This is a genomic window from Candidatus Pelagibacter sp. PS_11, assembly GCF_059417975.1.
Genome location: NZ_CM182075.1, coordinates 400,243 through 457,913, shown reverse-complemented (window position 1 = coordinate 457,913; position 57,671 = coordinate 400,243). Strand labels below are relative to the sequence as shown.

General features: G+C 30.9%; 56 protein-coding genes and 2 riboswitches (2 of these 58 only partly in view). Of the genes, 19 read left to right on the top strand and 37 right to left on the bottom strand.

Going from position 1 to position 57,671, the window contains the following annotated elements; genetic code table 11:
• The 8 genes in view from map to grxD are tightly spaced (at most 6 nt apart) and all read left to right on the top strand, a layout consistent with a single transcriptional unit that may run on beyond the window.
• Nucleotides 1-149, top strand: the 3' portion of a protein-coding gene (gene map, locus AC5SLT_RS02410; RefSeq protein ID WP_271485654.1) for a type I methionyl aminopeptidase. 622 nt of this gene lie to the left of the window's left edge; the window shows 149 of its 771 coding nt (coding positions 623-771); its start codon lies off the left edge, out of view; the stop codon is at nucleotides 147-149.
• 3 nt (nucleotides 150-152) lie between these two features.
• On the top strand, nucleotides 153-1,445 hold the full coding sequence (purB, locus tag AC5SLT_RS02405; RefSeq protein ID WP_494578608.1) for an adenylosuccinate lyase: 1,293 nt from the start codon (nucleotides 153-155) through the stop codon (nucleotides 1,443-1,445).
• The gene (purC, locus tag AC5SLT_RS02400; protein ID WP_006996790.1) at nucleotides 1,445-2,227 is read left to right on the top strand and encodes a phosphoribosylaminoimidazolesuccinocarboxamide synthase; all 783 of its coding nucleotides are present in this window, start codon (nucleotides 1,445-1,447) and stop codon (nucleotides 2,225-2,227) included. Before purB ends, purC begins: the two co-directional genes overlap by 1 nt.
• Before the next feature lies 1 nt (nucleotide 2,228).
• A complete protein-coding gene (purS, locus tag AC5SLT_RS02395) occupies nucleotides 2,229-2,471 on the top strand; it encodes a phosphoribosylformylglycinamidine synthase subunit PurS (protein WP_006996789.1) in 243 nt (80 codons plus the stop codon).
• A 6-nt stretch (nucleotides 2,472-2,477) separates the two neighbouring features.
• Entirely contained in the window at nucleotides 2,478-3,161 is a 684-nt protein-coding gene (gene purQ, locus AC5SLT_RS02390; RefSeq protein WP_494592389.1) for a phosphoribosylformylglycinamidine synthase I, read from the top strand.
• Entirely contained in the window at nucleotides 3,161-5,353 is a 2,193-nt protein-coding gene (purL, locus tag AC5SLT_RS02385; RefSeq protein ID WP_494592388.1) for a phosphoribosylformylglycinamidine synthase subunit PurL, read from the top strand. Before purQ ends, purL begins: the two co-directional genes overlap by 1 nt.
• Nucleotide 5,354: 1 nt before the next feature.
• Entirely contained in the window at nucleotides 5,355-5,585 is a 231-nt protein-coding gene (locus tag AC5SLT_RS02380; RefSeq protein ID WP_494592387.1) for a BolA/IbaG family iron-sulfur metabolism protein, read from the top strand.
• Entirely contained in the window at nucleotides 5,585-5,917 is a 333-nt protein-coding gene (gene grxD / locus AC5SLT_RS02375) for a Grx4 family monothiol glutaredoxin (protein ID WP_271564803.1), read from the top strand. Before AC5SLT_RS02380 ends, grxD begins: the two co-directional genes overlap by 1 nt.
• 4 nt (nucleotides 5,918-5,921) lie before the next feature.
• Here the strand turns inward: grxD and AC5SLT_RS02370 are convergent, their stop codons facing one another.
• The 9 genes from AC5SLT_RS02370 to AC5SLT_RS02330 form a co-directional block, all read right to left on the bottom strand.
• On the bottom strand, nucleotides 5,922-7,112 hold the full coding sequence (locus AC5SLT_RS02370) for a class I SAM-dependent methyltransferase (protein WP_494592385.1): 1,191 nt from the start codon (nucleotides 7,110-7,112) through the stop codon (nucleotides 5,922-5,924).
• Nucleotides 7,113-7,248: 136 nt separating this feature from the next.
• Nucleotides 7,249-7,866, bottom strand: a complete 618-nt coding sequence (rpsD, locus tag AC5SLT_RS02365; protein ID WP_018414188.1) for a 30S ribosomal protein S4 — start codon at nucleotides 7,864-7,866, stop codon at nucleotides 7,249-7,251.
• Between the two features lie 40 nt (nucleotides 7,867-7,906).
• Nucleotides 7,907-8,620 carry an RNA methyltransferase gene (locus AC5SLT_RS02360; RefSeq protein WP_494592383.1) on the bottom strand — a complete coding sequence of 238 codons (714 nt, stop codon included), beginning with the start codon at nucleotides 8,618-8,620 and terminating at the stop codon, nucleotides 7,907-7,909.
• Nucleotides 8,620-10,221: a citramalate synthase gene (cimA, locus tag AC5SLT_RS02355; RefSeq protein WP_494592381.1), complete on the bottom strand. Its 1,602-nt coding sequence runs from the start codon at nucleotides 10,219-10,221 to the stop codon at nucleotides 8,620-8,622. Before cimA ends, AC5SLT_RS02360 begins: the two co-directional genes overlap by 1 nt.
• Nucleotides 10,218-11,579 (bottom strand): cysteine--tRNA ligase, encoded by a 1,362-nt coding sequence (gene cysS / locus AC5SLT_RS02350; RefSeq protein WP_494592379.1) that lies wholly within the window; start codon nucleotides 11,577-11,579, stop codon nucleotides 10,218-10,220. Before cysS ends, cimA begins: the two co-directional genes overlap by 4 nt.
• Nucleotides 11,580-11,624: 45 nt before the next feature.
• On the bottom strand, nucleotides 11,625-12,362 hold the full coding sequence (gene nadE, locus AC5SLT_RS02345) for an NAD(+) synthase (protein WP_006996778.1): 738 nt from the start codon (nucleotides 12,360-12,362) through the stop codon (nucleotides 11,625-11,627).
• A 39-nt stretch (nucleotides 12,363-12,401) separates the two neighbouring features.
• Nucleotides 12,402-13,781: a class II 3-deoxy-7-phosphoheptulonate synthase gene (locus AC5SLT_RS02340; RefSeq protein ID WP_494592376.1), complete on the bottom strand. Its 1,380-nt coding sequence runs from the start codon at nucleotides 13,779-13,781 to the stop codon at nucleotides 12,402-12,404.
• 35 nt (nucleotides 13,782-13,816) lie between these two features.
• Complete coding sequence (gene glmS / locus AC5SLT_RS02335; RefSeq protein WP_494592374.1) at nucleotides 13,817-15,637, bottom strand: glutamine--fructose-6-phosphate transaminase (isomerizing); 1,821 nt, start codon at nucleotides 15,635-15,637, stop codon at nucleotides 13,817-13,819.
• Nucleotide 15,638: 1 nt separating this feature from the next.
• Nucleotides 15,639-16,262, bottom strand: coding sequence for a DapH/DapD/GlmU-related protein (locus AC5SLT_RS02330; RefSeq protein ID WP_494592372.1), 624 nt, complete (start codon nucleotides 16,260-16,262; stop codon nucleotides 15,639-15,641).
• A 70-nt stretch (nucleotides 16,263-16,332) separates the two neighbouring features.
• Here AC5SLT_RS02330 and AC5SLT_RS02325 point away from each other — a divergent pair, with 70 nt between their 5' ends.
• From AC5SLT_RS02325 to AC5SLT_RS02310, 4 genes are read left to right on the top strand one after another with little or no spacing between them, the layout of a single operon-like run.
• Nucleotides 16,333-17,022 carry an HAD-IA family hydrolase gene (locus AC5SLT_RS02325; protein ID WP_494592370.1) on the top strand — a complete coding sequence of 230 codons (690 nt, stop codon included), beginning with the start codon at nucleotides 16,333-16,335 and terminating at the stop codon, nucleotides 17,020-17,022.
• A gap of 49 nt (nucleotides 17,023-17,071) precedes the next feature.
• Nucleotides 17,072-18,574 (top strand): MmgE/PrpD family protein, encoded by a 1,503-nt coding sequence (locus tag AC5SLT_RS02320; protein ID WP_494592368.1) that lies wholly within the window; start codon nucleotides 17,072-17,074, stop codon nucleotides 18,572-18,574.
• Nucleotides 18,574-19,470 (top strand): methylisocitrate lyase, encoded by an 897-nt coding sequence (prpB, locus tag AC5SLT_RS02315; RefSeq protein ID WP_006996772.1) that lies wholly within the window; start codon nucleotides 18,574-18,576, stop codon nucleotides 19,468-19,470. Before AC5SLT_RS02320 ends, prpB begins: the two co-directional genes overlap by 1 nt.
• Nucleotides 19,470-20,594, top strand: a complete 1,125-nt coding sequence (locus AC5SLT_RS02310; protein WP_494592367.1) for a bifunctional 2-methylcitrate synthase/citrate synthase — start codon at nucleotides 19,470-19,472, stop codon at nucleotides 20,592-20,594. The genes prpB and AC5SLT_RS02310 overlap by 1 nt, the downstream gene beginning before the upstream one ends.
• A gap of 99 nt (nucleotides 20,595-20,693) precedes the next feature.
• Here AC5SLT_RS02310 and AC5SLT_RS02305 read toward each other — a convergent pair whose 3' ends face one another.
• Nucleotides 20,694-21,722 carry a ribonucleotide-diphosphate reductase subunit beta gene (locus AC5SLT_RS02305; protein ID WP_494592365.1) on the bottom strand — a complete coding sequence of 343 codons (1,029 nt, stop codon included), beginning with the start codon at nucleotides 21,720-21,722 and terminating at the stop codon, nucleotides 20,694-20,696.
• A complete protein-coding gene (locus AC5SLT_RS02300) occupies nucleotides 21,713-23,650 on the bottom strand; it encodes a ribonucleoside-diphosphate reductase subunit alpha (protein WP_494592363.1) in 1,938 nt (645 codons plus the stop codon). Before AC5SLT_RS02300 ends, AC5SLT_RS02305 begins: the two co-directional genes overlap by 10 nt.
• Nucleotides 23,651-23,807: 157 nt before the next feature.
• Between AC5SLT_RS02300 and AC5SLT_RS02295 the strand changes: the two genes are divergently transcribed.
• Genes AC5SLT_RS02295 through AC5SLT_RS02285 form a run of 3 tightly spaced genes read left to right on the top strand, consistent with a single transcriptional unit; the run spans nucleotide 23,808 to nucleotide 26,706 of the window.
• On the top strand, nucleotides 23,808-25,262 hold the full coding sequence (locus AC5SLT_RS02295) for a phosphomannomutase/phosphoglucomutase (RefSeq protein ID WP_494592361.1): 1,455 nt from the start codon (nucleotides 23,808-23,810) through the stop codon (nucleotides 25,260-25,262).
• Nucleotides 25,246-25,527 carry a hypothetical protein gene (locus AC5SLT_RS02290; RefSeq protein WP_494592359.1) on the top strand — a complete coding sequence of 94 codons (282 nt, stop codon included), beginning with the start codon at nucleotides 25,246-25,248 and terminating at the stop codon, nucleotides 25,525-25,527. The genes AC5SLT_RS02295 and AC5SLT_RS02290 overlap by 17 nt, the downstream gene beginning before the upstream one ends.
• A 36-nt stretch (nucleotides 25,528-25,563) precedes the next feature.
• Nucleotides 25,564-26,706 carry a glycine cleavage T C-terminal barrel domain-containing protein gene (locus AC5SLT_RS02285; RefSeq protein WP_494592357.1) on the top strand — a complete coding sequence of 381 codons (1,143 nt, stop codon included), beginning with the start codon at nucleotides 25,564-25,566 and terminating at the stop codon, nucleotides 26,704-26,706.
• Between the two features lie 260 nt (nucleotides 26,707-26,966).
• Here AC5SLT_RS02285 and AC5SLT_RS02280 read toward each other — a convergent pair whose 3' ends face one another.
• From AC5SLT_RS02280 to AC5SLT_RS02240, 9 genes are all read right to left on the bottom strand, one after another.
• On the bottom strand, nucleotides 26,967-27,872 hold the full coding sequence (locus tag AC5SLT_RS02280; protein WP_494592356.1) for an aminotransferase class IV: 906 nt from the start codon (nucleotides 27,870-27,872) through the stop codon (nucleotides 26,967-26,969).
• Between the two features lie 92 nt (nucleotides 27,873-27,964).
• Nucleotides 27,965-28,150, bottom strand: a complete 186-nt coding sequence (locus AC5SLT_RS02275; RefSeq protein ID WP_271564929.1) for a hypothetical protein — start codon at nucleotides 28,148-28,150, stop codon at nucleotides 27,965-27,967.
• 44 nt (nucleotides 28,151-28,194) lie between these two features.
• Nucleotides 28,195-28,740: an invasion associated locus B family protein gene (locus AC5SLT_RS02270; RefSeq protein WP_494592354.1), complete on the bottom strand. Its 546-nt coding sequence runs from the start codon at nucleotides 28,738-28,740 to the stop codon at nucleotides 28,195-28,197.
• Entirely contained in the window at nucleotides 28,740-30,461 is a 1,722-nt protein-coding gene (locus AC5SLT_RS02265; RefSeq protein WP_494592352.1) for a ShlB/FhaC/HecB family hemolysin secretion/activation protein, read from the bottom strand. The genes AC5SLT_RS02270 and AC5SLT_RS02265 overlap by 1 nt, the downstream gene beginning before the upstream one ends.
• Nucleotides 30,462-30,468: 7 nt before the next feature.
• Complete coding sequence (locus AC5SLT_RS02260) at nucleotides 30,469-35,607, bottom strand: beta strand repeat-containing protein (protein ID WP_494592350.1); 5,139 nt, start codon at nucleotides 35,605-35,607, stop codon at nucleotides 30,469-30,471.
• 413 nt (nucleotides 35,608-36,020) lie between these two features.
• A complete protein-coding gene (locus tag AC5SLT_RS02255) occupies nucleotides 36,021-37,367 on the bottom strand; it encodes an NAD(P)/FAD-dependent oxidoreductase (protein WP_494592348.1) in 1,347 nt (448 codons plus the stop codon).
• Nucleotides 37,368-37,484: 117 nt separating this feature from the next.
• The gene (locus tag AC5SLT_RS02250) at nucleotides 37,485-38,036 is read right to left on the bottom strand and encodes an OsmC family protein (protein ID WP_494573553.1); all 552 of its coding nucleotides are present in this window, start codon (nucleotides 38,034-38,036) and stop codon (nucleotides 37,485-37,487) included.
• Between the two features lie 4 nt (nucleotides 38,037-38,040).
• A riboswitch (SAM riboswitch) is annotated at nucleotides 38,041-38,105 on the bottom strand.
• A 3-nt stretch (nucleotides 38,106-38,108) separates the two neighbouring features.
• On the bottom strand, nucleotides 38,109-39,170 hold the full coding sequence (locus tag AC5SLT_RS02245; protein ID WP_494578583.1) for a homocysteine S-methyltransferase family protein: 1,062 nt from the start codon (nucleotides 39,168-39,170) through the stop codon (nucleotides 38,109-38,111).
• 67 nt (nucleotides 39,171-39,237) lie between these two features.
• Nucleotides 39,238-39,302, bottom strand: a riboswitch (SAM riboswitch).
• 295 nt (nucleotides 39,303-39,597) lie between these two features.
• Entirely contained in the window at nucleotides 39,598-39,804 is a 207-nt protein-coding gene (locus AC5SLT_RS02240; RefSeq protein ID WP_006996714.1) for a DUF1737 domain-containing protein, read from the bottom strand.
• A 446-nt stretch (nucleotides 39,805-40,250) separates the two neighbouring features.
• Between AC5SLT_RS02240 and AC5SLT_RS02235 the strand changes: the two genes are divergently transcribed.
• A complete protein-coding gene (locus tag AC5SLT_RS02235) occupies nucleotides 40,251-41,210 on the top strand; it encodes a hypothetical protein (protein WP_494592347.1) in 960 nt (319 codons plus the stop codon).
• Between the two features lie 354 nt (nucleotides 41,211-41,564).
• Here the strand turns inward: AC5SLT_RS02235 and AC5SLT_RS02230 are convergent, their stop codons facing one another.
• From AC5SLT_RS02230 to AC5SLT_RS02220, 3 genes are read right to left on the bottom strand one after another with little or no spacing between them, the layout of a single operon-like run.
• On the bottom strand, nucleotides 41,565-41,747 hold the full coding sequence (locus tag AC5SLT_RS02230) for a hypothetical protein (protein ID WP_018414243.1): 183 nt from the start codon (nucleotides 41,745-41,747) through the stop codon (nucleotides 41,565-41,567).
• A gap of 7 nt (nucleotides 41,748-41,754) precedes the next feature.
• A complete protein-coding gene (locus tag AC5SLT_RS02225; protein ID WP_494592346.1) occupies nucleotides 41,755-42,192 on the bottom strand; it encodes a DUF4396 domain-containing protein in 438 nt (145 codons plus the stop codon).
• 5 nt (nucleotides 42,193-42,197) lie between these two features.
• Nucleotides 42,198-42,626, bottom strand: a complete 429-nt coding sequence (locus AC5SLT_RS02220; RefSeq protein ID WP_494578569.1) for a c-type cytochrome — start codon at nucleotides 42,624-42,626, stop codon at nucleotides 42,198-42,200.
• A 78-nt stretch (nucleotides 42,627-42,704) separates the two neighbouring features.
• On the opposite strand from AC5SLT_RS02220, the gene AC5SLT_RS02215 reads away from it, so the two are divergent.
• The gene (locus tag AC5SLT_RS02215) at nucleotides 42,705-43,589 is read left to right on the top strand and encodes a DMT family transporter (RefSeq protein WP_494592345.1); all 885 of its coding nucleotides are present in this window, start codon (nucleotides 42,705-42,707) and stop codon (nucleotides 43,587-43,589) included.
• A gap of 14 nt (nucleotides 43,590-43,603) precedes the next feature.
• On the opposite strand, the gene AC5SLT_RS02210 is transcribed toward AC5SLT_RS02215, so the two are convergent.
• The 6 genes from AC5SLT_RS02210 to AC5SLT_RS02185 form a co-directional block, all read right to left on the bottom strand.
• Complete coding sequence (locus AC5SLT_RS02210; RefSeq protein ID WP_494578567.1) at nucleotides 43,604-44,140, bottom strand: pentapeptide repeat-containing protein; 537 nt, start codon at nucleotides 44,138-44,140, stop codon at nucleotides 43,604-43,606.
• 70 nt (nucleotides 44,141-44,210) lie between these two features.
• Nucleotides 44,211-45,611 (bottom strand): Glu/Leu/Phe/Val family dehydrogenase, encoded by a 1,401-nt coding sequence (locus AC5SLT_RS02205; protein WP_011282204.1) that lies wholly within the window; start codon nucleotides 45,609-45,611, stop codon nucleotides 44,211-44,213.
• Between the two features lie 17 nt (nucleotides 45,612-45,628).
• Nucleotides 45,629-46,117: a hypothetical protein gene (locus AC5SLT_RS02200; RefSeq protein WP_494592344.1), complete on the bottom strand. Its 489-nt coding sequence runs from the start codon at nucleotides 46,115-46,117 to the stop codon at nucleotides 45,629-45,631.
• Nucleotides 46,114-46,407 (bottom strand): hypothetical protein, encoded by a 294-nt coding sequence (locus tag AC5SLT_RS02195; protein WP_494592343.1) that lies wholly within the window; start codon nucleotides 46,405-46,407, stop codon nucleotides 46,114-46,116. Before AC5SLT_RS02195 ends, AC5SLT_RS02200 begins: the two co-directional genes overlap by 4 nt.
• Nucleotide 46,408: 1 nt before the next feature.
• The gene (locus AC5SLT_RS02190) at nucleotides 46,409-48,019 is read right to left on the bottom strand and encodes a SulP family inorganic anion transporter (protein WP_494592341.1); all 1,611 of its coding nucleotides are present in this window, start codon (nucleotides 48,017-48,019) and stop codon (nucleotides 46,409-46,411) included.
• 162 nt (nucleotides 48,020-48,181) lie between these two features.
• A complete protein-coding gene (locus tag AC5SLT_RS02185; protein WP_494592339.1) occupies nucleotides 48,182-48,586 on the bottom strand; it encodes an HIT domain-containing protein in 405 nt (134 codons plus the stop codon).
• A gap of 59 nt (nucleotides 48,587-48,645) precedes the next feature.
• Here AC5SLT_RS02185 and AC5SLT_RS02180 point away from each other — a divergent pair, with 59 nt between their 5' ends.
• Nucleotides 48,646-48,846, top strand: a complete 201-nt coding sequence (locus tag AC5SLT_RS02180) for a DUF2061 domain-containing protein (RefSeq protein ID WP_168606116.1) — start codon at nucleotides 48,646-48,648, stop codon at nucleotides 48,844-48,846.
• A 15-nt stretch (nucleotides 48,847-48,861) separates the two neighbouring features.
• Here AC5SLT_RS02180 and AC5SLT_RS02175 read toward each other — a convergent pair whose 3' ends face one another.
• Genes AC5SLT_RS02175 through dctP form a run of 6 tightly spaced genes read right to left on the bottom strand, consistent with a single transcriptional unit; the run spans nucleotide 48,862 to nucleotide 54,884 of the window.
• Complete coding sequence (locus AC5SLT_RS02175; protein ID WP_494592338.1) at nucleotides 48,862-50,166, bottom strand: malonyl-CoA decarboxylase domain-containing protein; 1,305 nt, start codon at nucleotides 50,164-50,166, stop codon at nucleotides 48,862-48,864.
• 5 nt (nucleotides 50,167-50,171) lie between these two features.
• Complete coding sequence (locus AC5SLT_RS02170) at nucleotides 50,172-51,008, bottom strand: sulfite exporter TauE/SafE family protein (protein WP_494592336.1); 837 nt, start codon at nucleotides 51,006-51,008, stop codon at nucleotides 50,172-50,174.
• Nucleotides 51,008-52,012: a tRNA dihydrouridine(20/20a) synthase DusA gene (dusA, locus tag AC5SLT_RS02165; RefSeq protein WP_494592334.1), complete on the bottom strand. Its 1,005-nt coding sequence runs from the start codon at nucleotides 52,010-52,012 to the stop codon at nucleotides 51,008-51,010. Before dusA ends, AC5SLT_RS02170 begins: the two co-directional genes overlap by 1 nt.
• On the bottom strand, nucleotides 52,002-53,333 hold the full coding sequence (locus tag AC5SLT_RS02160) for a TRAP transporter large permease (RefSeq protein WP_494592333.1): 1,332 nt from the start codon (nucleotides 53,331-53,333) through the stop codon (nucleotides 52,002-52,004). The genes dusA and AC5SLT_RS02160 overlap by 11 nt, the downstream gene beginning before the upstream one ends.
• Entirely contained in the window at nucleotides 53,333-53,827 is a 495-nt protein-coding gene (locus AC5SLT_RS02155) for a TRAP transporter small permease subunit (RefSeq protein ID WP_494592331.1), read from the bottom strand. The genes AC5SLT_RS02160 and AC5SLT_RS02155 overlap by 1 nt, the downstream gene beginning before the upstream one ends.
• Before the next feature lie 46 nt (nucleotides 53,828-53,873).
• On the bottom strand, nucleotides 53,874-54,884 hold the full coding sequence (dctP, locus tag AC5SLT_RS02150; RefSeq protein WP_494592329.1) for a TRAP transporter substrate-binding protein DctP: 1,011 nt from the start codon (nucleotides 54,882-54,884) through the stop codon (nucleotides 53,874-53,876).
• 86 nt (nucleotides 54,885-54,970) lie between these two features.
• On the opposite strand from dctP, the gene AC5SLT_RS02145 reads away from it, so the two are divergent.
• Nucleotides 54,971-56,116, top strand: a complete 1,146-nt coding sequence (locus tag AC5SLT_RS02145; RefSeq protein ID WP_494592328.1) for a CaiB/BaiF CoA transferase family protein — start codon at nucleotides 54,971-54,973, stop codon at nucleotides 56,114-56,116.
• Here AC5SLT_RS02145 and rpoZ read toward each other — a convergent pair.
• Complete coding sequence (gene rpoZ / locus AC5SLT_RS02140; RefSeq protein WP_494592326.1) at nucleotides 56,113-56,640, bottom strand: DNA-directed RNA polymerase subunit omega; 528 nt, start codon at nucleotides 56,638-56,640, stop codon at nucleotides 56,113-56,115. The genes AC5SLT_RS02145 and rpoZ overlap by 4 nt on opposite strands.
• Nucleotides 56,641-56,683: 43 nt before the next feature.
• Nucleotides 56,684-57,671, bottom strand: partial view of an MFS transporter gene (locus AC5SLT_RS02135; protein ID WP_494592324.1) — the 3' portion only. It continues 221 nt past the right edge of the window; only the last 988 of its 1,209 coding nucleotides appear in the window; its start codon lies beyond the right edge, outside the window — the gene reads right to left on this strand; it ends in the stop codon at nucleotides 56,684-56,686.

Here is a 57,671-nt window from a genome sequence, read left to right as displayed (position 1 = left end):
ATGTAAAGATGCTAAAAGATGGCTGGACTGCAGTTACAAAAGACAAATCTTTATCAGCACAATTTGAACATACGTTAGGTATTACTGAAAATGGTTATGAAATCTTTACAGAATCTGTTAAAGGTTATTCTAAGCCTCCTTACTTATAATTAATGATTGAACGATATTCTAGAAAACCACTAACTGACATATGGTCAGAACAAAACAAATACCAAATTTGGCTCGATGTAGAGGTTGCTGCAGCAGAAGCCATGGAAAAATTAGGTCAAATTCCAAAAGGTGTTTCATCAATTGTTAGAAAAAAAGCTAAAATAAACGTTAAAAGAATTCATCAAATTGAGAGTAAAGTTAAGCACGATGTTATAGCATTTTTAACATCTGTTACTGAAAAAGCAGGGATTAAAGCAAGATACCTTCACCAAGGTATGACCTCTTCTGATGTTTTAGATACCAGTTTAAATATTCAATTAGTTCAATCTGGTAAAATTTTACTCAGTGATATCGATCAAATTCTAAAAGTTTTAAAGAAACAAGCCAAAAAATATAAATACACTCCTTGCATGGGCAGAAGTCATGGAATTCATGCTGAACCTATAACATTTGGTTTAAAATTAGCTTCATTTTATGAAGAGTTTAAGAGAAATAGAAAAAGATTAGTTGATGCAATTGATGAAATTTCAACATGCGCAATTTCTGGTGCTGTTGGCACATTTGCAAATATTAATCCTAATGTTGAAAAACATGTAGCAAAAAAACTTGGATTAAAAGTTGAGCCTATATCAACTCAAGTAATACCAAGAGATAGGCACGCTTTTTATTTTTCAATTCTTGGAATTATTGCAGGATCAGTTGAAAGAGTTGCAATTGAGATTAGACATTTACAGAGAACTGAAGTTTATGAAGTTCAAGAGTTTTTTTCAAAAGATCAAAAAGGTTCATCTGCAATGCCACATAAAAAAAATCCAATCCTAAGTGAAAATTTAACAGGTCTTGCAAGAATGGTTCGAAGTGCTGTAATCCCTGCTCTTGAAAATATTGCACTATGGCATGAAAGAGATATTTCTCACTCAAGTGTTGAAAGAAATATTGGTCCAGACGCAAATATTACCTTAGATTTTGCTTTAGCAAGACTAAGTAATATTTTAGATAAAATGCTTGTCTATCCAAAAAAAATGATTGAAAATTTAAATATAACTAAGGGTTTAATTTTTTCACAAGAAGTAATGTTAGAGCTAACAAAATCAGGTTTAAGTAGAGAACAATCTTACAAAATGGTTCAAAATTATGCAAAAAAATGTTTTGCAGAAAATCTGCATTTATTTGATGTTATATCAGATGATAAATTCATAATGGCTAAAATTTCATCAAAAAGATTAAAAGCTATATTCAATTATTCATCGCATTTTAAAAACGTAGATTTAATTTTTAAAAGAGTATTCAAATAATGAAAAAAGGTAAAAAATTATACGAAGGTAAAGCTAAAATAATTTACGCAACATCTGATAAAAATTTGGTTATTCAATATTTCAAAGATGATGCAACTGCTTTTAATAATTTGAAAAAATCAACAATTGAAGGCAAAGGTGTTTTAAACAATAGAATTTCAGAACATATTTTATCAAACCTAACTCAAATTGGGATTAAAAATCATTTAGTAAAAAGACTAAATATGAGAGAACAAATTATCAAATTAGTTGAGATTATACCTATTGAATTCATTGTTCGTAATGTTGCAACAGGCTCTATTACTAAAAGATTAGGTATCGAAGATGGAACAGTTTTAAAACAGCCACTATTAGAGTATTGCCTTAAAGATGATAAATTGGGTGATCCACTTATTGCTGAAGAGCATATTTTAGCTTTTGATTGGGCTACAAAATCTGAATTAGAAAAAGTTAAAAAAATGATTCTTAGAATTAATGATTTTATGATTGGAATGTTTAGAGGAGTTGGGATTAAACTAATTGATTTCAAACTTGAATTTGGAAGACTTAAAGAAAATGGGAAAAATGAGGTTATTCTGGCTGATGAGATTAGTCCTGACACTTGCAGATTATGGGACAGTATTACTGATAAAAAACTAGATAAAGATAGATTTCGTAAAGATTTGGGTGATTTGATACCCGCATATACTGAAGTTGCAAAAAGACTTGGTATATTGCATGAGCAATCAAATTTAAGTGCTGTTAATGTTACAAAGTTAAGATCAGTTAAAAAAAGAAAATAATATGAAAATATCTGTAATTATAACTCTTAAAAAAGATGTTTTAGATCCTCAAGGTAAAGTTATCCATCAAACCCTGGACGGTATGGGGTTTGAAGGGATTAATGAAGTAAGACAAGGAAAATATTTTGAAATTGACACTAAAGAAGACGATAAGAAAAAAGCTGAAAAAAAAGTTGAAGAAATGTGTAAGAAACTTTTAGCAAACTTAGTAATAGAAGACTTTAAAATTATTGGATCACAATAATAAAAAATGCATTCATCCGTAATAACCTTTCCTGGATCTAATTGTGATAGAGACATGGATGTTGCTTTAAAAAAATTTGGCTTTAAAAATAAAATGGTTTGGCATGATGATGTTGAGCTTCCAAAAAGTGACTTAGTCGTTTTGCCAGGTGGGTTCTCATATGGGGATTACCTTAGATGTGGAAGTATGGCATCAAAATCTAAAATCATGAAATCTGTTTTAAATTTTGCCCAAGGGGGTGGTAAAGTTATGGGAGTTTGTAATGGGTTTCAAATTTTAGTCGAGTCAGGTTTGTTGCCGGGAGTTCTACTTAGAAATAAATACTTAGAGTTCATTTGTAAAAATGTTTTTGTAAAAGTTAATAATCAAGACAACTCTTATTTTAAGGATAACAAAAAAGAAGTTTATGAATTTCATATAGCACATAATGAAGGAAATTACTTTTGCTCTAATGATCAAATTAAAGAAATTAATGACAATAATCAAATAGCTTTATTTTATTCAGATGAAAACGGAAATGTTAATGAACAATCTAATCCAAATGGTTCATTACAAAATATAGCTGGTGTGTTTAATAAACAAAAAAATGTTTTAGGAATGATGCCTCATCCTGAAAGAATGATAGACCCTGCTCTTTCAGGTGAAGATGGTTCAATTTTTTTTCAAAACTTAATTAATAATTTAAAATAATGATAGTTAACGAACAACTTGCAATTGATCATGGTTTAAAAAAAGATGAATATAAAAAAATCTGTGATTTGTTAAAAAGAGTTCCCAATATTACTGAGCTTGGTATTTTCTCAGCAATGTGGAATGAGCATTGTTCTTATAAATCTTCAAGATTTCATCTTAAAAACTTACCTACTAAAGGAAAAAACGTAATTCAAGGTCCTGGTGAAAATGCTGGTGTTATTGATATTGACGATGATGATGCAATAGTATTTAAAATTGAAAGTCATAATCACCCTTCATTTATTGAACCTTATCAAGGTGCCGCAACGGGTGTTGGTGGAATTATGAGAGATGTCTTTACAATGGGAGCAAGACCCATAGCTAATTTAAACTCAATTCATTTTGGCTCACCTCAACATAAAAAAACTAAGAATTTATTACGTGGAGTTGTTCACGGTATAGGCGGATATGGTAATTGCATGGGGGTTCCAACAATTGCTGGTCAAACTAGTTTTGACGAGTCTTATAATGGTAATATTTTAGTAAATGCTATGACCTTAGGTCATGTAAAAAAAGATAAAATTTTTTATTCAAAAGCTGCAGGTCTAGGAAAACCTGTAATCTATGTTGGTTCAAAAACAGGTCGTGATGGAATTCATGGTGCAAGCATGGCATCAGCTTCATTTGATGATAAAATTGAAGAAAAAAAACCAACTGTTCAAGTTGGAGATCCTTTTACAGAAAAACTATTATTAGAGGCTTGTTTAGAATTAATGGCAGGAGATTCAATTATTGCTATTCAGGATATGGGTGCTGCTGGATTAACTTCTTCAAGTATTGAAATGGCTTCAAAAGGAAATTTAGGAATTGAGATCAATTTAAATAAAGTTCCTTGTAGAGAAGCAAATATGTCTCCCTATGAAATTATGCTATCTGAAAGCCAAGAACGAATGCTTATTGTTTTAGAAAATGGCAAAGAAGAAATGGCTAAAAGAATATTTGATAAATGGAATTTAGATTTTGCTGTAATTGGACAAACAACAAAAAGTAAAAAGATTGAACTTTATTTTAATGAAGAAAAGGTAGCAGATATTCCTGTTAACACATTGGTTGAAAACTCACCTATGTATGATCGAAAATGGAAAAAGGCTAAATTGCCTAAAAGAATTAAAGTTAATAAAGAACAATTTAAAACCTTAAAAGTAAAAAATGTTTTAAACAAAATATTATCTAATCCAAATGTGTGTAGCAAAGAGTGGATTTGGCAACAATACGATCATACTGTTATGGGTGATACTATTCAAAAACCTGGCGGAGATGCTGGTGTTGTTAGAGTTCATGGTACCAATAAAGCTGTTGCAGCAGCTGTAGATTCATCTGCTGTATATTGTTGGGCTCACCCTTTAAGTGGAGGAAAGCAAATTGTTTGTGAAAGTTGGAGGAACTTAATTTCAGTTGGTGCTAAACCAATTGCTATTACTAATTGTTTAAATTTTGGTAGTCCCGAAAACGAAGATAACATGGGTGAGTTTGTTGAGTGTGTTCAAGGTTTAGGTGAAGCAAGTGCTTACTTAGAGTTTCCAGTAGTTTCAGGAAACGTTTCATTTTACAACCAAACAAAAGATATTGGGATTAAACCTACTCCAGCAATTGGGGGAGTTGGTTTAATTAAAGATTACCAAAACATGGTTACAATGGATTTAAAAGAAGTTGGTAATATACTTTTAGTTATTGGTAAAACTGAAGGTCACTTGGATCAAAGCTTATTTGCAAGAGATATTCTAAATGAAAAAAATGGACCTCCTCCTGAAATTAATCTTTTTAATGAAAAAAATAATGGTGAAACAATCTTAAAGCTTATTGATAAAAAATTTATAAAATCTGCTCACGATGTTTCTTTAGGTGGAATAATTACTGCTCTTTCTAAAATGTGTATTAAAGGTAAAAAAGGTGCAACTCTTAAAAAATCTAATTACTTAATTAATCAATTTGAATACTTATTTGGTGAAGATCAGGGAAGATACATTATTGAAATTAGTAAAGATGATTTAGAAAATGCCACTAAAATACTTCAAGAAAACTCCGTACATTTTGATGAACTTGGGTTAGTAAATGAGGATAGTTTAATAATTGACGATAAGACAAAAGTATCAATTGACGATTTGATTAAATCACATACAAATTGGCTAACGAACTACATGGAAAATTAAAATGGCAATGAATATAAAAGAAGTTGAAACACTCATTAAAGAAGCTTTGCCAGATGCTATAATAGAAATTCAAGATCTTGCAGGAGATAGTAATCACTACTCAGCGACAATAACCTCTAAAGAATTTTCAGGAAAAAGTAAAATTGAACAACACAAGATGGTATACAATTCTTTAAAAGGAAAAATGGGTAACGAACTTCATGCATTAGCAATTAAAACAAAGGAACAATAATGGACGATAGTACAAAAAATTTAATTCAAAGTCATATAGACACCAACGAAGTATGTTTATTTATGAAAGGAACGCCAGATGCTCCTCAATGTGGATTTTCTATGGCTGTGTCAAATATGTTAAAAATTTTAGAAGTAAATTACAAAGGAATAAATGTTCTTGAATCTCAGTCTTTAAGAGAAGGTATAAAAGAATTTAGTGACTGGCCTACTATTCCACAAGTTTACATCAAAGGTGAATTTGTTGGTGGCTGTGACATCGTTAAGGAAATGTATGAAAACGGTGAGCTCAAAAAAGTCCTTGAGGATAAAGGAATTAATTTTAAAAAATAATTTATTACTTATAAATATAATCTCTAGTATTAGGAGTGGACATATAGTTTTTTGTTAGTTGGAACTGATAAACAACTTGATCTCCCCATTTAAAAGCACTTTCACAGCTAGCTAAATAAAATTCCCACATCCTAAAAAATTTTTCATCAAACATATTAATTATTTGAATTTTATTTTTAATACAATTTTCTTTCCAGTGCCTTAGAGTGTGAGAATAATGTAATTTAAGAACCTCTATGTCAGATACTATTAATCCGGCTTTTTCAACGGGCGTTACCACCTCACTGAGACTAGGCGTATAACCACCTGGAAAAATATACTTAGTTATCCAGGGGTGTGGGTCTCTAGGAGGATTAACTGAGCCAATAGTGTGAACTAGTGAAACACCATCATCATTAAGCAAATTATCAATCTTCTTAAAAAAATTTTTATAAAACTTCCTACCCACATGTTCAAACATTCCAACACTTACAATTCTATCAAACTTTTCATCTAACTGACGATAATCTATTAATTTAAAGGTAACTTGATTTTCTAAATTAAGCTTTTTGGCTTTTTTAACACAGTAGTTAAACTGATTTTCGGATAGAGTAATTCCAGTAACTTCACAATTATTGCTTTTTGCAATATCAATAGCTAAAGATCCCCAGCCACAACCTATATCAAGAACTTTTTGATTTGGCTTTATATTAAGTTTTTTTATTATATGTTGTATTTTATTATTTTGAGCATCTTCTAAAGTATCATTTTCATTTATAAAATATCCACAAGAGTATTGTTTTTTAGGATCTAGAAATAAACTGTATAAATCATCTGAGAGATCATAGTGATGTGCCACATTCATTTTTGATTTTTTTATAAAGTTAAAGTTTGTCAAATATCTATAAGAACCATAAAGCTTATTTATCAACATACTAAAAAAATTTAATTCACCTCTTCCTATATTCATAAGCGCTATATCTAAGAAATCGGTTAAACTTCCGTTTTCAATTTGTATATCTCCATTAGAATAAGCTTCACCAAAATATAAATCTGGCCTAAAAAATAATTTATAATGGAGTTTCTTATCTAATATTTTAACTGTGATTGGCTTATTGTCTTTCGGTGTGCCAATAATATATTTATTTGAATTTGCATCAATTAAAAGAAAGCCATCTTTCTGAAACAATTTATTTAAATATCTTGCCAGTTGCATTTAAAATCTCATAAAAATTTTATTTATAAGAAAAAATATATAATGAATTTATGTAAAATTCACTCAGGATTAATTCACAATTTTATTGAAATTTTAAGAACAATATTAAAAGAATTTTTTAAAAAAAGGATATTTATTATCTAGAGTAATATTCAATTACTAGATTAGGTTCCATTACTACTGGATAAGGAACTTCGTCGAACTTAGGCGTTCTAACAAAAGTAACTTTTTTATTTTTTTCATCTAAATTAATGTACTCAGGAGTTTCTCTTTCTTTACTAGCTAGAGCAATATCAATTATAGCTAACTGTTTAGATTTATCTCTAATTTCAATTATATCTTCTTCTTTAACAACATAACTTCCAATATTAACTTTTTTACCGTTAACTCTTACGTGACCATGGTTAATAAGTTGTCTCGCTGAAAATACTGTTGTTGAAAATCTTGCTCTATAAACAACAGAATCTAATCTTCTCTCAAGTAATCCAATTAAATTTTCACCCGTATCCCCTTTCAACATGGTAGCTTTTTTATAAATATTTCTGAATTGTCTTTCGTTAATGTTACCGTAGTAACCCTTTAATTTTTGTTTAGCTTGTAGCTGAATTCCGTAATCAGAAGGTTTTCCTTTTCTACCTTGTCCGTGTTGTCCTGGACCATAATCCCTTTTATTAAAAGGACTTTTAGGTCTACCCCATAGGTTAATTTTTAACCTTCTATCTATTTTATGTTTAGCGCTTATTCTTTTTGTCATTTGATAGGTGGGTTTATAAACTTACTCATTATTTTGTCAATCAACCTTTTTTGGACAAACTTGCAAATACACTGGATAAAATACGCGTTTCCTTCTCAGAAAGCTCCATTTTAGAAAAAATGCTTCTTAAGTTTTCAAGCATAATAGGTCTCTTCTCCAAGGGTTTAAAAAAGTGTTTTTCCTCTAGTTTTTTGATGCACAAGTTAGTCATAGCTTGAATATCCTTTTTGCTAGCTAAGGTTACTTTTTTTGATTTAGAATATTTTGCACCTTTTAGATTAATGATGCTTGTTACTGTATGAGCAATAATAATAACACTATGTGACAGGTTTAAAGATTTAAAATCAGGGTTAGTTGGGATTTGCATGGTGAAATTAGCATAACTAATCTCATTATTAGATAAACCAGACGCCTCAGAACCAAATAAAAAAGCTATCTTTTTATTAAAATCAATTTTTTTTAAATCATCTAAATTAATATGTTTAATATTTTTATTTCTAAACCTTGCAGATGTTGCAATAACACAATCTACCTTTTTAACAGCAGATTCTAAGGTTTCATGTACTTTAGCATTAATAATTAGATCTTTTGCGCCAACTGACGTTGCTAAAATTTTATCATTTGGGAAAATTGGTTTTGGTTTAACAATAACTAACTTTTTAAAGTTAAAGTTTTTAACAGCTCTAGCACAAGCTCCAATATTTTCAGATAATTGAGGTTGATGTAAAATAAATGAAATATTGTTAAACGACATTAAAGACTTGCTGGGGCTTTATCTTTAAATAATTTATAATCTAAACTATCAACCAATGCTTTAAATGAAGCATCAATTATATTTGCTGAAACACCAATAGTGAACCAATTTTTGCCTTTTGAATCTGTGCTTTCTATTGAAACTCTAGTGATTGCCTCAGTACCTGTATTTAAAATTCTAACTTTATAATCAACTAATTTTAAATCTTTTAAATATTTAGAGTATTTGTTTAATCGATCTACATTTTGTCTTATAGCATTATCTAGAGCATTAACAGGACCATTTCCTTCACCCGTACACATAATTTTTTCACCATCAACTTCAAGCTGAGCTTTTGCAGAAGAAACAATTGTACCTGACGAATCTTTTTTAACAGAGACATCGTATTCTTTAATCAATATATACCTTGGTATTTTGCTGATAATCCTTCTGGCCAATAATTCAAAAGATGCGTCAGCGCCATCATAACTATAGCCAATAAATTCTCTATCTTTAACTTCATCTAAAAGTTTTTTAATTTTAGGATCGCTCTCTTCTATTTCTATACCAATAGTTTTTAGTCTTGAGATTATATTGGATTTTCCAGATTGATCTGAAACTACTATGTTTCGAGAATTTCCAACTTCTTCAGGATCAATATGTTCGTAAGTTTTTGGATCTTTTTGAACCGCTGATACATGAAGACCACCTTTATGAGAAAAAGCAGCAGCACCAACGTATGGAAGATGTTTGTTAGGTTTTCTATTTAAAATCTCATCCAACAATCTAGAGCATTCTGTTAATTTCTTAATATTGTCTGGTTTAATTTTTAATTGAAAATTAGTTGCAAAATCTTCTTTTAAAAAAAAAGTAGGGATTAGTGACATTAAATTAGCATTACCACACCTTTCACCTAAACCATTGATGGTTCCTTGCACCTGTCTAACTCCAGCCCAAACTGCAGCTAAAGAATTCGCAACTGCATTACCAGTATCATTGTGTGCATGTATCCCTAAATTTTTTCCAGGTATAGTTTTAGAAACTTCTGTAACAATTTTTGTAACTTCATGAGGTAAGGTTCCACCATTAGTGTCACATAAAACAATCCACCTTGCTCCCTCATCAAATGCTGATTTGAGACATGATAAGGCGTAACTTGGATTAGCCTTGTATCCATCAAAAAAATGCTCTGCATCGAACATGAATTCTTTATTCTCTTTAACGAAATGTTTAGCTGTCTCTTTAATGTTTTCTAAGTTTTCTTCATTAGAAATACCAAGTGCTATATCAACATGAAAATCCCAAGATTTTCCTACAATACAAACTCCCGGTGTGTTTGAGTTTAAAAGTGCTGATAGTCCAGGATCATTATCGGCACTTCGACCAGTTCTTTTGGTCATACCAAAAGATGTTAGTTTAGCATTATTAAATGAATGTTTTTTTTGAAAAAATTCAGTATCCGTAGGATTTGCTCCTGGCCACCCACCCTCAATATAATCAACACCTAAATTATCTAAAGCTGAGGCAATTTTTAATTTATCATCTACAGAAAAGTCTACACCTTGTGTTTGTGCACCATCTCTCAGTGTTGTATCAAATATAAAAAGTTGTTCTTTGCTCATTTTAGTTTCCAAATTGTTTTACCATCTTTGTCTTCTATTAAAACCCCTTTATCTAAAAGCTTATTTCTAATGATATCAGCTTCTTTATAATTCTTATCTTCTCTAGCTTTGTTTCTAAGTGAAATCATTTCTAAAATGTCATCTTCATTAATGGATGATTTTTTCTTTTTAAATTCAATCCACTCTTCTTTTGTTTTATTTAAAATACCAATAAAATTACAAGCTAATACAAATAAACTTTTCTCTTCATTTCCTCCTTTTAAGGCCTTATCATAAAGTTGATGTAATTTTGCAATGTAGCCAGGTGTATTCAAATCATCATATAATGGAGACAAAATATCTTCATCTAAAACTATTTTGTCTTTCGGGGGTAAATAAACTTCATACCATTTATCAATAGTATTTTTGCAATCTTCTAAGAGCTTTTCGTTCCAGTCTAATGGCTGTTTGTAGTGAGCACTCATAAGAGCAAGTTTTAAAACTTGTCCATCAACATTATCTTTAAAATCTTTAATCTTAAGTATGTTGCCAGTTGATTTAGCCATTTTTTCATTGGACATAGTAATAAATGCGTTATGGATCCAATAATTTGCAAAAACTTTACTATCATTCGCACATCTTGATTGTGCAATTTCATTTTCGTGATGTGGAAAAATTAGATCAATTCCTCCACCATGAATATCAAATACGTTTCCTAGGTATTTCTTTGACATTGCTGAACATTCTAAATGCCAACCAGGTCTTCCTTTACCCCAAGAAGAATCCCAAGAAGGCTCATCATCCTTAGAGGGTTTCCATAAAACAAAATCTTCTGATTTTTTTTTATTATCTGAAACTTCTACTCTAGATCCTGCAATTAAATCTTCTAATTTCTTATTCGATAGCTTTCCATAATCATCAAATTTGCTAACTTCAAAATAAACATGGTTGTTTGCCTCATAGGCAAAATCTTTTTCTATTAAAGTTGATATCATTTTAATCATGAGATCAATATGATCTGTAGCTTTTGGCTGTTGGGTTGGATTATCTAAATTTAAGTAATTACAATCCTCATTAAAATCTTTAATAACATTGTTTGTTAATTCAGATATTGAAAGATTTTTTTCTTTTGCTGATTTAATTATCTTATCATCAACATCTGTAATATTTCTTATATAATTTATTTTATCATGACCATATTTTGATTTTAAAACTTTGAACAAAATATCAAAAATAACAAGAGGTCTAGCATTACCTATGTGTGGGTTGTCATAAACAGTTGGACCACAAACATACATTCCAATGTTTTCTTTATTTATTGGAACAAATTTTTCTTTTTTATTATTTAGATTGTTTGTTAAAAAAATATCCATGTTCATTATCTTAGAATTATACTTTAATTATAGATTTGTGAATCTATAAGATTAGTTGGGAATCTTGCAAACTGGGATTGGTTCCATTTTATGCAAGTTCATCTTTCTTATTTTTTCGTATTTTTCACGATTTATTGAATTAACATTGTTCATAGCTTCTTCTAATTCCTCGTATTTAAGACCTAACTGACCTTCATCAGTTCTGCCATCATCCCATAATCCATCTGTTGGAGCAGCATCAATTATCTCTTGAAGTATATTAATAGATTTACCTATTTCCCATACTTCTGATTTATTACAATCAGCAATAGGAGATATATCAACTCCACCATCTCCATATTTTGTATAAAACCCTACCCCAAAATCCTCAACTTTATTTCCAGTACCAACCACAATACCTTTGTTAGCAGCTGCTACTTGATAAAGAGTGGTCATTCTAATTCTAGCTCTAGAATTTGCCATTCCAAGTTCACTATCAAAATTTGATAACGTACTCTCAAAGGTTTCAAATAATTTATCTAAATTTATTGTGTGCGCTTCAACATTATCAAAGTTTTTAACAAGCCATTCTTGATGTTTTAAGCTTAAGTCATGTTGTGATGATTTTTGTTTAATGGGCATTGATAAAACAATTGTTTTAATACCTGTCATTGCGCTCAATGTACTTGATACAGAAGAATCTATTCCCCCAGAAATTCCAATGATTAAAGATTGAGCCTTACTTGGCATCTTGTTCACATAATCTTTAATCCAATTACTTATAAATTGTGCTTTTTCTAATGGTTTCATTTCCTAAAATTTAAACGAAATTGTATTCAATACAATGCTTTAAGATGCCGCTTTAATATTTTTTTTAGAATAAGCAGCATTTTTTTTAATCTCATCAGAAATTAAAAAAGCTAACTCTAACGCTTGGTTAGCATTAAGTCTTGGATCGCAATGAGTGTGGTAACGGCTAGATAAATCTTGGTCAGATATTTTCTGAGCACCCCCTGTGCATTCCGTAACATTTTGACCAGTCATTTCAATATGTAGTCCACCTGCATAACTTCCTTCACTTTGGTGACATTCAAAAACATTTTTTACTTCTTTGACAACACTATTAAACGGTCTTGTTTTAAACCCAGTTGTAGCTTTAATTGTATTACCATGACAAGGATCACATGACCATATTACATTTAAACCTTCTTTTTTGATTGCTCTAATTAATTTTGGTAAAAATTTAGAAACATTTTCATGACCAAATCTAGAAATTAAAGTTATTTTGCCTTTTTCATTATTTGGATTAATTTTATTGCAAAGATTTATCAAGTCTTCAGCTTTTAATGTTGGTCCACATTTAATTCCAATTGGATTTTCAATTCCTCTACAAAACTCAACATGTCCACCATCAAGTTGTCTTGTTCTATCTCCTATCCAAACAAAGTGAGCTGAAGTATCGTGATATTCACCTGTTGTTGAATCTACTCTCGTCATTGCTTGTTCAAAAGGAAGTAATAAAGCTTCATGTGAAGTCCAAAAATTTACTGTTTTTAATCTTCTATTAAAGTCAGAATTAATTCCACAAGCATCCATAAAAGCTAATGCATCTGCAATTCTATCTTCTAAATCTTTAAATTTTTTAGCAGCAGGTGTATTTTTAATAAAACCTAAATTCCAAGTATGTACTTTTTTAAGATCAGCAAAACCTCCATGAGAAAAGGCTCTTATAAGGTTAAGCGTTGATGCAGATTGAGAATAAGCTTTAAAAAGTCTCTTAGGGTCTGGAACTCTAGATTTTTCATTAAATTCCATTCCATTAATATTATCTCCTAGGTAACTAGGTAGTTCAACGCCATCAATATTTTCAACAGGAGAGCTTCTTGGTTTTGAAAACTGTCCGGCAATTCTTCCAAGCTTAATAACTGGTAATGATGCAGAATAAGTAAGCACTAAAGACATTTGAAGTATCAGTTTAAATGTATCTCTAATATTGTCTGGATGAAATTCTGCAAAACTTTCTGCACAATCTCCGCCTTGTAATAAAAAAGCTTTTCCATCAACAACATCAGCTAATTGCTCTTTTAAATGTCTTGTCTCGCCAGCAAAAACTAATGGAGGGAAATCTTTAATTTTACTTAAAACGTCATCCAAATCTTTTTGATCAGGATATTCAGGAATGTGTTTTACAGGATAATTTCTCCAGCTATTTGTTTTCCAATTTTTCATATTCAACCTAGGGGTGTTGTAGCAGAGTTTAATTATTATTCAACTGTGACTGATTTTGCTAAATTTCTAGGCTTATCGATGTCATAACCTTTTTTAAGAGCTGAATAATAGGCTAATTTTTGCAATGGAACAGTTAATAAAAAAGGTAGCAAATCATCATTAGCACTTTCAACAAACACTGTTTCCCATATGTTTTCTGAAAAAACTTCATCTTTACTTTTATTTGTTATTAATAAAACTTTAGCACCCCTTGCTATTACTTCCTGCATATTAGAAATTGTTTTTTTATAATAATTATCTCTTGGAGCTAAAACAACAACTGGCATTCCATCTTCAATTAAAGCTAATGGACCATGCTTCATTTCACCTGCAGGGTACCCTTCAGCATGTACATATGCTAATTCTTTTAACTTTAAGGCACCTTCCAATGCAATCGGATAAGAAAAACCTCTCCCTAAGAACATCGAACCTTTTGCATCTGTAAATGAACTAGAAACTGTTTGGATTTTACTCTCTGTAAGTAAAGTTTGCTCAACTAACTTAGGTAATGTTTTTAAGTCTTTAATTTTGTCTGAATATAAATCTTTATCTAAATCTTTTCTTAAAATACCTAATTTTAATACTAAAATATAAAGAACTAACATTTGACCCATAAATGCTTTTGTAGATGCTACACCAATTTCTGGTCCGCAGTGAATGGGCAAAACAAACTTAGAATCTCTTGCAATGGAACTTTCTATAACATTAACTACACTGCAAGTTTTCATGTTATTTTTATTGCATAAATCTAACGCTGCATAAGTGTCTGCAGTTTCACCAGACTGAGAAACAAAAATATATAAATTATCATCTTTAAATCTATTTTTTCGGTATCTAAACTCAGATGCGATATCAATTGTTACATCAAGTGTAGTATTTTCTTCAAACCAGTACTTAGCCATTAAACAAGAATGATAAGCTGTTCCGCAGCCAATTAAGGTAACTGAAGAAATTTCTTTTATATCCCATGGAAAATTATAGATATTGATGTCATTGTTAATTTTATCTACATACTCATTTATACAGTTCTTTAGCGTTGTTGGCTGTTCTTCAATTTCTTTAGCCATGAAATGTTTAAAGTCACCCTTGTCATAATCCTGTTCTTTAGAAGATAATTCTAAAACTTTTTTATTAACTTTTAAGCCTTCTTCATCAAAAAATTCAACTTGGTTTTTTTTTATGATGCAAAATTCTCCATCATTTAAATACGAAATTTTATTGGTCATAGATTTTAAAGCATAAGAATCTGATCCCAAGTAATTTTCGTTAGGACCATAACCAACTGCTAGAGGCGACCCTCTTCTAGCACCCACAATAAGATCAGGCTGATCTTTAAAAATTATACCTAAAGCAAAACTTCCATGAAGTTGTTTTAGAGTTTTAATAATTGCATCTTTTAAATTAAGTTCTTTTAAATATTCTGTTATTAAATGAACAATTACCTCTGTATCTGTCTGAGATTTAAATACATGGCCTTTATTTATTAAATGCTTTTTTAAAATAGTAGAATTTTCAATAATGCCATTATGTACTACTGACACACTCTCTGATGAGTGAGGATGTGCATTAATAGTATTTGGAATACCGTGTGTTGCCCATCTAACATGTCCAATTCCAATGGGGCCTGACATATTCTTAACTACAAGATTTTTTTCTAAAACATCAACTCTACCCTCTGATTTTGCTTCAGTTACAATTCCATTTGATAATGTGGCAATTCCCGCAGAGTCGTATCCTCTATACTCTAATTTTCTAAGAGAATTAATAATTGTAGATGACACCGATTTATTACTAGCTATTCCTATAATTCCACACATCTTATTTTATTTTTCTTTTATAGTTTTTAACTTCTGTTTGAGAACTTCTAGTTAAGGCTAATGAATTTTTTTTAACTTTTTTTGTAATAACTGACCCTGCTCCAACAATACTATTTTTTTCTAGAGTAATAGGTGCAACTAATGATGAGTTTGAGCCTATAAATACATTATCTTTAATTTTTGTTTTACTTTTTCTAACGCCATCATAATTACAGGTAATTGTGCCAGCTCCTATATTTACACCTTTGCCTATTTCACTATCACCAATATACGATAAATGATTAATTTTTGATTTTTTTCCAACTGTACTTTTCTTAACTTCTACAAAATTTCCAATTTTTGATCCTTCTTCAAGAGTGGTACCTGGTCTTAATCTTGCATAAGGTCCCACTTCAACTTTATTTTTTATTTTACAATCTTCTAAATGTGAAAATGAATTGATAATTACATTATTGCCAATTTTAACTTTTTTTCCAATGACAACATATGGATTAATAGTAACGTTTTTTCCAATCTTTGTATCTTTTGAAAAAAAAATAGTTTCAGGACCAATCATCTTTACACCAGACTTGATAAAAAATTTACGAAGTTTTTCTTGTACAAGGTTAGAATTTATTTGTTTCATCTGGAAATATTTTTATATTAAGTGTATAGATAACTTAATTCACAATTTATTTCTTAAAAATACTTTATTAATGACTCAAAACTACTCAATATTATTTGACCTAGATGGAACATTAGTTGATACCGCACCTGATTTAATGAATGCCCATAATCATGTAATGAAAAAATATGGTTATCCAACAAAATCAACTGCAGATATTAGAAATTTGGTCGGACAAGGTGCTGGAGCAATGATTGGTAGATCTATATGGGGACAAGCCAAAAAAGAGTTTGGTAAAATTGATGATCAAAAAATTAAAGCTGAAATGGTTAAAGATTTTGTTAATTTTTATGGAAAAAATATTATTAAAGAAAGCACACTTATTAACGGTGTAAAAGAATTTTTAAAATGGTGTAAAGAAAAAAAAATTTCAATGGCCGTTTGTACCAACAAACAAGAGCACTTAGCAATTGACCTTTTAAAAAAAATTGGAATTTATGATTACTTTGAGTACGTTGCTGGTTCAGATACGTTTGATTATTGCAAACCTGATCCAAGACACATAACAAGTATAGTTGAAATCATTGGTGGTGATATAAAGAAATCTTTAATGTTTGGTGATAGTGAAACTGATGCAAATGCTGCAAAGGCTGCTTCTGTTCCTGTTATTTTATTAGAAAATGGTTATACGGAAAAAAATTCTAATGAAATTTACCATAATCATTTGATAAAAGACTTTAATGGTGTTGAAAAGATAGTTTCAACTTACTTAAAAGATTGATTTAATTTTTTTTCTTACTATTAATAGGTTGCATAATTAAGGAGGCCTAATGATTTCGCATAAAGTTAAAGTTTACCCATCAAAAATTCATTTACCTAAAAAAAATCAATTGGCATGGAAAATTGCTGAAATAGCCTCTGATAATGCAAAGTTAGATAAGGCAGCCATTGAGATGGTTATTAATAGAATAATTGATAATGCTTCAGTTGCTATCGCCTCTTTAAACAGAAAAGCTGTTATCTCTTCAAGAGAAATGGCCCTAAAGCATCCTAGAAAAAATGGTGCAAATTTATTTGGGATTGATACAAAATTAAAATTTGATTGTGAGTGGGCTGCTTGGTCAAATGGAACAGCTGTTAGAGAGCTTGATTTTCATGATACATTTTTAGCGGAAGACTACAGTCATCCAGGAGATAATATTCCACCTATTTTAAGTGTAGCTCAACAAACTAAAAAAAGTGGACTAGATTTATTAAGAGGAATTATCACAGGTTATGAGGTTCAGGTTAATTTAGTTAAAGGCATTTGTTTGCATAAACATAAAATAGATCACATAGCACACTTAGGACCTAGTGTTGCAGCAGGCTTAGGTACAATGTTAAAGCTAAACACTGAAACAATTTATCAAGCAGTTCAACAAGCTCTACATACAACAGTTTCAACGAGACAATCTAGAAAAGGTGAAATTTCTAGCTGGAAAGCTTACGCCCCTGCTCATGCTGGTAAGCTTGCAATCGAAGCAGTTGATAGAGCAATGCGTGGTGAAGGTGCTCCAAGTCCAATTTATGAGGGTGAAGATAGTGTTATAGCTAGAATACTAGATGGTAAGAAAGCTTTATATAATGTGCCTCTTCCTAAGAAAAAAGAATCTAAGAAGGCGATACTTGAGACTTATACAAAAGAATATTCAGCAGAATACCAATCTCAAGCACTAATAGATATTGCTAAAAAACTTAATAAGAAAATTTCAAATTTAAATCAAATTAAAAAAATTGATATTTACACAAGTCATCACACTCATTACGTAATTGGAACTGGTGCAAATGATCCACAAAAAATGGATCCAAATGCAAGTAGAGAAACACTAGATCACTCTATTATGTACATTTTTGCAGTAGCTCTTGAAGATGCTGATTGGCACCATGTTAAATCATATACTAAACAAAGAGCTAACAGAAAAAGCACTATAAAAATTTGGAAATCAATTACTACATTTGAAGATAAAAAATGGACTAAGAAATATCACGATCCTAATCCAAAGAATAAATCTTTTGGTGCAAAAGTTGTGGTCACTTTAAATAATGGTAAAAAAATTACGGAACAATTGGATAGAGCAGATGCTCACCCTTATGGAGCACGTCCATTTAAAAGACAGAATTATATAAACAAGTTTTTAACGTTAACAGATGGTATATTAGATAAAAAAGAGAGTGCTCGCTTCTTAAAAGTTGTTCAAAATCTTAAAAATTTGAAAGCTGGGGAATTAAATAAACTAAATATTCAGGTTAAAAGAAGTCAAATTAAGAAAAATACAAAACAAGGAATTTTTTAATGCATTTTGTAGAAAAAGAGCCCAGTCAAAAAAGAGCTGACTTTGTTAGTAAACTAAAATCAAATAAAATTTTAAGAGTTCCTGGTGCTTATAACCCACTAACAGCAAAACTAATTGAAGAAATTGGGTATGATGCAGTTTATGTATCAGGTGGAGTTATGGCTAATGATTTAGGATTTCCAGATATTGGTTTAACTACGCTGCAAGATGTTAGTACTAGATCTTATTTAATATCTAGAGTTACAAGTTTACCTACCATCGTTGATATCGACACTGGCTTTAAGTCTTGTGAAGAAACTATTAAAACTTTTGAAGAATTTGGGGTGTCAGCAGTTCACTTAGAAGATCAAGTAGAACGAAAAAGATGTGGTCACTTAGATAACAAAGAATTAATTTCAACTGAAGCAATGGTTAAAAAAATTAAAGAATGTGTTGCAGCTAAACAAGATGAAAATTTTAAGATTATAGCAAGATCTGATGCTAAAGGAGTTGAGGGAATAGATAAGATGATTGATAGATGTAAGGCATATATTGATGCTGGAGCTGAAATTATTTTCCCAGAAGCTTTACAGGATGAAAAAGATTTTGAAAAAGTTAGAAAAGAATTATCCTGTTACTTGTTAGCGAATATGACGGAATTTGGAAAATCTAAGCTATTCAATTACAAAGAATTAGAAAACTTTGGGTATAATATTGTGATTTATCCAGTAACTACACAAAGATTAGCCATGAAAAATGTAGAAGATGGTCTTAGAGACATTTTTGTGAATGGACATCAGAACAACATTATTGATAAAATGCAAACTAGAAAAAGACTTTACGAGTTAGTAGAATATGAAAAGTACAATTCGTTAGATGAAAAAATTTATAACTTTAGTACGGAAGGACATGAATAATGAGTGATGATATTAAAAAAGGTTTACTAGGGATAGTTGTTGATGAAACAGAAATTTCAAAAGTTATGCCAGAAATCAACTCTCTTACTTATAGAGGTTATGCAGCTCAAGATTTATGTGCAAGATGTGATTTTGAAGAAGTTGCATATTTAATTTTAAATAAAGAATTACCTAATAAAAAACAATTAAAAGAATTTAAGAAAGAATTATCTAAAGAAATAACTTTATCTAAAAATTTATTAAGTATTTTAAAAAAAATACCTAAAAATTCTCATCCAATGGATGTTGCAAGAACAGCTGTTAGCGTCATGGGTCTTGAAGACAAAGAAACTAAAGACAGCTCTCCAAAAGCAAATTTAAGAAAGGCGATTAGAATTCTTGCAAAAACACCTACTGCCCTAGCAGCTTTTTACAGACTTCGAAAAGGGAAAAAAATTATAGCTCCAAAAAAAAATCTTACTTTTTCTGCAAATTTTTTCCATATGTGTTTTGGAAAAGTTCCTGAAAAAGAAATCGTTAAAGCTTTCGATGTATCACTAATTTTATACGCTGAGCATAGTTTTAACGTATCAACATTTACAGCAAGAACTATTACCAGTAGCTTATCTGATATTCATGGGGCAATCACTGGAGCAATCGCGAGTTTAAAAGGTCCTCTTCATGGTGGTGCTAATGAAGAAGTAATGCACATGATGAAGAAAATTAAAAAACCTGAGAATGCTTTAAAATGGATTACGAAGGCTTTAAAAAACAAAGATGTAGTGATGGGATTTGGTCATAGAGTTTACAAAAGTGGAGACTCAAGAGTTCCAACTATGAGAGAATACTTTAAAAGAGTAGCTATTATTAAAAAAGATAAAACATTTGAAAAGATTTATGACATTGTTGAAAAGGTAATGATTAAAGAAAAAAATATTTATCCAAATGTTGATTACCCAACAGGTCCAACTTACCATTTAATGGGTTTTGATACTGATTTCTTTACCCCAATATTTGTAATTTCAAGAATTACAGGTTGGTCAGCGCATATTATGGAGCAACATGCTGCTAATAAATTAATTAGACCTCTTGCAAGTTATAAAGGTAGCAAGCACAGAAAAGTTATTCAATTAAATCAAAGATAATTTTAAAAAACTTATCTCAAGATTATTTAATTTTTATACAGATAAAAAAAAGGGACAGTAAATACCATCCCTTTAAATCTTAATTTGGTAAAATCGGACTTAACTAAAAGCTTCTGTCCAAGTTCCTTGAGTTGCTGCTTTAGAATATTCAGTAGAACGACCTTCAAAGAAGTTCATATGTTCAACTGCATTCAGCATAGAATCTAACCAAGTAAGTGGGTTTTTGTCCACATCATAAATTGGCTCTAATCCAAGCTGAGATAATCTTCTATTAGCAATAAATCTTATATAAAGTTTTACATCTTGCGCTGTAAGACCTTCCATAGGACCCATTTCAAAAGCTAAATCAATGAAAGCATCCTCATGCTCAATGATTGTTCTACATGCTTTGTAAAGTTCTGCTTTTAATTCAGGAGTCCAGATTTCTGGGTTCTCATGAATGAACTCTTTAAACAGTCTAATCATAGAGTTACAGTGCAACGTTTCATCTCTTACAGACCAAGTAACAATTTGGCCCATCCCTTTCATTTTATTATGTCTTGGGAAGTTAAGTAAGATTGCAAAACTTGCAAATAATTGTAAGCCTTCAGTGAACGCACTAAATACAGCTACCGTTAATGCAATATCTTTTTTTGAACTCATGTCAAAATTTTGCATGTAATCATATTTATCTTTCATCTCTTTGTATTTCATGAATGCAGAATATTCTGACTCAGGCATTCCAATAGTATCAAGTAAATGAGAGTAAGCAGCTATGTGAACTGTTTCCATTGAAGCAAAAGCAGTCATCATCATTAAAACTTCTGTAGGTTTGAATACAGTTGTATAATGTCTTAAATAACAATTTTGTACTTCAACATCAGCTTGAGTAAAAAATCTAAAAATTTGTGTTAATAAATTTTTTTCTGACTGAGTTAAATTTTTTTGCCAATCTCTAACATCATCACCAAGTGGCACTTCCTCTGGTAGCCAGTGAATTCTTTGCTGAGTTAACCAAGCATCATAACACCATGGATATCTAAATGGTTTGTAAACTGGGTTTTCAACTAATAGTCCCATTTTTTGTGGTTGAACTATTTCTTCTTTTGGTGGTTGGATGATTTTAGTATCCATTTTTTCTACTGACATGATAGGCACTCCTCGTATTCTGGTTGTTCAGCTGTTTGTGGTTTTGATTTGTAAACGTTCGCAGTAACATCTGTTGCTTTAGTATCGTTAACGTTTTCTGCACGTTGAATTGATTTTGATCTGCAATAGTAAAGGCTCTTTAAACCTTTTTTCCAAGCATCAAAATGAATTTTATGTAGTTCTCTTTTATGAATATCTGCTGGTACAAAAAGGTTAATTGATTGTGCTTGAGATATAAATGGTGTTCTATCTCCACTTAATTCAATAATCCATTTTTGATCTAGCTCAAATGCTGTTTTGAAAACATCTTTTTCTAAATCAGTTAGAAAGTCTAAATGAGAAACAGAGCCTTGGTTTGTTGTAATTTCAGACCAAACATCATCTGTATTTTTTCCATGTTTTTCCAATAACTCAACTAAATATCTATTTCTAACATTAAAAGACCCTGAAAGAGTTTTGTGCGTGTAACTGTTGGCTGCAACGGGTTCTACTCCTGGAGATGCTCCACCACAGATAATAGAAATAGAAGCTGTAGGTGCAATAGCAGTTTTGTTAGAAAATCTTTCATTATAACCATAGTCAGCAGCATCTGGGCATGGTCCTCTTTCATCTGCTAAATCTTTAGAGGCCTGATCTACGTGCTCTTGAATATGTTTAAATATTTTTTTATTCCAAGCTTTACTCATAACTGACTCAAGTGGAATACTGTGTTGTTGTAAATAAGAATGAAAACCCATAACACCTAGGCCAACACTTCTTTCTTTTTCAGCAGAATACTTTGCATCATCAAATTGCTCAGGAGCTCTTTCAATAAAATCAGTCAACACATTATCTAAGAATCTCATAACGTCATTGATCATTACTTTGTCATCTTTCCACTCATCATACTTTTCTAAATTTAAAGATGATAAACAACATACAGCAGTTCTATCTCTTCCATTTTTATCTATTCCAGTAGGTAAAGTTATCTCACTACAAAGGTTAGAAGTTTTAACAGTTAGATTTGCTAACTTATGGTGTTGAGGAATTTGTCTGTTAACTGTATCGATATAGATAATATAAGGTTCACCTGTTTCAATTCTTGCAGTTAATAATCTAATCCATAAATTTCTTGCAGAGATAGTTTGTTGTACTGTTCCATCTGCAGGACTTTTTAATGCCCACTGTTCATCTGTTTCAACAGCTCTCATAAATGCATCTGATACTAAAACACCATGATGAAGGTTCAAAGCTTTTCTATTTGGATCACCACCTGTAGGTCTTCTCATTTCAATAAACTCTTCAATTTCAGGATGATCAATTGGAAGATAACAAGCAGCCGATCCTCTTCTTAATGAACCTTGGCTAATCGCCATCGTTAACGAGTCCATTACTTTGATGAAAGGAATTATTCCTGATGTCTTTCCAACTTTACCAATTTTTTCTCCAATGGATCTAAGGTTACCCCAGTAACTTCCAATCCCACCACCTTTAGCAGCTAACCAAACATTCTCACTCCATAAATCAAGTATTCCATTTAAGCTGTCTGATGCTTCATTTAAAAAACATGAAATTGGCAAACCTCTTTTAGTTCCACCATTTGATAAAACTGGAGTTGCTGGCATGAACCATAAATTACTAATGTAATTATAAATTCTTTGTGCATGTAAATTGTCATCTGCATATGAACTTGCTACACGTGCAAATAAATCTTGAAAAGATTCGTTTTGACCTAAGTATCTGTCTTTTAAAGTTGCTTTGCCAAAGTCAGTTAATTTAGAATCTCTTGTTCTATCAATTTTAATAATTATACCTTTTTCATTTTGAAAAAGTTCTGTATCATTACTAAGTGAAAATAAATCTGGACCTTTACTTTTTGAAAGCTCACCATTATTTGGGCTATATTCGGAGACAGCTTTCTTGAGTGCCTGTGATAGTATTTTGTTCATATTTTAATATTTTTTTTAGTTATTTTTCACAAAACAACTACATGTTGTATGTTAAAATCATTGATACACCATATAAATCATTATTCAACAGAACATTTATAGAACATATAAAAAAAATATCAATAAAAAAATAAAATGAATGTAAGAAAGGTTAACAATGACAACAAATTTAAAAATAGACCCCTATGGCTTCAGAGAGTATGACGCAAGATGGTTGTATGAGAAAGACATAAACCAACTCGGAATAGAGAATCTAGGTAGAGGTTTAGGTACTCAAATTATAAAACATACAAAAAAAAATAATCCAAGAGTAATTGTTGGTCATGATTATAGATCTTACAGTGAAGAAATTAAAACTGCTCTTAAAAAAGGACTGCTTTCAACAGGATGTAATATTGAAGACATAGGTTTATCCTTATCCCCTACTGTATATTTTGCTCAATTTAATTTAGATGCAGACGCTGTTGCAATGGTAACTGCTAGTCATAATGAAAATGGTTGGACTGGAGTTAAAATGGGTATCAAAAAAGGTTTAACCCATGCACCAGAAGAGATGAAAGAATTAAAAGAAATTACTTTAAATGAAAACTTTATCAAAGGTGAAGGTAATGAAAAACAAATAGAAGGTTTTCAACAAATTTATAAAAATGATTTAATAAATAAAAATAAAATCAAAAAGAAAATTAAAGCAGTTGTTGCATGTGGTAATGGTACTGCTGGTATATTTGCTCCTGAAATTTTAAGAGGTATTGGTTGTGAAGTAATTGAGCTTGATTGTGATCTTGATTGGACTTTTCCAAAATATAATCCAAATCCAGAGGATTTAGAGATGTTACATGCAATAGCAAAGGCTGTAAAAGATAATAACGCTGACATTGGATTTGGTTTTGATGGTGATGGTGATAGAGTTGGTGTAATCGACAATACTGGAGACGAAATATTTTCAGATAAAATTGGATTATTAATTGCAAGAAATTTATCCAAAAATCATAAAGGTTCTAAATTTATTGTTGATGTAAAATCAACTGGATTGTACGCAACTGATAAAGTTTTAAAAGAGAATAACTGTGAAACTGTTTATTGGAAGACAGGTCACTCACACATTAAAAGAAAAGTTAATACTGAAAAAGCTTTAGCTGGATTTGAAAAAAGTGGTCACTTTTTCTTTAACCAACCTTTGGGATTTGGTTATGATGATGGAATAAATTCTGCAATTCAAGTGTGTCATTTATTAGATAACGAAAATAAATCTATGAATGAGGTTATAAAAGAACTACCTAACACTTTTCAAACACCAACAATGGCTCCATTTTGTAAAGATGAAGAGAAATATCAAGTTGTTGAAGAGTTAGTTAAGCAAGTAAATAAAATTAAAGATAATAAAACTAAAATTGATGATCAGGAGATTAGTGAAGTCTTAACAGTTAATGGCATCAGATTTTCTTTTAAAGATGGCTCATGGGGATTAATTAGAGCCTCATCAAATAAACCATCATTGGTTATTGTAACCGAAAGCCCAACATCAGATGAGAGAAAGAAAAAGATCTTTGATTTTATTGATGACCTTTTACAAAAAACTGGCAAAGTTGGTGAATATGATCAAAAGATATAAATACTTACTAATTTTTATTCTCCTTTTTAGCTCTAAAAGTCATGCTCTAAGCCCTGAATATGAGAAGGAATTGTATATTGGTTGTTACACTAACTCTAAAGCATATATTGGTGCAGATGGGGCTAAAATATACTGCCAGTGTACAGTTGATAAATTAAGCGAGAAATTCAATGATAAAGAGATCGATGAAGTGTTTAAAAAAACACCTGAAGAGATTCAACAACTAACTGCATTTGCGACAATTGAGTGCGAGGGTAATAATTAACTTTTCAAATAATTAAATAATTAATAGGTTTTAAAGATGGAAGATAAGAAAAACTTTGGTTTTGGAACGCAGATTAGGAAATCCCCTTATTTTAACTCAACGGTTAAATGGGGTGCAACTGGCTTTTCAGTTTATAATCACATGTACATTCCTCGTGACTTTGGATCTCCTGAACAAAACTTTTGGAATTTAGTTAATGAAGCAATTTTATGTGACGTTGCAGTTGAACGACAAGTAGAGATTACAGGACCAGATGCTACAAAATTTATTCAACTGTTAACCCCAAGGGATTTATCAAAACTTTCAGTTGGTCAATGTAAATATGTTTTAATTGTAAATAATGAAGGTGGAATTTTAAATGATCCAGTTTTATTAAGACTAAAAGAAAACCATTATTGGTTATCTCTTGCAGATAGTGATATTTTATTATGGGCACAAGGTGTTGCTGTAAACTCAAACCTTGATGTTAAAATTTCAGAACCTGATGTCTCCCCTCTTCAATTACAAGGTCCAAACTCTGGAAAGATTATGGAAGCTTTATTTGGTAAAAGTATTAATGATCTTAAATATTATTGGTTAAGAGAATTAGATTTAGACGGCATTCCTTTAATAGTTTCTCGTACCGGTTGGTCAAGTGAACTAGGTTATGAATTATATTTAAGAGATGGCTCTAAGGGTGATGAACTTTGGGAAAAAATAATGGCAGCTGGTAAACCTCATGGATTAAAACCAGGTCACACATCATCGATTAGACGTATTGAAGGTGGAATGTTATCGTACCATGCAGATGCTGATATTAACACTAACCCTTATGAAGTAGGATTAGGAAGGCTTGTTAATCTTGACACCGATATAAACTTTGTTGGTAAAGATGCTTTACAAAAAATAAACAAGAATGGTATTAAAAGAAAGCAAGTTGGAGTTATCTTAGATTGTGATCCTTTAACAGGCCCCAACACTACCTTTTGGGAAATCTTAAAAGACAATCAAGTTGTTGGTAAAATAACTTCTGCAGTTTATTCACCAAGACTAAAACAAAACATTGCCCTTGCAATGGTTTCAATTAACAATTCAGAGATTGGAACGATACTTGATGTTAAAATGAATGACAAAATCATTAAAGCAACAATTACTGAAAAACCTTTCTATGATCCTAAAAAGAAGCTCGCAAGTTCATAACAATAAGAGTATTTATAAAGCATGTTAACTCCAAAAGATTATATATCCCTTTACTTACTGGTTATTATCTTAACGGTAGTCTCGGTTAACTTCATGTACCGTCTTTATTTTTAGCAATATTCGTATTTTTTCTTCTTAAGATTACTCTATTTTGTCTAATCTTTTTTCAATTTTCGATAATCTTTCTTCAACTGTTTCTGCAAAACTGACACTAAACCAAAACAAACCGAAACGACGATCCCTAAAAGTTTTTTCATTTTTTATAATATATCGTTTATAGATGTACTCCACATAGGATCTGAATGCTTATCCCAATAGAGTTTGTGAATTTTTCTTGTAATATCCCCTACTGTTCCTTGTTTAATATTTTCCCCACTTACTTTTGTTATTGGCATTACCCCTCCTGCTGTTGAGGTTGCAAATAATTCTTTAGATGATTTTAACATTTCAATCGTTATAGATTTTTTATTAACGTTAATATTTAGTTCTTTAGCTAAATCAATAACGGTTTGTCTTGTAATTCCTTCTAGTACTCCATGGTCTGGGGTATTAATTCCATTTTCATCAACAGAGAAAATATTAAAGCCTGGGCCTTCAGAGATATTGTTATCCTCATCTACTAATAAAGCAGTATGATGTCCTCTCTCATAAGCATCAAGCATACCGGTGACTAAATCCATCCAATGATAATTTTTAATAGTTGGATCAACTGAACTTGGAGGAATTCTTGTTATATCGGTTAAATATACATCTAATCCTTTTTCAAAATCTTCTGGCTTAAGTATCCAACCAAAGGGTACTGCAAAAGCCATAAAACGTGGTGTCGCTTTACGAGGATCTCTAACAAAGTTTGGAGACATTCCTCTTGTTTGTATCATTTCAACATAAGAATCTTCAAGATCAGCTTTTTTAACACAGCCTGCTAATATTTTTTTTATTTCTTCACGACTAAGTCTGCATGGCATTCTCAGTTTTTCTGTTGATTTAAAGAAACGATCAATATGTTTATCTAATTGAAAAAATCTACCCTTCCAAACATGAACAACATCATATGTGGCATCAGATCTTAGAAAACCCCAATCTAAAATAGGAATTTTAGCTTCAGAAAGTTGAATGAACTCACTGTTCATCCATGCCGATCCTTTTGGAAAAATATCACTCACCATCCAACCCTACCAATATTCAAATCAAGTGTCTAGGTGATGGAATTAGCTAACACTAAATAAGGATAAAGAGATCTTGAGAATGGTTAATATTGTTATTTAATAATCCAAAAAATGATATTTATTATATAAACCAAAATACCATAAAATAAGAACATTAGAAATTTGTCTTTTCCTGACTTTTCTTTCCAATTTAAAGTAAATAACGCAGATGGTGATGCAACTAGTAAAATAACCCCAACAACAATTACCAATACTGATAAAATTATAAATACATTCATAAATTAGTTTTTATCATAAATTTTCTTAAATATTAAATCTGTCTTTAATTAATAAGTTTAACCAGATCTAGTTGTTTCGAAGCTTTGGAAAAACCAGCAAGGTTTGTGTCAATATTAATTACTTGTTTATTAGAAAAACCTTTAACGGACATTAGTAGTTTTTGACTTTTTATTAAACTTTCATAAACCTTATCATATTGAGTCTGCTCATCTTTTATTTCAGTATCTGTTTTTAATAAAACTAAACATCCAAAACTCTCACAATTAGCCCATTTTAACTCTATTATTTCGTTATCATCAAATTTTAATTGTAAATTACTTTGCAAATCTATTCCTAGTGGTGAAATTATTGTAATTATTTTATTCAGTTGGTTTTTTGAATTAGTAAATTTTGAATAAATAATTGAAAAATTAATATTAGAATTTTGAATTCTAACTGATTGTGAAACTTCACAATTTTTTTTATCAGTACTTTCTATACATTGATATGTCCAATTTTCATATTGTTGGGTGATTACTTTTGGTGGTAATTCTTCAGCTACTACTAAAGTTGAAACAAGTAAAAAAATAAAAAGATGTATAATTTTCATTAATAATTTTTTGTTAAACTAAAATATGCACGATTTCCTTTTGTAAGTCCATCTACATCTTTGGTTTCTGTATCTGATCCTGAATTATTACCAATTGTAAAAGCATAGGTAGCATTAAAATTAATATCTTTAAATATTGTAGCATCTAAAGCAAAACCCCATCCTCTTAAGATATAATTATTTTTTAACTTTGGATTTGTTGAATTCCAATTTTCATAAAGATGTTTATGAAGTTTTATTTTTCCATAATCATAAAAAAGTGTGCCTTCAAATTTATCAAAATTTCTCTTAAGCTCTAAGTTTGTAATAAAGCCTAAATCACCAGATGCCTCACTGGATGGATATGCTCTAACACCATTAACTCCACCAAGTGAAAATTGATCAGACCCATCAAGATTATCTGCTGAATATTGACCATTAAATTTAATTAATAAATTTGTTTTTTGATTTAAATTTTGCAATCTATTTAAAATCAAATTACTCTTTAAATTTCTTCCATTGGTATCAGTGGTGGTTTGATCTGTTTCAAAATTTGTTTGATTATCTGTTAAATCAACATCTCCCAAAGAAAAAGATATGGAACCAAAATTTACACCCCCACCAAATGCATTGTCTGTTTTATCAAACCCCACATTTAGCAGAGCTTTTGTGGTGTCTTTATCACTATTATTTCCAGTATTGAGATTATTGACATAGTCGTTTCTTGAAAGTGATAAAGAGGAATTTAGATTAAATCTTAAAGTTTCAATTAATTTTTTACTTAAAGAAAAATTATATTCGGTTGAATAACCAGATGGTTTGGTTGAATCAAATGGATCAGACAATTTATATTCCATTTTTGATGTTCTAAATGTTGCCTGGAGACCATTATGACCCAATGGAAAAATTGCACTTAAGGCATAGTAATTAGATTTTTCATACTGGTCTTCATTCAAGACATCTCCCGTCATTGTGCTAGAAAAAATAAATCGTTCTCCAAGATTAAAAAGACCGTCTATATTAATTGAGTTTGATAATCTTCCAGTTCCTGATGATCTGGATCCATGATTATTTGTGATTGTAGATCCTGAAAACATTGGTGTATTAAATATTTGAATTTTAATATCTGTTTCACCAAAGTTTTCTCCTTCTTGAAGTTCAGCTATAGCATTTATTCCATATAAACTATTAATTTGTCTAATATTTTTGTCTAACTGACCTATGTTTAAAACAGATTCTTTTTCTAATTTGTTATTAATAAATTTTTCAATTTTTTTATTTGATAGATTTATTTCAGATGATCCTGTGTCAATTATAATTTTACCTAATTTACCCTCTACAATCTTAATAATTATTATTCCTTCATTAATGTTTTGTTCTGGTAAATAGGCTGTAGCTAGAAAACCTCTTGTTCTATAATAATTTGATATAATGTTGGTTACATTAAGTAAATCATCATAGTTAAGTTCTTGAGAAATAAAATTTTCTATACTTTTTTTTAATTCATCACTTGAATATTTAATATTTCCATCAAATAAAATATCTGTAACTAAAATTTTTAAAAGCTGATCTTGATTATCTTGCTCAATATTAGTTTTGGGCTCAATTAAAGTTTGTTCCTCTTGTTGTTGAGGTAATTGTGGAAGTTCTTTATTAAGATCATCTACTGTTGGAATAGTTTCAGCATGTAAAGAGCCTGTAACTAAAATTAAAAATAAAACTTTTAAAGAAAAATTAAACATAATCTGTTTAACAGCTTAAAGTTTGATCCACTTCACATGCTCCTAAATCAGGATTTTCTTTGCTTGTATTTGGATTTAAAAAACTAGCTTTTATTTTTCCACCAGGTCCTTTTAAAAATAATTCTTTAATGTCCCTTGGTGCTTTATTAAAATTATCATTTGAAAAATCATTTTTACTAGATGTGTTTGATTTTATCGTAGCTAAATTATTTCTTGCGCCTTCGAAATTGTTAAAAAATCCTTGAGTATTATTTCTTGGCTTAGGATTTATATCTTTTCCAAAATCAGAACTATCTCCATAAACAATTTCAACCGATTTTTTAAAACCTATTGATGTATTTCCTGAAAATGAAATATTTTTAAAAGTATCTAAAAAAGAATTTCTTAATATTTTTGTAATTTGATTTGCTCCTTTCTCAGCTTTTTTTGCTATATCATTTGAACTTGTAACAGGACCCATAGTTTGTCCTAATCCTTTTTTAGTTCCAACTGGAACAGAGTTATTAATGGTTCCATAATTTCTGTTAATCACTTGATAACCAGTAAGACCATTATAGCCAGCAAGTGCAGTGCTTCTTCCAACTGTTGAATTAAAATTTACCACAGGTATAGAATTTGCACCTCGATCAATTTCAATGGCTTTAGCAATTAAAGTATGTTTTCCTTTAACGGTATCATTTACTGTGCCATTGAATTCAACTTTAGGATCCATTGATAAAAATGTTCTAGTGGTGCCATTCGTTGCAGTACTTCCAATTAATACATCACCATTATAAATTTGCTCTTCGTAAGTCATTACATCGCCTTTGATGGTAATTTCATTAGCATCTACCTCTAATTTATAAAAACTATCTGCTGTATTATTAATGTTTACAACTTCATCATTAAAAGCGTAACCAACTCTATCTCCAAATAAAACATTTCCTGTACCTGCATCAATGTTAAGAGATCTAGCTTTAGCATTACCTTCTCCTTTTAAAGTTCCTTTAAAGCTAATATTTGAATTTGTAGTTGAAATTTCAGCTGCAGTTGCTCTTGAACCCGCTTTTACCACAACATTGTTGTTATAAATCTGTGCGCCAGTCGTTGTAATGCCGGAATCTAATTGAACATTACCTGTAACAGTTAATGAAGATAAAGTAATGCTTGAAGCCGTTGAAATTCTACCACCAGAGGAAATTATTACTGGAGTTGCCCCTAAAGCATTTACGTGAGAAGCTTTTATTCCACCATCAGCAATATTGATTGTACCTGTAAATGTATTATTTCCCGCAAAATCTTGTGTACCAGTTCCACCAAGAATTAATGTACCAGTCCCTGATAACACTCCATCAAATGTATTGCTTATAGATGAGTCAATTTCTAAAGTTGCGCCAGTTGCAATTTTAAAATTCCCATTAGAGTCGTTACTTCTTCCCCAATTTCCTGCTAATTTAACTTTACCTGCTTGAATATCAATTCCATTATTTTCATCTTGGTTAGCATTAGTGTTTGTGTTTGAAAAAGTTGTTGTTCCAGTTCCAACTTTTACTAAATCATATCCACTGTTATTGTATTGAGAAATAGATCCAGAAAAAGTGGTATCTTGATTATTAAAACCAAATGTTACTTTTTTATTTTGCCATCTCCAATTTGTAGCATCACCTGCAAGACCACCAAAATTAATTGAACCTCCAGAAACTACTGACCAACCTTTTCTAACATCTGTTCTTGTACTGTTAAGATAAACAGTTGAATATTTCCATGCATCAGCATTTGCAATATGAACTCCATTATTTGAGCCTGTTGTGTAATTAAATCTTGTATCTCCCGTATAAGTATTAGCTGAATAGATTGTCATTGTTTTGTTACCAGTTTTTCCATAAGTAACGCCACCTACTCCACTGATAACAGAATAAATTTTATTTCTTCCATTGCCTCCGCTACCATCAATAAAATTATGTTGTCCTGACTCTAAATAAATCCCTCTATTATTATTATATCCAAAGTTAACATGGGCTAGAGAGTTGCTTGAATTAACTGATCCAAAATAAATAGTTCCAGTGTTCCTTAATAGAATGTTATCCGGGTCATCCGATGAAGGGTTGGCACCAAAGTTTCTATCTGTCTTAGCTGCAATTTTACCTCCATCAATAATTGTTCCTCCTGTATAAGTGTTCGTAGCAGTTGGTTCAAAAATTCCTGCGCCTGATACGTTTACTGCTCCAGAACCTGAAATTACACCAGTTGAAATTAAATTTGCACTTGTATCAAATTTAAATGTTCCACTATTTGCAATTGCTCCAGCATATGAACCAGCGCCTAAATTTCCTGAGCCACTTAATGTAAGTGTTCCTGCCGAAATAGTAGTGCTGCCTGTGTAAGTATTATTTCCTCTTAAAAGTAAATTACCATTTCCAGTTTTAGTTAAATTTTTACTGCTTCCACTAATTACTCCATCAATAATTAAATTATTATCAGCTTTGATAGTTGAGTGTGCTCCTAAAGTAATATTTCCATCCCAATACTGACCAAAACCATTTGTTCCACGAAGTGTTCCGCCATTTAAAGTTAGTGCATTAGTTAAAGCACCATCATCACTTCGATCAATCCAAAGCGTTGCACCACTTGCAACTGAGATTGATCCTGTTCCAAAAACATCATTCGACCTACTTGCGGCGCCACCAAATAATGTACCCGCGCTAACTGTTGTGCCTCCTGTATAGGTATTATTTGCTGATGTGGTTAAACTTGAAGTTCCAGCTTTAACTAAAGCAGTATCTCCACTAATCACTCCTGAAATAGTTGAGCCACCAGAGTTTGTTACTGTCAGATCTCCTCCAACTTCTATAGCTTGAGCGCTAAACTGATTTGCAGTTATAGATAAATTGTTTATTGCGGCACCTGCATCTACTGCTTCAATTGATATTGCATTCAAAATGGGATTTATGTCATTGTTATGTAATTTGCCTCCACTATTTTCAGCAGTTCTTCCTGATAATCTGAACATTACATTTGTTGACGCTGCTTCAAATTGATAGGTTAAATATTTTGCGCTAGCAGAATTATCACCTCCAGCATCTCGTGGTTTGAAGTCATCTACAATTTTTGTTCCATCTACATAAACATCAAAATATCTATTATAGCCTCTTTCTTTAAACAAAGCTTGAATCTTATATTTTTGGCCAACTGTAGCATTTGTAAATTGGACATAAGGAGAAAGACTCACTCCATTAGAGTATCTAATTCCTTTCATTAAATTACTTAAACCCGAATTTCCGTAATTTAATACACTACCCCAAGAAGTAATTTGATATTGAAAAGACTCATTAGCATTTGAGGTATTATTAGATGTGCGACCATCTTGAAATGTCACATCTCCTATAGTGGTTGCTGTTCCAGCTAGGTTAATCGCGTTCAAGAAAGTACCACTAAAATCTAAATCACTTATTGATGTAAAATTACCTTGAGCAAATCCTGCAGAATAATCACCTACTTGTTTAACTACATTAGATGAAAAAGTGACATTTCCCGTACCAGCATTAATTGTAAAATTATTACTATTTTCTCCTGAGACAGCTCGAATAACACCACTAATATCTACATTACCTCCGTTTGTGGTAAATGTCGTATCGGTTGCTCCAATTTCTAAAATTGTATTTATATCAATAGATAAGGTTCCATTTGAGGATGTAATATTTGCATTCAAAACTGTGGTTGTAGCATCAAATGTTAGAGTAGAATTTCTAGATCCTGAGTAAGAAATATTATTATTTAAAGTGATTGTGTTATCTGCTGTTAACGTTACATCCGTACTTGCTAAGTTAGAGGCATAAGTAGAGGCTTCTGATGATCCGATTGTTAAATCAGTTGGATCAACTAACCAATTTCCATAACTTCCGCTAACAGAACTGGTATTAACTCTAATTCCATTAATATCAAGATCTGCTCCAGAAGTTTCAATTTGACCACCACTGCCATCGATACCTTTAGCTTCTAATGTTCCGCTTACTGTTGTGAGTGAATTTGAATTTTTTATATCAGACCATGCTACAATTGTTCCACCTGATCCACTTGTTAAGGCGTTTGCTGTGATTTTAGAATTTGAATCAATATTTAGATATGTTGCTTGAAGTAAATCACCTGAACCTTGCCAATCTCCACCAATTAAAACTTTTCCTCCCCCTGTTTTACCATCAGCAGATATTGTTGCAACATTGATATCAATTTCTTTAGCAGTTACTTCTACTGAGCCACTATTTGAAGTGTCAGAGTTAGAATTTAATGTACCTGAAATTGTTGAAGCACCATTTGAACCTGCATCAATTTTAATATCTTTGGCTGTAATTGCTCCAGTATTAGTAACTAATTTAACAATTCCATTCTCTGATATTAAACCATCTGATTTAGCATTTTCAATTTTAATTACTTGATCAACGACAGATTGAGCAATATCTGTTTTTAAAGTCACAATTCCATTTTGAGATTTAATATTTCCTTCGTTATTAATTGAAGATTTTATTTTTGAAGGATTGACTGATACCGTTAAAAGATTGCTATCACTTATACTTAATTTTAGATTATCTCCAGCAGCAAGGCTTGTTGCAACATTTGTATTAATAGTTCCTTTATTAGTAATTATTGGAGAAAGCAAAGCAACATACTCACCCTCTATGTTACCTTCGTTTATTAAAGTTGAATTATTGTTAGTTGAAAAGTTATAAGTGCTATTTAAATAATTTTGATTAGTTAAATTTAAAGTTGATAAAATTGCACCCTCAGATCTAATTGCAGACGTAGGTCCAGTTAAAATTCCAGTTGGGTTTACTAAAATTAGACGACCATTAGAAAAAATAGATCCATTGATGATTGATTGACCACTTAATACATTATTTAAAATACTTGATCTTGAGGTTGGTTGATTAAAATGTACTGATGCACTTGAACCTACATTAAAAGTATCCCAATTCACTATTCCTTGATTAGATGTTTGATTTACATCCATCTTTCCAACTTCTGGTATTGAAATTGTTACGTTTCCACTAATTACATTTCCACCAGTTGGAAGTGTTGTTGCTGCAATATCGGCAAATGAATAGGTGTATGGATTTCCAATACTAAGGAGATAGATAAATAACCAAGTTAAAAAACTTTTTAGTCGTTTCATATTTTCTTAACTTGTATTTTGGGTGGGGCATGGTTTAAATTTGAAAACCAACCTTTTTGATTTCCTAAGCCCATAGATGTGCACTTGGTTGTAGCACTTAACCAATATGACATAATTGCAGTTTGTTTCATTTTTTTTTGAATTTTATTAAGATTACTAATAATATTTTAAATTAATTTACCAAATGATGCAATTTAAGAAAAATTTCACGGAAATAAGTTTAATAAAAACTTATCGTTTAGTTTGTGATGATTAATAAATCAACTTGAGGTGGTAACAAAAGCTACCTTTAACAATAATTATTTAAAATAAATTTATAAATATAAAATGCTATTTTTTTTATCAACTTCACTCATAGCGAGTTTCATAACTCAATATTGCGAAACCTCTAATCAGGTGTCTAGGCAATGGAATTAGTTAATATTAAATCTGTCTTTAATTGCATAAAACCACACCGCTAATCTAAAATAAAACGTTCTTAACTGGGGGAAGATAAATTTCTTAGGTAATCCTTTATAAATTTTTGAAATATCTAACTCTTTACTGTTTGATAATACTAACTTAGACAATTGTTTTCCAGTCCAAGGAGCAGCACTCACTCCAACCCCATTATAGCCAAATCCATAATAAATCTCTTCATTATCAATTTTACCAATAGAAGGAGTTAATTTTTGAGATAAAGCAATTAATCCCCGCCAATTGTAATCAATATTAATGTCTTTCCATTTAGGAAAAATATCTTTTAAAAACTTTTCCATTTTCTTAGACATATTTAAATTAGATTGATCACTGCCACTTAAATCCCCTCTAGTGCCAAATAAAATTCGGTTGTCAGGTAACTTTCGATAATAATATAAAAGATTTTTAGTATTAGCTATTGGGGAAAATGTTTTAAAATTATGTTGGTCAATTTCTTGTTTCGTTAAGGGTTGGGTGACAATAATATTTGAAATTACTGGTAAAATTCTTGAATTCATCTCCGGGATTAAGCCTTCTTGATAAAACCCGTTTGTTGCAACGACTATTTTTTTTGAACGAATAGATCCTTCTTTAGTCCTTAAAATATAATTACCCTTATCTTTATCAATTTTATCCACTTTAGTGTGCTCGAAGATTTTTAATTGTTTAGATAAAGCATATTTTGCAATGCCATTAACAAACTTAAGAGGATTAATTGCAAAACCAGGTTTATATGAAAAAGCTCCAAATTGCTCTGTACCCCCATGGCCAATTTTATCAAAGTCTTCTTTTGAATAAATTTCAGTTTCAATACCAAACTCTTCTTTGTAAGCTTTGGCTTGTTCTTTAATATCTTTAAACTTACTTGGGTGATGGGCGACTACGTAATTACTATCCCCCGTTACATCACAATCAATATTATATTCTTGTATAATATCTTTTGTATAATTTGAGCCTTCAACAGAGTTTTTAAAGAACTTTTTAGTTTCATCATTGCCGTAAATAGATTGCATCTTTTTAAAAGACATCTTACTTGGCGGTAGAGAACAGAAACCTGCATTACGAGATGAAGCCCCCCAACCTATTTTTCCAGCTTCAACTAAAATGACCTCTAAATTATGATTTTCTATTAAATTAATTGCACAGGATAAACCAGTGTACCCTCCACCTATTACAACAATTTCTGAGCTGATATCTTTATTAAGTTTATCTAGATTTAAATTTTCGCTTGAATGATCTTCCCAATAACTACTAACTGGGGTGTTAAATTGATAAATATCAGAATGATAAATATTTTTCATTAACAAGACCCTAGCACGCAATTAATACTTAATTCTAGTCAAACTTCTAATTTTTTAGGATTTGAAATGAACTTAAAAGACTCAAGCCCTATTTTTCATAGGGCTTGAGTTAATTAGTTAAGCAGCACTTACTCTTTGCTCTATGTGCTCTTTATTATTAGAACTTGAAGAAACCTTTTGAAATAATTTAATAGGAACTCCTTTTGATAAAATATCTAATACCGGGCAATGTGTATTTACCGTATCAATCAATTTATCTATTTCAGCTTTTGGTGATGAAGATTTAATATCAACAGTACCAGAGATGGATTGAAAGCCAGGTCTAGTGTTTTTATTTAAAGCTAAAAAACCCTGAAGATCTAATTCACCTTTTAATTTAACACTAACACTCTCAATATTAATACCCGCTGCTGTAGCAAATGCTTTATAGGTTATCTCCTGACACGTTGCTAACGCTGCTAATATTAACTCTACTGGGCTGGGTCCCTCATCTTTTCCACCAAAACTTTTGGGTTCATCAACAACTAATTTATGCTCTCTAAGAGTGACTACAGATTGAAGTCCTTCCTTAAGAATTGAATTGCTTTCATATTGGACCACAGCATTTTTTGGGTTAGCTGTAAAATCCTTCTGTAGATTACTTATTGTTTCTTTTAGATTGTTACTCATTTTTTTTCTCCTGTTTTAGTGCTTCGACATATGTCAGGCGCACAATTTAGTTAAATGCCCTTCTTAATTTATTTACGCTTTGTCTCCATATTCAGTCATATGTTTTGGAATTCTTTTATTTTTTCCATACATAAAATGATTTTCCATGTTCTCTCGATATTTACTTGCTGGAACAGTTAAACCAATAGATTCAGCAACTTCCCTAATCAACATTGGGTTTGCTCCACAGCATACTCCAAGGTAATTAATACCTAGCTCATAAGCATCTTTTGCAAATTTACCTATTTCATATCTATTACAAAAGTGTGGGTCCAATGCTGTTGGAAACGTTCTTCCATGAGGTGATGGACACTGACAATTACTTCGATCTGGTAGATTAAAAAATGTTGGGTAATCTTCACTGGTTCTATAAGGAATAGGTAAAGCTCCAACATGACATTTAACTGCTTTTCTAATTTCTTTTAAAAAAGGAAACATGGTAGCAGGTCCTCTAAAACAATTTAAACCAACAACATCAGCCCCTAATTGCTCTAGCTCTTTACAGGTATCAACAACGGATTTTCCATCTCTCATTTTATTTTCACCCATTGGAGATATGGTTAATACAGTTGGTAAACCTGTTTTTTTCATAACTTCTAAAGCTTTAAAAGCTTCTTCAGCATAATAAAAAGTTTCACCAATTAACATATCAGCACCTTCTTCAACGGCCCAACCAATCATCTCTGTAAACATTCCTTCAACTTCTTTTTGAGATTGTGGATCATTATGTTTCCAGATATTTGAATTTGAAATATTACCTGCCATCAAATTTGGTTTTGATCCTTTAGGAGTATCTAGTGCTACTTTTTTAGCAATTTTTAATGCTGAACGATTTAGTGGTTCAAGAAGTTCTTCTTTACCAATAACACGCATTTTTTCTCTGTGTCCATTATAAGTAAAGGCCTCAACTACATCAGATCCTGCGTGTTGAAATTCTCTATGTAAGTTCTCTAAAACTTCAGGATGATCTAATGACACCATTGGAACAAATTCCCCTGATGACATGTACCCACGTCTTTCTATCTCAAATAAAAAACCTTCTGCGCATATAACAGGTCCTTTATCTAATCTTTCTTTTAATTTATTTGTGCTCATTTTTTTTCCTCTTGTTTTGGAGAAAAAAGGTCACAAAATAACAAGAGGGTTAAATCCATAGGCCTCTTTTCTCCTTTTTAGTGCTTAAGCAAATGCAGGGCGCACAATATGGTTCAACTGCCCGGCTTAATTTTATGAAAGATAAAAAAAAACCACCTGTCTAAAGCGGTGGTTTAAGCGTCGCTTTAGCAGGATTTATAACGCGCTCTGCAATTTAACTTAAATCAGCGCAACTAAATATAATCAACTTTCTCTCAAACTGTCAATTGAAAAAATAAATAATAGTTAAAATTATGAGAATAATGACAATCCAAATACTAAGATTAGTTAAAAACTGCTTTAATTTAGAATTAGATTGTAGAAAAGCTGGGAGTACTAATAAGAGTATCCCTAGCATATAAACAAAGGGTAATATCTGATCTGCCATTTATATCGATGATAGCTTCATCTTTTTTGAATACTTTTTCTGAGGTGAATTTTTTATAACTGCTTGAGCACAACGCATGACCCCTCTTTTTTTATCAAAAGTCATTTTGGGTTCACCATACAATTTCCATCCATTGGATATGGCCTCCGTTACACGATGGCAAAATTCTGAAGTGTCGTCACTTGTAATAAATCTATAACCTTTCATAATCAGACCTTAACAAGTCCTAAATCGGGTGTCTATATCTAGGACGATTATTACTTAATGAAATAATAAGATTGGTTAAGAATTTTTGTAATAGAGAATCTTTTAAATACTTTTATCAATAAATTCATATAACTCATTAAGCGTTATAGTTGTGTTAATTATAATCCTGTATTAAATGAAATTTAAGTCATTATTCAACTAGACAAAATCATTAATTAATATAAATGATGATGAATCAACTCCTCTTAAAACTTATTATTAAATTCTCTAGCTAGATTTTAACTTCGAATAATATAAAAATTGATGAATCAACTCTCCTCAAAGTAAACTAATAAACTTATCTATAGATATATTTTTACCAACCTATTAAATCGACCTTAAGACTAAGAATCGTTCGAAATGAAAAACAATAAAAAAACATAAAATAGGAAAATAGAAAAATGGAAATGACCTTAATATATACGATAGTAGGCTTTGCTTTAGCGGGGTACAGTGTTATTGCAAATGACTCAATTCAAACATTGGGAACTTTTATCGCGTCAAAACAAAAATGGTTTAAATGGTACACTCTTGCAAGCGCTGCATCATTTGTAATGATACTTGCTATTACTTGGGGCTGGTACAGTAATGATGGAGATATCTCTTACGGCAGACTAACAAGAATACCTTTCCAAGAAATACAATGGTATCACGCAGTGGCACCAGGAATACTTCTAGTATTAACAAGAGTAGGTATACCTGTTTCAACAACCTTCTTAGTTTTATCAGCTTTTGCATCAACGGTAGTACTTGAAAAGATGCTTATGAAAAGTGTTGTCGGCTATGGTTTAGCTGCAGCTGCTGCTTATATTTGCTGGATCGTTATCTCTAAATTTATTAATGAAAAATTAGATGAAGTTAATGACAAATGGATTTCCTTTTGGCGTAACTCGGTTTGGATAACTTCAGGCTGGTTATGGTGGGTTTGGTTATCTCATGATGTAGCAAACATTGCTGTATACCTTCCAAGACAATTAGATGTTTCTCTTTTATTAATTGTTCTGGGTTACTTTACAGCGCTACTTTTTTATATCTTCTACATTCATGGTGGAACTATTCAAAAGGTTGTCTTAGAGAAAACTGGAACAAGATATGCAAGATCAGCAACTATAATCAATATTATTTATGCAGCTGTACTTTACTACTTTAAAGAGCTTAATGATTTACCGATGTCAACAACTTGGGTATTTGTTGGTCTATTATGTGGAAGAGAGTTAGCAATCGCATCAATGAATAAAGACTATAAGTTCAAATATGTGTTTCCACTAATTGGTAAAGACTTTCTTAAAATGATATTCGGATTAAGTGTGTCAGTTGGAATTGTACTTGCAATTCACTACATCATAATTCCAAATAATTGGTTTTAAGTTTTAAGACAATTAACATTTAATTATTAGCTCTAAGCATTTAATTTATTGCTTAGGGCTTAACAATTTAAGCAAAATAGTTTCAAGTATTAATTATTTAAGCTTAAACTATGAACTGAAAAACTTAAAGATCAAATAGTTAAATTTACCAAGACCATAGAAATTAGGTGCAGGTTTTTTAATCTTTAATTTTTTAGCTTTTTTCTTCTTCATAGCCAATATGGTTTTGTGTTTCGTTTGAATGTTTCAGGTTATAACAATCTGTGCAAAGTAAGATCACCTCTGGTCCTGAGCTTACTTGTGTTAAGATGGCTGTATCATCTCCACACTCGCTGCACCCTGATAAACGTTTCTTCATTTATGTTTATTACGGGTAATTTGATTAATTCTATCAATATAATTTTTTATCTCAGGTTTATCTTGAGCTTTATTATCTTGTTTAGGGTTTTTCTTCCTTTGGTAATAATAATAGATAGGCATAACAACAGATAAGGCAACAATAATAATTGCTAATATGATTTCAGAAGTTGTAACCATTTAATATTTAATGACAGGCTTGATTGAATTTTTTAAGTCTCCAATAATTATAAGGCCAGGGTGTTAAAAATCCCACAGTTAACATAATAGGTACCACCCACCAAGTTAGCATCGCTCCACCAGTTAAAAAATAATCTGTAGCGTTCATAGAAATTTCCATACTAACCATTGAGATGAAACTCATTCCACAGGCAGTCTTTAAAGCATTAATTAATTTAAAATTTTGTCTCATTAAAATAAAAGTTTCAAGCATAATGCTAGTTAATAAACCATTTATGATTGCTAAAGTCATAATGCCCAATACTGGAAAAGGAATTTTACTTAATTGAAAAAATAGTATGGTTCCAAAGTCACCAATTGCACAACCGATAACACACCACATCGTATTCTTAGTACTTTTTCGCCACGTGTGTTTACACGACCAATGAAATGTGTCTGTTGCCATTTAATTTATTTACTTAAATTTATTTGATGTTTGTAATAATCATCTGGCCAAAAACTTTTAATGTAGGCTAAAACTGAATCTATATCTTTGTCATTTAATTTATCTCCAAAGGCACCCATTTTTCCTTCATAGTCACTAATTATTCCAACTAAACCATATTTAATAATTTTATGTAATGTCTCATCATCATGATGCCAAGTGTGACCTGTACCATTTAAAGGCGGCGCTTTTCTATGGCCGTCTTCATCAACGCCCTTCCAATTTTCAGCACCTGATAAATTAACTTGATGACAGCTTGCACAATTATTTTGGTAGGCAATTTTACCTCTAGCAATCATTAATTCAGAATCTCTCGTGATTGGATAATGATTATCAGAATAAGAAATGCTGCTTAATGATATAAGTAGAGTTAAAATTAGAAGTATTTTTTTCATAACTATTAAATTTATATATTAAAAATTGTTAGATTAATCTTATATTTTTTTAAGATTGATTGATTATAGTCCTTAATAATGAACAATTTTTTCTTATTTATTGTCACTCTTTTTTGCTGGTCACCTACCTGGTATGTAATCAAATTTCAATTAGGATACGTTGATCCGTTAGTATCAGTATTTTACAGATTTTTGATAGCTGCAATAGTTATTTTTGTTTATTTAATTATTAAGAAGAAAAATCTTAAGTTTTCTTTAAATCAGCATCTTTGGTTTTTACTCTTTGGTGTTTGTCTTTACTCTTTAAATTACGTTTTCTTTTATCTATCAAACACTTATTTAATAAGCGCATTTCCAGCAGTTGTCTTTTCAACGGTGGTTATTATGAATATTTTAGGAGAAGGCTTTTACTTTAAAAAGAAACCTTCTTTAAAAACTTTACTTGGTGCAACTATTGGAATGATTGGAATTATAATTATTTTCAATGATGAGATTTTCAATTTCAGCTTTGCTAATGGAACCCATGTTGGATTATTTTTAGCCTTACTTGGTACATTTAGTGCATCAACAGGTAACATGGTTCACCAAAGAAACTTAAATAATAACTTCTCATTAATACCAACACTTGCGTATTCAATGCTTTATGGATCATTAGTTACTCTATTAATCACTCAGATAAAAGGCACTGAATTATTATTTGAATATAGCTTCAGTTACATCGCATCCCTTGCTTATCTATCTATTATTGGCTCGATATTTGCTTTTATCTTTTACTTAAGATTATTAGAAAAAGTTGGAGCTGGTCGAGCGGGTTATGTAGGAGTTGTAATGCCTGTACTTGCTTTATTAATCTCAACAATATTTGAAAACTTAGAATGGCAACAAGATTTAATAATAGGTTTACCTATTTTAATAATTGGAGCAGTGCTCGTTATTAATCAAAAAATTAAACCAATAAAATAATTCTTAAGAATTTTTTATTTATTACATTTACCAATAGAACCTAGTAAACATTTAGTTCCATCAATCCAAACTGCGTTATTAAGATTAGCGCCTTCAAAAGTAGCATTTAAAATATTAGCACCCATTAAATCTGCTTCAAAAAGATTACTGTTAGTAAAGTTAGTCTCAATTAATGAAGCTCCTTTAAAGTTTACTCTTGTTAAGTTGGCACTTGAAAAGTTAGCTTTCTCAAAAATACCCCCTTCAAGATTTGCTTCATATAAATTCGTTCTAATAAAAGAAGATTCTACAAAATTACCATTAGCTAATGTTGCATTCATCATTACCCCTTTATCAAAGGTAACTTTAATAAAACTAATAAAAGATAGATTAGAGTTTGGTATATAGGCTCTACTTAGATCTTGGCCTTCTGAGAATTGACAATTAGAATAATCCACTCCATCAACTGGTGCATCATCACAACCTGCTTTAGCACCATTAGATAACCATAAACTTAGAACTAAAATGGCAAAAAGCTTGCTTATAAAGCCTGCTCTTATTAATTTTATCATGACAAATGCTAACAAATCATAGATCGGGAGTCTTCTATTAATTTAATTATAGGTAAAATTAAGCCGCTATTTATCGTTTAGGGAAGCCTTCTACTGTATAAAAATTTCTTATCTTCTTTAGAGATACATAATAAGCGCTATCTCTAAAGGATTTTTTTATTTGTTTTTTAGCATTATAAATTTCAATAAATGCATTTCTCATACTATCTTCTAGACCTGAAAAAGCTAAGTCCTCTTCATCAGCACCATGAATAATTTTTTTAATGGTGTCAAAATCTGTTTTAGTATTCGTTTTTTTATCTATCAAATCAATAATGTCTAATATTTTTTGTTCTTGAAATCTTTTTTCAACTCTACCAAAACGTATATGAGAAATATCTTTTACCCACTCAAAATAAGAAACCACAACACCCCCTGCATTGACATAGATATCAGGAATAATCATAACTCCTTTTTCAAATAATTTTTGATCCGCCTCAAATGAAATGGGTCCATTTGCGGCTTCTATTATTAATTTTGTTTTAATTTTATCTACATTATCAATGGTGATTGCATTTTCTAACGCAGCTGGAATTAAAATATCACAATCTAATTCTAAAAGTTCACTTGGATTGTTTTTAAATTTTCCAAGTTTAGGGTTATTGATAGTTTTATTTGTCTTATAAAATTCAATTAGTGCATTTATATCAATACCTTTTTTGTTATATAAATAACCATCATATTCTCCAATTGCTATAATCTTTGCATTATCTCTATTATATAAATGTTTGGCTAAATTACTTCCAACATTACCAAAGCCTTGAACTATAATTTCATTATCCTTTAATTCATTTTTCAATCCTGCTTCTTTAACAACATCTTCATGTCTAAATATTTCTCTAACTACTTCTTCAATACCTCTACCAGTTGCTTCTGTTCTGCCAGCAATACCTCCTCTGTGTAAGGGTTTACCTGTTACACAACCTCTATAATTTATATCATCTGGTTTAAGTGTTTTATAAGTCTCTAAAATCCATTCCATTTCTCTTTCAGACGTTCCAACATCTGGGGCTGGAACATTTAATGCTGGAGAAATAAAACCTTTATTAATTAGTTTACTAGCAAACGCTTTAGTAATTTCTCTAAGTTGAGGCATTGTGTAATTTTTAGGATTAATTTTTAAACCCCCTTTAGCTCCTCCAAAAGGGATATTAACTATCGCACATTTGTAAGTCATCAAAGATGCTAGAGCTTCAGTATCATCTTGATCAACCGTTTCTGAATATCTTAGTCCACCTTTAGTTGGAAGAATGTGCTCTGAGTGAACAGCTCTCCATCCAGTAAAGTTATTAATTTTACCGTCTAAGACAACACCCACATTTACTTTAATTAATGAGTGAATAGATTTTAAATGTTCAAGTAAATCATCACTAAAGTTTAGTAATTTAGCTGATTTATCTACATGTAAATTAACGTTATCTTTAAAGCTCATTAATAATTATTATATCTTTAATTTATTTTTTTCCAATAACCATAAACACAACGTGTGCCCCGTCTTGAACAATCATATGTATCATGCAAGACACCATCTTTAACAACAGTTATGTGTTTTGAGCAAGATACAATTAAAGTCCCACTTGGAAGTTCATCTTTTTTCAAATGAACTTTACAGCCTTGACCAATAAACATAGTCGGCGTCCACTGCCAACCTAGTTTTTCAAGGTATTTCTTAACCACCACTCTATGGGTGCCTGATCTTGGGCTGTCATTTTTTTGTTTTAAACTTCTTGCAAGTCTTGTTCTTGATGTAGTTCTAAATTCTTCATTTGCCTTATAAAGATCATCATAAATTTTTTGATAAGGAAGATTTGTTACAATTGCTATAGATCTAACTACACAGTCTCCAGCTTTACCTTTATATCCAGCCGCAGCTCTACCTCCATCATTGATTTGTAATTCTAAATTGCTACTTGAAAATAATCTCTTAAAGAAATTCACGATTTAGTTTTATGATCTAAGATCTCAACCATACACTGAGTTGCGTATTCACGCCATTCACTAGCGGTTTTGCCTTTAAGACTATCAAGCTGTTGTTTATTACTATTAATACTTTCTTGGTATTTAACTTTATCTGTTTCTTCTAGATTTTTTTCCATGTTAGTAAGATTGGTTTCCATGGCACTAATCCAACCATTACCAAGTTCAACACATTTAACATCATCTTTCTCATCACAAACTTGCTTGAAGAAATTGAAAATAACATCATCTGTTTTAATCTCTTTGCTCATCTTATCTGCCAAAAATACCTAATTTAACATCATAATCAACTGCAATTCCGTAATCAGGATCATCATCACTATCAACTACTAATTGGCCTGCTCTACTTAATAATCTATGACAATCTTTAGTTAAATGTCTTAATTTAACTTTTTTTCCAAAACTATTATATTTGTCAGCAATGTCTTCAATGGCTTTTAATGCTGATTGATCAATTACTTTTGATCCTGCAAAATCTATAATAATTACTTCAGGATCTTCTTCTGGTTTAAATAATTCTAAAAAGCTATCCGTTGAACTAAAAAATAATGGTCCTTCTATTTCATAAACCTTAGCACCTTTTTCTCTAACAGATGGTCTCTCTATGGCTCTAATTCTTGATGCAGATTTCCAGGCAAAAACTAACGCAGATACAATTACTCCAACAATTACAGCGACAGCTAAATCCTCTAAAACAGTTACAACGGTTACAAGGACAATTACTAACGCATCACTCTTTGGTACAAAAAATAATATTTTTAGTGAATTCCAAGCAAAGGTTCCAATCACTACCATAAACATTACTCCAACTAATGCTGCAATTGGGATCATTTCTATATAGTTTGATGTATATAAAATAAAAATTAATAAGAATAATGCAGCAGCTATTCCTGCAATTCTGGTTCTACCCCCTGACTTTACATTAATCATAGATTGACCAATCATCGCACATCCACCCATTCCCCCAAAAAAACCAGTAACCGTATTAGCTAACCCTTGTGCTAAACATTCCTGACTAGCCCCACCTCTTTTATTAGTAATTTCACCAACTAAGTTAAGGGTTAACAAGCTTTCAATTAAGCCAATGGCAGATAAGATAAATGCATAAGGGAAAATAATCTTTAGAGTTTCAAAGTTTAAAGGAACACTTGGGATTGAAAACATTGGTAATCCCCCTTTAACACTTGCAAGGTCTCCAACACTTGGAATATCAATCTTTAATACTAACACTAATAAAGATGTAACTAAAATTGCAGCAAGCGTTGCTGGCACTGCTTTAGTAATCTTTGGTAGTAACCAAATAATTAACATGGTTAAAACAACGAACCCTATTGAATAATATAAAGTATTTCCTGAAATCCATACTGATTGCCCCATTGCATTAAGGGTTTTAAACTGACTAAGTTGTGAGATACCAATAACGATCGCAAGGCCATTAACAAAACCTAACATTACCGGTTGAGGTACCATTCTAATAAATTTTCCAAGTTTAAATATTCCTGCTAGTAATTGTAAAATCCCCATCAAAACTACCGTTGCAAATAAATATTCCGCACCGTGATCCATAACAAGGGCAACCATGACAACAGCTAAAGCACCCGTTGCTCCTGAAATCATTCCGGGTCTTCCACCAAATACAGCTGTAATTAAACCAACTATAAAAGCTGCATAAAGTCCTGATAAAGGTGCAACACCTGCAACAAAAGCAAAGGCAATAGCTTCAGGAACTAACGCTAAAGCAACTGTTAAACCTGATAAAACTTCAATTCTAAATAAAGAAAAGGACGCTCCTTCTTTTGGAATATAATTTTGTGAGTTAAAGCCAATAGATTTTGCAAATGATGAGAGTGTGGTTTTAATCAATGTATTTAAATTTTAATTATTTATGAGTCGGTGTGTTATCTATTTAGTAAAGCAAGCAGTTGATAAAGTCTAGTTTCAATTAATACGTGTTAACAAATTTGGGACGAATCAGATACATAATGATTAAGAGGTAGTGGCGGGAGACTAAAACTACCTCTGTCCTTATCCCTTAAAATACTTTTTAATTTTTGAAATAGTTTTCGTTAATAGAACTTTTGAATAAGGTTTTCCTTTAATGACCCAAACTGATAGTGGCCAGGTACTGTCTTTAGTAGATCTTGCAATAATATGAATATGTAATTGAGGAACAATATTACCAATTTTTTCAACATTAAGTTTTTTTGTTTTAAATATTTTTTTCATTAACTTGCTGCAATGAACAATTTCTTTCATTAATAACATTTGATCTTTTGAATTAAGTTCTGAGATATCAGTTATATTTTTTCGCTTTGGAATTAAAATGATCCAAGGAAATTTAGCATTATCTATTAAACGAATACTGCATAATTTTAATTCTGTTATTAAATGAGAATCTTTTAGAAAACTTTTACTTACTTTATTAGTCATATTTAAACATTAATATAAATCTATTCTATAAGCAAAATCTATTATAGGCTAATTAGATTATGGCAGATAAAAAAATACGTTCCGTTGCTAAAACATTTTCATGGAGACTTTTTATTTTTATCTACTGGGTAATATTTGGATATATTTTCACTGGTAGCTTTAAAGGAGCTGGGATATTAGGTTTAGGATCAATTATTCCACTGTTCTTTTATTATTTTCATGAACGAATTTGGAATAAAGTTAAATGGGGTCTTAACTAAAAATTAGAAATATATTTATAAATATTTCTTTATTTTATCAGAGACAATTACTTTATTATTATTCATGTAATCTTCATGATTTTTTTCAATATTTTTTAGTTCATAAAGATAATTAACCATCACACCATAAGATTTTTTAAATCCTTGCTCTGAAATATTAGCATTGATTATAATATCTTCTACAATAGCACCATTGCCTAAATGAAAGCGGCTAACATCATTAATGGGTAGTCCCTGCTTGTTTTTTTCATTAACAATATAATGTGCAACTATCTTTGTTATTGCTTCTTTATTTTCATTAATTTTACTATCCCCTAATTTTAAATCTGGTGATTTTAAGAAAGATATATCTTGGTTTTTAAGTTTGCCTAAAATAGTTTTAAGTTTAGTTTCTTCAACACCGCTACACCAATTAGCAAAACCTGGTATAGGTGACAAAGTACCAAAGTTTTTTATATGAGGCAGCTCTTCTTGAATTTCATAAACTACTCTTTTTATTAAAAAATTACCCAATGTAACTCTTGATAAACCTTCTTGACAGTTACTAATTGAATAGAATGTTGCAGTGTCATAAGTTTTTTTTTCATCATTTGAGGGTTTCATTAATTCTTGAATGGATTTACCAAGACCATTAGTTAGAGCTACTTGCACAAAAATAATTGGCTCATCCTCAAGGGCTGGATGAAAATAAGAAAAAAAACGTCTATCTTCACCAAGTCTTCTTTTAAGTTCGTTCATATCTTTCATTTTATGAACACGTTCGTACTTAATAATTTTTTCTAATACTGCAGCTTTTGTATCCCAGGTAATTTTTTCAAGTTTTAGAAAACCAGGATTAAACCAACCTTTAAATAAATACCTTAAATCATCATCTAAAACTTTAAGATCCTTATTATCTTTTAAAACTTTTAAAAGATCTTCACGAAGTTTAACAATAATTGAGGTACCGTTTGGTGCCATATTCACTCTAGTGAATAGTTCTCTTCTTTTTCCAGAAGATACATTAAATAAATTAGCTAAAGTTTTTTCATTGGGTGAAATTTTATATAAATTGATAGCCTCATCTACCTCTGTAAAGCTTGCTTTATATTTTTCATTTATTCTTTTAAAAAATATTAATTTATTATCAGGAGATAAAACTTGATATAATTTAGCAACATCTCTTGCAACCGTTATGCCAAAGGCTGCTCCCTTATGCGAAATTAAATCATCACATAAAGTTAAAATTGAATCTATGTCGTTCTTTTTAATTTCCCCTCTATTAAAAAGTTTTTGACCAGCGTCTGCTATAGATGAGATTATTTGTTTAATATTAAACATGAGTTTTATGTGATATTTAAGTATTCAATAAATGATCTAATAGATACAACCAACAAAAAAGTTCCAAAAATTTTACTTAATAATTTTTTATCTATTTTATAAACAGCTTTTGCGCCCAAGCGAGCCATAACCATTGTCACTGGTACAAAAACTATAAATCCTAATAAATTAATATAACCCACACTAAAAGGGGTGTTGATATTATCTATTATTTTTCCACCTGCAATCATTGTGATCGTTCCACTAAGTGAGATTAAAAATCCAACTGCAGCAGCTGTGCCAATGGATTTTCTAATATCATAACCAAAGGTTCTCATAAATGGCACCATTAAAGATCCACCACCAATACCAAGAGGCACTGAGATAAAACCAATCACAATCCCTGAAATATTCTTAACGATATCTGAAATTGTTTTAGGATTTTCAACAAGTTTTTCTCGAAGGAAAATAAAAAATAACCCAACCATAAAAGCAAATATTGAAAAAAATAATACTAGAGCGGGTGTCTTTAAATTTACTGCTAAGAAAGTTCCTAAAATTACACCAATTAAAATGAATAACCCAAAGGATTTAACCATTTTAAAGTCAACTGCATCATGCTCCATATGTGTTTTGGTAGAAATTATTGAAGTTGGAATAATAATAGCTAAGGAAGTTCCAACTGCTAAATGCATTCTAGTTGCTAAATCAAAATCTAAAACTGTAAAAGCATAATATAAAGCTGGAACCATTATAATTCCACCACCGACACCAAGTAAACCCGCCATAAATCCAGCAACAGCTGCAGATATTGCTAATACACCTAACAAATTAATTATTTCATTTAGATTTAAATTTTCCATTATGAGTTAACCTGATTAGCTTTCTCGTTATTTTGTACAATGGTCATTATGTGTTTTGACTTTTGAAAATCAGAGTCTCTTGCCATCATATTATCACTTAGATATCGTTTCCATTCTTTTGAACCGATTTGCCCATGATATAATCCAACAGTATGTCTCATAATATGATTTACCTTTGTACCAAGCTTAACTTCTTTCTCTAAATACTCTATGAGTTTTTCAGCAACTTCTTCTCTTGTTGGTTGTTCTTTTGTACCAAAAATTTCTTTTTCAATCTCAACTAAAGAATAAGGATTTTGATAAATAGATCTTCCGATCATAACTCCATCACATAAAGATAAATGATTTTTAATCTCATCAATTTTTGAGATACCTCCATTAATAATAATTTCTAAATCAGGATTTTCTTCTTTAACTTTATAAACCATTCCATAGTTTAATTTTGGAATATTCAAATTTTGCTTAGGAGACATACCTGTTAAAATAGCTTTTCGAGCATGAAGAATAAATGTACTACAACCGACACCTTTCATCTTTAATATAAAATTATTTAAATAATCAAATTCCTCTGTGTCATCAAAACCAATTCTAGTTTTGGCAGTTACAGGAATTTTACAAGCATTCACCATTGAGTTAATACATTCTGCAACTAAATCTGGTTCTCTCATCAAACAAGCCCCAAACATATTTTTTTGAACTTTTTTACTAGGACACCCTAAGTTAATATTAATTTCATCATAACCCATGTCTTCTGCAATTTTTGCAACTTCAGCCAATTCTGCTTTATCGGATCCACCCACTTGTAATGCTAAAGGTTTTTCTTCAGGACTGTAAGATAAAATTTTTTTTCGATCTCCATGAATTGCAGATTTTGTTGCAACCATTTCTGAGTACAGCATAACATTCTTACTCATCAATCTTAAAAAGTAACGATCATGACGATCGGTACAATCCATCATGGGTGCTACAGAAATTTTTCTATTAATGTTTTTTTTAATATCCAAGAGGTTTACCCATTAATTTATCAGGTAACCAACTTACAATTTCAGGAAAAATACACAATATCAATATAGATAAAACCATCATCATCATAAATGGAAACGATCCCTTTAAGATTGTAGATAAACTTACATCAGGCGTTATTCCTTTAATTATATATAAATTTAATCCAACGGGTGGTGTTATTAAGCCTATTTCCATATTTATAGTAAATACTATTGCAAACCAATAAGGGTCAAAACCCAATGTAGTTATCACAGGCAACAATATAGCTGAAGTCATTACAATAACAGCTACTGGCGGTAAAAAGAAACCCGCAACAAGTAAAAACACATTAACCATTAAAAAAATCATCCACTTATTACTACTTAATTCGATCATGCTTTGAGCAAGGGATTGCGTTACATAAAGTTGGGATAGTGTGAATGCAAAAAGATAAGAGGCTGCAATAATAAACATTATCATAACACTCTCTTTCATTGAAATTTTAACAATATTCCATATTTTTTTAGGCTGATAAATTTTGTAAACAACTGCAATCATTACAAAAACTAAAAATGCACCAACACCAGATGCTTCAGAGGGTGTGGCTACACCTCCATAGAGAACGTATAAAACTCCAACAATGATCGCTAGAAACGGAAAAATTCTAGGAAGAACTTCAAATTTTTCTTTTAAAGTTGGTGGCTTTCTATTTCTTAATAATTTTGATGCATTTTTATCAATGAAGTAACTGTGTATTAATGCCCAAACAGCAAAAAGACTTGCCAACATAAATCCTGGAATAATGCCAGATAAAAATAGTCTTCCAATAGAAGTTCCTGTTGCCATACCATAAACAATTAAAACTATACTAGGTGGAATTAAAACTCCTAAAGTTCCTCCAGCAGCAATTGTTCCTGTTGCAATTTCGTCTGAGTATCCTCTTTTTCTCATTTCAGGAATTCCCATAGTACCAATAGCAGCACATGTCGCTGGACTTGATCCACTTAAAGCTGCAAAAATTGAGCATGCACCAATATTAGATATAACTAAACCCCCTGGAACTCTCCATAACCACCTATCAAGACCAGTATATAAATCTTTGCCTGCTGGTGAATGGGCAACCGCCATCCCCATAAGAATGAACATCGGAATTGATAGTAATACAAAAGAATTTAGTCCTGCATAAAAAGTTTCAGCAAATACACCTAACATTTGCAATCCTTCGAATGTAACCAAGAGAGTAATTGAAACAAAACTTAATCCAAATGCAATTGGAATACCTGAGAATAAAACTATTAGTGTAAAAACAGCAACAATTATTGCAATCGTTAATGGATCCATTATTTTAAATCCTTTTCGTCAAATAGTTTTATTATTTCAGCAATATACTGAAGTATCATTAAGATAGAACCTATTAACATAGAGGAGTATGGTATCCATAAAGGTGGGCTCCACACTGTGCCTGTCGTATAATTTTTAATGAATGCTTCTTCAACCATCAAGAAAGCAAAATAAAATAAAATTAAGAAAAAAATTAAACTTAAAAATGAAGTAAAAATCTTGAGTTTAATAATATTTTTTTTAGATAAAAAATCATAAATCCACTCCATACTCACATGAGCTTTTTCACTTAAAACATAAGCACTACCAATAAAAGTAGATGCCACAAGCAACATTGTAACCAATTCTGTTTGCCAAGTAATAGCTCTTTGAAAGAAATATCTTTCAAAAACTAACTCTACAATTACCAAAATAGAAAAGATTAAAGCACCAACAGCAAAGGCACCACAGGCTTTAGCTGTATAATCGCAAAATTTTAAATAATTTTTTATCATAAAAAAAGCCCTTGTTTTTATTAAAACAAGGGCTTTATATATTAATTTATTTAACTGCTAAAGCCATTTCCATAAGTTTAGCACCACCTGGTACTTTCTCTGCAAATGCTTTATGAGAAGTTTTCTTAGCAATTTCTACCCATGCAGCATGATCTTCAGCTGTCATATATGCTAATTCTACACCAGCAGCTCTATAAGCATCTTCAAATTTCTTATCAAGATTTGCTACTTGTTCAGTCATATATTTTTCAGCTACTTTTCCAGCTTTCATAAGAGCTTTTTGTTGCTTAGAGTTTAAAGCTTCAAAATTCTGCTTAGACATAAGGATTGGTTCATACATGAACCAAAGACCAAATTTTCCTGGAGGTGTTGCACATTTAACTTGCTCGTAAATTTTGTAACTTACAAAACTTCCTGAGCTAGTGTTAGCACCAGTTAATACACCTGTTTGTAGACCAGTATAGATTTCAGAAGATGGCATACTTTGAATACCTGCTCCTGCACCTTCTAGCATTTGGTTAAATGCTTTTCCAGCTGCTCTCATTACTTGTCCTTTAGCGTCATTTGGGTTTCTAATACATTTTGTTTTTGATGCAAAACCACCCCCTAACCATGCGTCAGATAAAACAATAACACCAGCATCATTAATAATTTTTTTAATCTCAACCATCATTGGAGATTTATTAAATCTTAATGCGTGATCATGATTTTTAACTGTTCCTGGCATTAAAGTTGCATCAAATTCTGGATGAAACTTTGCAGCATAACCTAACGGGAAAGCTGTAATATCTAATTGACCAGTAGTCATTGGCTTCCACTGTTCTTTAGGTTTGTATAAAGATTTTGCAGGGTAAATTCTAATATCGATATCAACATTAGCTTTTTTAACTTCATCCGCAATTATTTGTACCATTTCATGACGTGGATCAAAAGATCCATCAGCTCTAGGTGTTCCAGGCCATTGGTGACTTGCTTTTAACGTTACCGCATAAGCAGAACCAACAGTTGATAAAACTAAAACTAATGCTGTAAAATATAAAGATATTTTTTTAAACATTACTCTTCTCCTTTATTGTTAATTAAGTGGTGCATTAAATTAAAGATATTGATAAGAGTCAAGACTACATAATTACTGTATAAAATATGGACGGTCCTTTAAAAAACCTATTAGTTCTTGATCTAACTAGAGTATTAGTTGGTCCTTATTGCACCATGATGCTGTCAGATTTAGGTGCACGTGTAATTAAAGTAGAAGCTCCTGAAGTTGGCGACGACTCTAGAAAATTTGGACCCTTTATTGAGGATTATTCAGCATATTTTATGTCACTAAATAGAGGAAAAGAAAGTATCGCTTTAAATTTAAAAAATGAAGATGACAAAAAAATATTCGATAAAATTTTAGCTAAAGCAGATATCTTAGTTGAGAATTTTAAACCAGGTACCTTAGAAAAATGGGGTTATGGTTGGAAAGATATTTGTAAAAAATATCCAAGACTAATTTATGCTTCAGCATCAGGCTTTGGACAAACTGGTCCATTAAAAGAATTACCTGCTTACGATATGGTTGTTCAAGGTATGGGTGGTTTAATGAGTGTTACTGGTCAACCTAATTCTGAACCAACAAGAGTTGGAACATCTATTGGAGATATTACTGCAGGATTATTCACAACCGTTGGAATTAATGCTGCACTTTATGATAGAGAAAAAACTGGTAAAGGAACTTTTATTGATGTGTCAATGTTGGATTGTCAAATTGCAATTTTAGAAAATGCTATAGCAAGGTATCTTGCTAAAAATGAAATACCTAAGCCCATGGGATCTCGTCACCCATCCATTGCTCCTTTTGAAGCTTTTAAAACTAAAGATAGTCACATCATTATAGCGGCAGGTAATGAAAAACTATTTGAAAAACTCTGTAATGTTTTAAATATTCCTGAAATTTCTAAAGATGCAAAATTTAATACCAATTCTTTACGATCTGAAAATATGGATGATCTTAAAAAAATCTTAGAAGATAAACTTATTGTTAAGAATACTGGTGAATGGGTAAGTGAAATGGAAAAAGAAAAAATTCCATGTGGTCCTATCTTTAACATTAAAGAAGCTGTTGAAAATCCCCAAATTGAAGCTCGGAATATGATTGTTAAAGCACATCATAAAGTTATTGGTGATTTTAAACTAGCGGGTAATCCAATTAAAATGTCTAATTATAAAGATGAAAAAACACGTGGTGATATCCCTGATCTTGACGAACACAGAGAAAAAATTTTAAAGGAATTTAATAATTAACTATTAGGTTCAGTTTCTTCTGAACTATCTTCTGCAGTTTCACTTTCAGCTATTTGATCTAAAGAAACTGGTGTCTCTTCATCTCCCACTTCTAACTCTGCATCAACGTCTACTTCAGGTTCTGCTTTTGCAGTTAATTCTTCTAAATCATCAGAGGATACTTGAATTTTTTCAGGAATTTTTCTAGCTCTTTTAGATGGTAAAATAGGAGTTCCACTTTTAGAAATTTCACCTTTGTACATACTTTCAAAATCATCACCAATAATTTCATCATCATCAGTACCATCGTCAACTTGCTCAACGTGTTTTCTAAGTTTGTGAATAGCGCTATCTGTTAAGTCTGAAACTTTAATAGTTTCTGCTGCAATTTCTCTTAAAGATATAACTGTGTTTTTGTCATTATCTCTATCTAAAGTTGGTTCTAAACCTGAGTTTAATTGAACTGCTCTTTCTTTAGCAACTAAAACTAATTCGTAAGGACTTTCTACTTTATCTATGCAATCTTCTACTGTTACTCTAGCCATGCGCAGTATCTATACAGTAGTTAAAAAAAAATCAAGGATAATTCTATAAATAATCAGGATTAAGCTTGTTCTTTACAAGGAATAACAACAATATTGCTATTAAAATATAAGATCCTGAAACAAGAGCAATTTGCTCAATGGAAAGGCTATTATCAATCAAAATTCCAAAGAGTGCTGTACCAAATGCAGTTGAAAATACCATTAACGCTGTGGTTAATGCTTTAATGGAACCAATATATCTCACTCCATAAATCTCAGCCCAAGTAGCAGAACCTAGAACGTTTGCTAAACCGTTTGAAATTCCAATTAAACCTAAAAATACAAATGATGAAATTTGTGAGTTAAAATAATAAAGCACAAACGTTGCAACTAATAAAGGAATGTTCATATAAATTATTAATTTTCGACTACTAAACTTATCAATTAAAAAGCCTGTTAAAAATAAAGTAATCACTGATAAAATTGAATACACCATAAAGGATTGGGCAATAACATAAGGTCCCCAACCTTTAGATGACACTATAAAGGATTGATAAACAAATGTACCCGTTGCAATTGAAGGCATCGCTAACATGCTTAAACATATAATATAAAAGCGATAATCTTTTAAAACTTCACCTCTCGTCCATTGTTTTATATCTTTAGTTTTAATATCTGTGGCACTAGAGGTTTCTCTTGAATCTAATTTAACATTTTTAACTAATGTAATGATGACAATAGGTAAAATGATAATAACTGAAATTGAAATAGCTACCCAAATATTTCTCCAATCAACAAAAGTTAATAAAAAAATAATTAATAAAGGTAAAATAAATTCAGCTAATGATAAACCAAGCCAAGTTGTGCTTAATGCACGCCCCCTAGTCTTTTCAAAAAATCTTGATATTGTTGTAGTTGCTGTGTGAGACATTAGTCCTTGACCTGATAACCTCATTAAGAAAATTGATAAAAATAAGAAAGCGACTGATGAAATTTTAGAAAATAAAAAACAAGAGATCGCTAGTAACGCAATGACATAAGATGCAAATTTT

What these genes read in the sequence shown, in the direction of transcription:
- purB (WP_494578608.1), top strand. Translation starts at nt 153, where the DNA reads ATGATTGAACGATATTCTAGAAAACCACTAACTGACATATGGTCAGAA.
- purC (WP_006996790.1), top strand. Translation starts at nt 1,445, where the DNA reads ATGAAAAAAGGTAAAAAATTATACGAAGGTAAAGCTAAAATAATTTAC.
- purS (WP_006996789.1), top strand. Translation starts at nt 2,229, where the DNA reads ATGAAAATATCTGTAATTATAACTCTTAAAAAAGATGTTTTAGATCCT.
- purQ (WP_494592389.1), top strand. Translation starts at nt 2,478, where the DNA reads ATGCATTCATCCGTAATAACCTTTCCTGGATCTAATTGTGATAGAGAC.
- purL (WP_494592388.1), top strand. Translation starts at nt 3,161, where the DNA reads ATGATAGTTAACGAACAACTTGCAATTGATCATGGTTTAAAAAAAGAT.
- AC5SLT_RS02380 (WP_494592387.1), top strand. Translation starts at nt 5,355, where the DNA reads ATGGCAATGAATATAAAAGAAGTTGAAACACTCATTAAAGAAGCTTTG.
- grxD (WP_271564803.1), top strand. Translation starts at nt 5,585, where the DNA reads ATGGACGATAGTACAAAAAATTTAATTCAAAGTCATATAGACACCAAC.
- AC5SLT_RS02370 (WP_494592385.1), bottom strand. Translation starts at nt 7,112, where the DNA reads ATGCAACTGGCAAGATATTTAAATAAATTGTTTCAGAAAGATGGCTTT.
- rpsD (WP_018414188.1), bottom strand. Translation starts at nt 7,866, where the DNA reads ATGACAAAAAGAATAAGCGCTAAACATAAAATAGATAGAAGGTTAAAA.
- AC5SLT_RS02360 (WP_494592383.1), bottom strand. Translation starts at nt 8,620, where the DNA reads ATGTCGTTTAACAATATTTCATTTATTTTACATCAACCTCAATTATCT.
- cimA (WP_494592381.1), bottom strand. Translation starts at nt 10,221, where the DNA reads ATGAGCAAAGAACAACTTTTTATATTTGATACAACACTGAGAGATGGT.
- cysS (WP_494592379.1), bottom strand. Translation starts at nt 11,579, where the DNA reads ATGAACATGGATATTTTTTTAACAAACAATCTAAATAATAAAAAAGAA.
- nadE (WP_006996778.1), bottom strand. Translation starts at nt 12,362, where the DNA reads ATGAAACCATTAGAAAAAGCACAATTTATAAGTAATTGGATTAAAGAT.
- AC5SLT_RS02340 (WP_494592376.1), bottom strand. Translation starts at nt 13,781, where the DNA reads ATGAAAAATTGGAAAACAAATAGCTGGAGAAATTATCCTGTAAAACAC.
- glmS (WP_494592374.1), bottom strand. Translation starts at nt 15,637, where the DNA reads ATGTGTGGAATTATAGGAATAGCTAGTAATAAATCGGTGTCATCTACA.
- AC5SLT_RS02330 (WP_494592372.1), bottom strand. Translation starts at nt 16,262, where the DNA reads ATGAAACAAATAAATTCTAACCTTGTACAAGAAAAACTTCGTAAATTT.
- AC5SLT_RS02325 (WP_494592370.1), top strand. Translation starts at nt 16,333, where the DNA reads ATGACTCAAAACTACTCAATATTATTTGACCTAGATGGAACATTAGTT.
- AC5SLT_RS02320 (WP_494592368.1), top strand. Translation starts at nt 17,072, where the DNA reads ATGATTTCGCATAAAGTTAAAGTTTACCCATCAAAAATTCATTTACCT.
- prpB (WP_006996772.1), top strand. Translation starts at nt 18,574, where the DNA reads ATGCATTTTGTAGAAAAAGAGCCCAGTCAAAAAAGAGCTGACTTTGTT.
- AC5SLT_RS02310 (WP_494592367.1), top strand. Translation starts at nt 19,470, where the DNA reads ATGAGTGATGATATTAAAAAAGGTTTACTAGGGATAGTTGTTGATGAA.
- AC5SLT_RS02305 (WP_494592365.1), bottom strand. Translation starts at nt 21,722, where the DNA reads ATGTCAGTAGAAAAAATGGATACTAAAATCATCCAACCACCAAAAGAA.
- AC5SLT_RS02300 (WP_494592363.1), bottom strand. Translation starts at nt 23,650, where the DNA reads ATGAACAAAATACTATCACAGGCACTCAAGAAAGCTGTCTCCGAATAT.
- AC5SLT_RS02295 (WP_494592361.1), top strand. Translation starts at nt 23,808, where the DNA reads ATGACAACAAATTTAAAAATAGACCCCTATGGCTTCAGAGAGTATGAC.
- AC5SLT_RS02290 (WP_494592359.1), top strand. Translation starts at nt 25,246, where the DNA reads ATGATCAAAAGATATAAATACTTACTAATTTTTATTCTCCTTTTTAGC.
- AC5SLT_RS02285 (WP_494592357.1), top strand. Translation starts at nt 25,564, where the DNA reads ATGGAAGATAAGAAAAACTTTGGTTTTGGAACGCAGATTAGGAAATCC.
- AC5SLT_RS02280 (WP_494592356.1), bottom strand. Translation starts at nt 27,872, where the DNA reads ATGGTGAGTGATATTTTTCCAAAAGGATCGGCATGGATGAACAGTGAG.
- AC5SLT_RS02275 (WP_271564929.1), bottom strand. Translation starts at nt 28,150, where the DNA reads ATGAATGTATTTATAATTTTATCAGTATTGGTAATTGTTGTTGGGGTT.
- AC5SLT_RS02270 (WP_494592354.1), bottom strand. Translation starts at nt 28,740, where the DNA reads ATGAAAATTATACATCTTTTTATTTTTTTACTTGTTTCAACTTTAGTA.
- AC5SLT_RS02265 (WP_494592352.1), bottom strand. Translation starts at nt 30,461, where the DNA reads ATGTTTAATTTTTCTTTAAAAGTTTTATTTTTAATTTTAGTTACAGGC.
- AC5SLT_RS02260 (WP_494592350.1), bottom strand. Translation starts at nt 35,607, where the DNA reads ATGAAACGACTAAAAAGTTTTTTAACTTGGTTATTTATCTATCTCCTT.
- AC5SLT_RS02255 (WP_494592348.1), bottom strand. Translation starts at nt 37,367, where the DNA reads ATGAAAAATATTTATCATTCTGATATTTATCAATTTAACACCCCAGTT.
- AC5SLT_RS02250 (WP_494573553.1), bottom strand. Translation starts at nt 38,036, where the DNA reads ATGAGTAACAATCTAAAAGAAACAATAAGTAATCTACAGAAGGATTTT.
- AC5SLT_RS02245 (WP_494578583.1), bottom strand. Translation starts at nt 39,170, where the DNA reads ATGAGCACAAATAAATTAAAAGAAAGATTAGATAAAGGACCTGTTATA.
- AC5SLT_RS02240 (WP_006996714.1), bottom strand. Translation starts at nt 39,804, where the DNA reads ATGAAAGGTTATAGATTTATTACAAGTGACGACACTTCAGAATTTTGC.
- AC5SLT_RS02235 (WP_494592347.1), top strand. Translation starts at nt 40,251, where the DNA reads ATGACCTTAATATATACGATAGTAGGCTTTGCTTTAGCGGGGTACAGT.
- AC5SLT_RS02230 (WP_018414243.1), bottom strand. Translation starts at nt 41,747, where the DNA reads ATGGTTACAACTTCTGAAATCATATTAGCAATTATTATTGTTGCCTTA.
- AC5SLT_RS02225 (WP_494592346.1), bottom strand. Translation starts at nt 42,192, where the DNA reads ATGGCAACAGACACATTTCATTGGTCGTGTAAACACACGTGGCGAAAA.
- AC5SLT_RS02220 (WP_494578569.1), bottom strand. Translation starts at nt 42,626, where the DNA reads ATGAAAAAAATACTTCTAATTTTAACTCTACTTATATCATTAAGCAGC.
- AC5SLT_RS02215 (WP_494592345.1), top strand. Translation starts at nt 42,705, where the DNA reads ATGAACAATTTTTTCTTATTTATTGTCACTCTTTTTTGCTGGTCACCT.
- AC5SLT_RS02210 (WP_494578567.1), bottom strand. Translation starts at nt 44,140, where the DNA reads ATGATAAAATTAATAAGAGCAGGCTTTATAAGCAAGCTTTTTGCCATT.
- AC5SLT_RS02205 (WP_011282204.1), bottom strand. Translation starts at nt 45,611, where the DNA reads ATGAGCTTTAAAGATAACGTTAATTTACATGTAGATAAATCAGCTAAA.
- AC5SLT_RS02195 (WP_494592343.1), bottom strand. Translation starts at nt 46,407, where the DNA reads ATGAGCAAAGAGATTAAAACAGATGATGTTATTTTCAATTTCTTCAAG.
- AC5SLT_RS02185 (WP_494592339.1), bottom strand. Translation starts at nt 48,586, where the DNA reads ATGACTAATAAAGTAAGTAAAAGTTTTCTAAAAGATTCTCATTTAATA.
- AC5SLT_RS02180 (WP_168606116.1), top strand. Translation starts at nt 48,646, where the DNA reads ATGGCAGATAAAAAAATACGTTCCGTTGCTAAAACATTTTCATGGAGA.
- AC5SLT_RS02175 (WP_494592338.1), bottom strand. Translation starts at nt 50,166, where the DNA reads ATGTTTAATATTAAACAAATAATCTCATCTATAGCAGACGCTGGTCAA.
- AC5SLT_RS02170 (WP_494592336.1), bottom strand. Translation starts at nt 51,008, where the DNA reads ATGGAAAATTTAAATCTAAATGAAATAATTAATTTGTTAGGTGTATTA.
- AC5SLT_RS02160 (WP_494592333.1), bottom strand. Translation starts at nt 53,333, where the DNA reads ATGGATCCATTAACGATTGCAATAATTGTTGCTGTTTTTACACTAATA.
- AC5SLT_RS02155 (WP_494592331.1), bottom strand. Translation starts at nt 53,827, where the DNA reads ATGATAAAAAATTATTTAAAATTTTGCGATTATACAGCTAAAGCCTGT.
- dctP (WP_494592329.1), bottom strand. Translation starts at nt 54,884, where the DNA reads ATGTTTAAAAAAATATCTTTATATTTTACAGCATTAGTTTTAGTTTTA.
- AC5SLT_RS02145 (WP_494592328.1), top strand. Translation starts at nt 54,971, where the DNA reads ATGGACGGTCCTTTAAAAAACCTATTAGTTCTTGATCTAACTAGAGTA.
- rpoZ (WP_494592326.1), bottom strand. Translation starts at nt 56,640, where the DNA reads ATGGCTAGAGTAACAGTAGAAGATTGCATAGATAAAGTAGAAAGTCCT.